The organism is Tunturiibacter gelidiferens (assembly GCF_014201335.1).
GTDB classification, from domain to species: Bacteria; Acidobacteriota; Terriglobia; order Terriglobales; family Acidobacteriaceae; genus Edaphobacter; species Edaphobacter lichenicola_E.
In genome coordinates this window covers 173015-230685 of sequence record NZ_JACHEB010000010.1, presented here as the reverse complement: position 1 = coordinate 230685, position 57671 = coordinate 173015, and the positions used below count along the sequence as shown (strand labels likewise).

Annotated in this window: 51 protein-coding genes, 1 tRNA gene and 1 pseudogene (1 of these 53 cut by a window edge); 23 read left to right on the top strand and 30 right to left on the bottom strand. The window is 56.5% G+C overall.

Going from position 1 to position 57671, the window contains the following annotated elements; all coding sequences use genetic code 11:
- From HDF14_RS19705 to HDF14_RS19690, 4 genes are all read right to left on the bottom strand, one after another.
- Positions 1-1521: the 5' portion of an ABC transporter ATP-binding protein gene (locus HDF14_RS19705; RefSeq protein WP_183980073.1), read on the bottom strand. The gene continues 390 nt to the left of window position 1, outside the view; the window shows 1521 of its 1911 coding nt (coding positions 1-1521); the start codon lies at positions 1519-1521; its stop codon lies beyond the left edge, outside the window.
- Between the two features lie 30 nt (positions 1522-1551).
- Entirely contained in the window at positions 1552-1929 is a 378-nt protein-coding gene (locus HDF14_RS19700; protein WP_183980071.1) for a hypothetical protein, read from the bottom strand.
- Between the two features lie 136 nt (positions 1930-2065).
- Positions 2066-2404, bottom strand: coding sequence for a hypothetical protein (locus HDF14_RS19695; RefSeq protein ID WP_183980069.1), 339 nt, complete (start codon positions 2402-2404; stop codon positions 2066-2068).
- Between the two features lie 71 nt (positions 2405-2475).
- A complete protein-coding gene (locus HDF14_RS19690; RefSeq protein ID WP_183980067.1) occupies positions 2476-3366 on the bottom strand; it encodes an SCO family protein in 891 nt (296 codons plus the stop codon).
- A 74-nt stretch (positions 3367-3440) separates the two neighbouring features.
- Here HDF14_RS19690 and HDF14_RS19685 point away from each other — a divergent pair, with 74 nt between their 5' ends.
- The 3 genes from HDF14_RS19685 to HDF14_RS19675 are packed head-to-tail and all read left to right on the top strand — an operon-like array spanning position 3441 to position 10986.
- Complete coding sequence (locus HDF14_RS19685; RefSeq protein WP_260698418.1) at positions 3441-4586, top strand: MFS transporter; 1146 nt, start codon at positions 3441-3443, stop codon at positions 4584-4586.
- A 45-nt stretch (positions 4587-4631) separates the two neighbouring features.
- Positions 4632-7370, top strand: a complete 2739-nt coding sequence (locus HDF14_RS19680; RefSeq protein WP_183980065.1) for a PD-(D/E)XK nuclease family protein — start codon at positions 4632-4634, stop codon at positions 7368-7370.
- Positions 7327-10986: a UvrD-helicase domain-containing protein gene (locus tag HDF14_RS19675; protein WP_183980062.1), complete on the top strand. Its 3660-nt coding sequence runs from the start codon at positions 7327-7329 to the stop codon at positions 10984-10986. Before HDF14_RS19680 ends, HDF14_RS19675 begins: the two co-directional genes overlap by 44 nt.
- Before the next feature lie 11 nt (positions 10987-10997).
- On the opposite strand, the gene phoU is transcribed toward HDF14_RS19675, so the two are convergent.
- The 7 genes from phoU to HDF14_RS19640 all read right to left on the bottom strand — a co-directional run bounded on the left by phoU (position 10998) and on the right by HDF14_RS19640 (position 17732).
- Entirely contained in the window at positions 10998-11660 is a 663-nt protein-coding gene (gene phoU, locus HDF14_RS19670) for a phosphate signaling complex protein PhoU (RefSeq protein ID WP_183980060.1), read from the bottom strand.
- Positions 11660-12418: a phosphate ABC transporter ATP-binding protein PstB gene (pstB, locus tag HDF14_RS19665; RefSeq protein WP_183980058.1), complete on the bottom strand. Its 759-nt coding sequence runs from the start codon at positions 12416-12418 to the stop codon at positions 11660-11662. The genes phoU and pstB overlap by 1 nt, the downstream gene beginning before the upstream one ends.
- Positions 12418-13272 (bottom strand): phosphate ABC transporter permease PstA, encoded by an 855-nt coding sequence (gene pstA / locus HDF14_RS19660; protein ID WP_260698417.1) that lies wholly within the window; start codon positions 13270-13272, stop codon positions 12418-12420. Before pstA ends, pstB begins: the two co-directional genes overlap by 1 nt.
- Positions 13273-13330: 58 nt before the next feature.
- Positions 13331-14302 carry a phosphate ABC transporter permease subunit PstC gene (gene pstC / locus HDF14_RS19655; protein WP_406707247.1) on the bottom strand — a complete coding sequence of 324 codons (972 nt, stop codon included), beginning with the start codon at positions 14300-14302 and terminating at the stop codon, positions 13331-13333.
- 221 nt (positions 14303-14523) lie between these two features.
- Complete coding sequence (gene pstS / locus HDF14_RS19650) at positions 14524-15531, bottom strand: phosphate ABC transporter substrate-binding protein PstS (protein WP_183980054.1); 1008 nt, start codon at positions 15529-15531, stop codon at positions 14524-14526.
- A 110-nt stretch (positions 15532-15641) separates the two neighbouring features.
- Positions 15642-17012: a sensor histidine kinase gene (locus HDF14_RS19645; RefSeq protein WP_183980052.1), complete on the bottom strand. Its 1371-nt coding sequence runs from the start codon at positions 17010-17012 to the stop codon at positions 15642-15644.
- A gap of 15 nt (positions 17013-17027) precedes the next feature.
- A complete protein-coding gene (locus HDF14_RS19640) occupies positions 17028-17732 on the bottom strand; it encodes a winged helix-turn-helix domain-containing protein (RefSeq protein WP_183980042.1) in 705 nt (234 codons plus the stop codon).
- Between the two features lie 161 nt (positions 17733-17893).
- On the opposite strand from HDF14_RS19640, the gene HDF14_RS19635 reads away from it, so the two are divergent.
- Together HDF14_RS19635 and HDF14_RS19630 are read left to right on the top strand one after the other, a co-directional pair.
- Positions 17894-18262 (top strand): response regulator, encoded by a 369-nt coding sequence (locus HDF14_RS19635; protein ID WP_183980040.1) that lies wholly within the window; start codon positions 17894-17896, stop codon positions 18260-18262.
- Between the two features lie 37 nt (positions 18263-18299).
- On the top strand, positions 18300-20102 hold the full coding sequence (locus HDF14_RS19630) for an ATP-binding protein (RefSeq protein WP_183980038.1): 1803 nt from the start codon (positions 18300-18302) through the stop codon (positions 20100-20102).
- Positions 20103-20140: 38 nt separating this feature from the next.
- On the opposite strand, the gene HDF14_RS19625 is transcribed toward HDF14_RS19630, so the two are convergent.
- Both HDF14_RS19625 and hemW read right to left on the bottom strand, forming a co-directional pair.
- Entirely contained in the window at positions 20141-21187 is a 1047-nt protein-coding gene (locus HDF14_RS19625) for a threonine aldolase family protein (RefSeq protein ID WP_183980036.1), read from the bottom strand.
- A 40-nt stretch (positions 21188-21227) separates the two neighbouring features.
- Positions 21228-22454: a radical SAM family heme chaperone HemW gene (hemW, locus tag HDF14_RS19620; protein WP_183980034.1), complete on the bottom strand. Its 1227-nt coding sequence runs from the start codon at positions 22452-22454 to the stop codon at positions 21228-21230.
- Positions 22455-22555: 101 nt separating this feature from the next.
- On the opposite strand from hemW, the gene HDF14_RS19615 reads away from it, so the two are divergent.
- Together HDF14_RS19615 and HDF14_RS19610 are read left to right on the top strand one after the other, a co-directional pair.
- The gene (locus tag HDF14_RS19615) at positions 22556-23335 is read left to right on the top strand and encodes a DUF1223 domain-containing protein (protein WP_183980025.1); all 780 of its coding nucleotides are present in this window, start codon (positions 22556-22558) and stop codon (positions 23333-23335) included.
- Positions 23336-23391: 56 nt separating this feature from the next.
- On the top strand, positions 23392-25428 hold the full coding sequence (locus HDF14_RS19610) for an ABC transporter ATP-binding protein (RefSeq protein WP_183980023.1): 2037 nt from the start codon (positions 23392-23394) through the stop codon (positions 25426-25428).
- Here HDF14_RS19610 and HDF14_RS19605 read toward each other — a convergent pair.
- The 3 genes from HDF14_RS19605 to HDF14_RS19600 form a co-directional block, all read right to left on the bottom strand.
- Complete coding sequence (locus tag HDF14_RS19605) at positions 25425-26156, bottom strand: alpha/beta hydrolase (RefSeq protein WP_183980021.1); 732 nt, start codon at positions 26154-26156, stop codon at positions 25425-25427. The genes HDF14_RS19610 and HDF14_RS19605 overlap by 4 nt on opposite strands.
- Positions 26157-26230: 74 nt before the next feature.
- A complete protein-coding gene (locus tag HDF14_RS26850; protein ID WP_260698434.1) occupies positions 26231-26431 on the bottom strand; it encodes a YdeI/OmpD-associated family protein in 201 nt (66 codons plus the stop codon).
- A complete protein-coding gene (locus HDF14_RS19600) occupies positions 26401-26898 on the bottom strand; it encodes a YdeI/OmpD-associated family protein (protein ID WP_260698433.1) in 498 nt (165 codons plus the stop codon). The genes HDF14_RS26850 and HDF14_RS19600 overlap by 31 nt, the downstream gene beginning before the upstream one ends.
- Before the next feature lie 3 nt (positions 26899-26901).
- On the opposite strand from HDF14_RS19600, the gene lpxB reads away from it, so the two are divergent.
- On the top strand, positions 26902-28170 hold the full coding sequence (lpxB, locus tag HDF14_RS19595; RefSeq protein ID WP_313899645.1) for a lipid-A-disaccharide synthase: 1269 nt from the start codon (positions 26902-26904) through the stop codon (positions 28168-28170).
- A gap of 45 nt (positions 28171-28215) precedes the next feature.
- Positions 28216-30198, top strand: coding sequence for a M1 family aminopeptidase (locus HDF14_RS19590; RefSeq protein ID WP_183980019.1), 1983 nt, complete (start codon positions 28216-28218; stop codon positions 30196-30198).
- On the opposite strand, the gene HDF14_RS19585 is transcribed toward HDF14_RS19590, so the two are convergent.
- The 8 genes from HDF14_RS19585 to HDF14_RS19550 form a co-directional block, all read right to left on the bottom strand.
- Entirely contained in the window at positions 30195-30866 is a 672-nt protein-coding gene (locus HDF14_RS19585; RefSeq protein ID WP_183980017.1) for a pentapeptide repeat-containing protein, read from the bottom strand. The genes HDF14_RS19590 and HDF14_RS19585 overlap by 4 nt on opposite strands.
- Positions 30867-31019: 153 nt before the next feature.
- The gene (locus tag HDF14_RS19580; RefSeq protein WP_183980015.1) at positions 31020-32261 is read right to left on the bottom strand and encodes an ABC transporter permease; all 1242 of its coding nucleotides are present in this window, start codon (positions 32259-32261) and stop codon (positions 31020-31022) included.
- A gap of 5 nt (positions 32262-32266) precedes the next feature.
- A complete protein-coding gene (locus HDF14_RS19575; RefSeq protein WP_313899640.1) occupies positions 32267-33448 on the bottom strand; it encodes an ABC transporter permease in 1182 nt (393 codons plus the stop codon).
- 204 nt (positions 33449-33652) lie between these two features.
- Positions 33653-34255, bottom strand: a complete 603-nt coding sequence (locus HDF14_RS19570; protein WP_313899639.1) for a 3-hydroxyacyl-CoA dehydrogenase NAD-binding domain-containing protein — start codon at positions 34253-34255, stop codon at positions 33653-33655.
- Complete coding sequence (locus HDF14_RS19565; protein WP_183980011.1) at positions 34252-34437, bottom strand: hypothetical protein; 186 nt, start codon at positions 34435-34437, stop codon at positions 34252-34254. The genes HDF14_RS19570 and HDF14_RS19565 overlap by 4 nt, the downstream gene beginning before the upstream one ends.
- Positions 34438-34474: 37 nt before the next feature.
- On the bottom strand, positions 34475-36070 hold the full coding sequence (malQ, locus tag HDF14_RS19560) for a 4-alpha-glucanotransferase (protein WP_183980009.1): 1596 nt from the start codon (positions 36068-36070) through the stop codon (positions 34475-34477).
- A gap of 67 nt (positions 36071-36137) precedes the next feature.
- Positions 36138-37259 (bottom strand): FUSC family protein, encoded by a 1122-nt coding sequence (locus HDF14_RS19555; protein WP_183980007.1) that lies wholly within the window; start codon positions 37257-37259, stop codon positions 36138-36140.
- 147 nt (positions 37260-37406) lie between these two features.
- A complete protein-coding gene (locus HDF14_RS19550; protein ID WP_183980005.1) occupies positions 37407-39383 on the bottom strand; it encodes a peptidylprolyl isomerase in 1977 nt (658 codons plus the stop codon).
- A gap of 345 nt (positions 39384-39728) precedes the next feature.
- Here HDF14_RS19550 and HDF14_RS19545 point away from each other — a divergent pair, with 345 nt between their 5' ends.
- The gene (locus HDF14_RS19545) at positions 39729-42224 is read left to right on the top strand and encodes an ABC transporter permease (RefSeq protein ID WP_183980003.1); all 2496 of its coding nucleotides are present in this window, start codon (positions 39729-39731) and stop codon (positions 42222-42224) included.
- Positions 42225-42396: 172 nt separating this feature from the next.
- Here the strand turns inward: HDF14_RS19545 and HDF14_RS19540 are convergent, their stop codons facing one another.
- Positions 42397-42786: an FtsB family cell division protein gene (locus tag HDF14_RS19540; RefSeq protein ID WP_183980001.1), complete on the bottom strand. Its 390-nt coding sequence runs from the start codon at positions 42784-42786 to the stop codon at positions 42397-42399.
- A 273-nt stretch (positions 42787-43059) separates the two neighbouring features.
- On the opposite strand from HDF14_RS19540, the gene HDF14_RS19535 reads away from it, so the two are divergent.
- The 8 genes and pseudogenes from HDF14_RS19535 to HDF14_RS19500 all read left to right on the top strand — a co-directional run bounded on the left by HDF14_RS19535 (position 43060) and on the right by HDF14_RS19500 (position 49357).
- Complete coding sequence (locus tag HDF14_RS19535) at positions 43060-43656, top strand: biotin transporter BioY (protein WP_183979999.1); 597 nt, start codon at positions 43060-43062, stop codon at positions 43654-43656.
- 90 nt (positions 43657-43746) lie between these two features.
- Positions 43747-44601 carry a menaquinone biosynthesis family protein gene (locus HDF14_RS19530; RefSeq protein ID WP_183979997.1) on the top strand — a complete coding sequence of 285 codons (855 nt, stop codon included), beginning with the start codon at positions 43747-43749 and terminating at the stop codon, positions 44599-44601.
- Between the two features lie 187 nt (positions 44602-44788).
- Positions 44789-44864, top strand: a tRNA-Lys gene (locus HDF14_RS19525).
- 77 nt (positions 44865-44941) lie between these two features.
- Positions 44942-46126, top strand: coding sequence for a tyrosine-type recombinase/integrase (locus HDF14_RS27260; protein ID WP_183979995.1), 1185 nt, complete (start codon positions 44942-44944; stop codon positions 46124-46126).
- Positions 46127-46581: 455 nt separating this feature from the next.
- Positions 46582-47127 (top strand): hypothetical protein, encoded by a 546-nt coding sequence (locus HDF14_RS19515; protein ID WP_183979993.1) that lies wholly within the window; start codon positions 46582-46584, stop codon positions 47125-47127.
- 865 nt (positions 47128-47992) lie between these two features.
- Positions 47993-48334 (top strand): hypothetical protein, encoded by a 342-nt coding sequence (locus tag HDF14_RS19510; RefSeq protein ID WP_183979991.1) that lies wholly within the window; start codon positions 47993-47995, stop codon positions 48332-48334.
- 100 nt (positions 48335-48434) lie between these two features.
- Positions 48435-48647 carry a hypothetical protein gene (locus HDF14_RS19505; RefSeq protein ID WP_183979989.1) on the top strand — a complete coding sequence of 71 codons (213 nt, stop codon included), beginning with the start codon at positions 48435-48437 and terminating at the stop codon, positions 48645-48647.
- Between the two features lie 12 nt (positions 48648-48659).
- Positions 48660-49357: pseudogene (locus tag HDF14_RS19500) on the top strand (IS6 family transposase).
- A gap of 288 nt (positions 49358-49645) precedes the next feature.
- Here the strand turns inward: HDF14_RS19500 and HDF14_RS19495 are convergent.
- The 3 genes from HDF14_RS19495 to HDF14_RS19485 form a co-directional block, all read right to left on the bottom strand.
- Positions 49646-50296, bottom strand: a complete 651-nt coding sequence (locus HDF14_RS19495; protein WP_183979987.1) for a transposase — start codon at positions 50294-50296, stop codon at positions 49646-49648.
- Positions 50293-50712 (bottom strand): IS110 family transposase, encoded by a 420-nt coding sequence (locus HDF14_RS19490; protein WP_183979984.1) that lies wholly within the window; start codon positions 50710-50712, stop codon positions 50293-50295. The genes HDF14_RS19495 and HDF14_RS19490 overlap by 4 nt, the downstream gene beginning before the upstream one ends.
- A 209-nt stretch (positions 50713-50921) precedes the next feature.
- Complete coding sequence (locus tag HDF14_RS19485; protein WP_183979982.1) at positions 50922-51827, bottom strand: MBL fold metallo-hydrolase; 906 nt, start codon at positions 51825-51827, stop codon at positions 50922-50924.
- Positions 51828-52146: 319 nt separating this feature from the next.
- Between HDF14_RS19485 and HDF14_RS19480 the strand changes: the two genes are divergently transcribed.
- On the top strand, positions 52147-52560 hold the full coding sequence (locus HDF14_RS19480; RefSeq protein ID WP_183979980.1) for a DUF1801 domain-containing protein: 414 nt from the start codon (positions 52147-52149) through the stop codon (positions 52558-52560).
- Between the two features lie 1119 nt (positions 52561-53679).
- Complete coding sequence (locus HDF14_RS19475; protein ID WP_183979978.1) at positions 53680-53904, top strand: hypothetical protein; 225 nt, start codon at positions 53680-53682, stop codon at positions 53902-53904.
- 659 nt (positions 53905-54563) lie between these two features.
- On the opposite strand, the gene HDF14_RS19470 is transcribed toward HDF14_RS19475, so the two are convergent.
- Positions 54564-55151, bottom strand: a complete 588-nt coding sequence (locus tag HDF14_RS19470; RefSeq protein WP_183979976.1) for a ferritin-like domain-containing protein — start codon at positions 55149-55151, stop codon at positions 54564-54566.
- A gap of 470 nt (positions 55152-55621) precedes the next feature.
- Here HDF14_RS19470 and alkB point away from each other — a divergent pair, with 470 nt between their 5' ends.
- Positions 55622-56275, top strand: a complete 654-nt coding sequence (gene alkB, locus HDF14_RS19465; RefSeq protein WP_183979968.1) for a DNA oxidative demethylase AlkB — start codon at positions 55622-55624, stop codon at positions 56273-56275.
- A gap of 45 nt (positions 56276-56320) precedes the next feature.
- Complete coding sequence (locus tag HDF14_RS19460; RefSeq protein ID WP_183979966.1) at positions 56321-56566, top strand: hypothetical protein; 246 nt, start codon at positions 56321-56323, stop codon at positions 56564-56566.
- 22 nt (positions 56567-56588) lie between these two features.
- On the opposite strand, the gene HDF14_RS19455 is transcribed toward HDF14_RS19460, so the two are convergent.
- Positions 56589-56795 carry a hypothetical protein gene (locus tag HDF14_RS19455; RefSeq protein WP_183979964.1) on the bottom strand — a complete coding sequence of 69 codons (207 nt, stop codon included), beginning with the start codon at positions 56793-56795 and terminating at the stop codon, positions 56589-56591.
- Positions 56796-57229: 434 nt separating this feature from the next.
- Here HDF14_RS19455 and HDF14_RS19450 point away from each other — a divergent pair, with 434 nt between their 5' ends.
- Positions 57230-57649: a pyridoxamine 5'-phosphate oxidase family protein gene (locus HDF14_RS19450; RefSeq protein ID WP_260698416.1), complete on the top strand. Its 420-nt coding sequence runs from the start codon at positions 57230-57232 to the stop codon at positions 57647-57649.
- Positions 57650-57671: the final 22 nt, after the last annotated feature.

The window sequence follows — 57671 nt, the reverse complement described above, 5'->3', positions numbered from 1 at the left end:
GCCAACGACAGTGTCGTATTTCTCTGGGAAGCGCTCGGCGAACTCGTCGACGCGGGCGATGCGGCTGGCCTCCATCAGCTGCTCCTCTGTGGCCTGTGGGCGGCTGAAGAGAATGTTTTCGCGGATGCTGCCGTCGAAGAGGAAGGTCTCCTGCAAGACGACTCCAAGCTGCTGACGGTAGCTGCTGAGGCAGATCGTACCGAGATCGATGCCATCGATGAGGACCTCGCCGCCGACAGCCGTGTGAAAGCCGCAGATGAGGGAGATGATGGTGGACTTGCCTGAGCCGGAGGAGCCAACCAGTGCAGTGACCGTTCCCGGTTTCGACTCGAAGCTGATGCCGTGGAGGACGGGTTTGTCGACTTCGTATGCAAAGGTCACATTTTGAAACGCGACATCGCCGTGTATCGGCCCGATGACGACCGTACGATTTGGCTCACTGTCCTCTTCGCTCTCGTTCAGAATTTCAGTGGTGCGGTCAAGGCCTGCAAGGGCTTCGGTGAGTTGGGTCCCGATGTTAACAAGTTGCACGATGGGCGCTACCATGAAGGCGAGCAGCATGGTGTACTCCACGTAGCCACCGACATCCAAACGATGAGCAGCGATCTCTTTGGCGCCCAGGTACATGATCAGACCTCCGACCACTCCCAACACCATCGTGGAGGAGAGAGTCATCAGAGACTGAGCAGTGATCGAGCTGATTACGTTCTTAAGCAGACGTTCGACGCCGCGAGCAAAGACGCGGGCTTCACTATCTTCGGCGTGGTAGCCCTTGACGACACGTACGCCGCCCAGCGATTCGGTGAGACGGCCTGTGACCTCTGCGTTGATCTTCGAGCGTTCGCGGAAGATCGGACGGATCGTCTTGAAGGCTTTCTGCAGGATGAGACCGAAGACGAGCAGAATACAGACCGTGAGTAGCGTCATGCGTCCGCTGATGCGGATCAGGATGCAGAAAGCAATGATCGCGGTCACAATGCCGCCGGCAAATTCCAGCAGCCCGGTCCCAACCAGATTGCGGACGCCTTCGACATCGGTCATGATGCGGGCGACGAGCGTGCCCGTTCGGTTTTCGTCGTAGAAAGCTACGGGAAGGCGACCGATGTGTCGTTGAACCCGGGTTCGCAGCTCTGAAATGAGCCTTTGGCCGGCAGTGGAAAGCAACTGTGTGAGTGTGTAGGAAGAAACTCCCTGAAGAAAAGTGGCAGTGGCGACGATGGCGATAATCCACGGAAGCAGATTCAACTGATGCTTGTACATCACGTTGTTGATCAGGTAACGCGAGGAGACCGGCAGGGCAAAGCTGCAGAGGCGGTTGACGAGCATCAATAAAAAGCTGCCGGCAAGAAGCCACCGGCGCGGCTTGACCAGCTTCCACACCTCCGGCATGACCTTGGTCAGCTTTGGCTTCGGACGCGAGGCTGTGAGGTCAGCTGTCGTAGCTCTGCTAGTACCGCGGGAAGTACGGTCTACGGCCTTCATACCGCCGCCAAAGCTGGATGGACCAAAGGAAGAGGACATAGCTAAATTGAGTTTACGCTTGGGAGGCCACTACACAAGTCGAGCGCGGCGAGCAGAGATGAAGGAGCGAACACAGAACAATACATAAATCAGGCTGAGGAGACAGAGCGCTCCCTTCTCTTCGACAGCAATAGGGTGCGGAAACGAAGCACCACGGGAAAGTTTCAGCGTGTCGATCGCCGAGGGGATCATCCCCAAAAATACGAGCAAAGCGACCGTGACGGAAATGTGCATCCAGAGCATGCGTTTTTTTGAGTTTTCGCTGTTAGCCATTACGCCGAACAGAACAAAAAAGAGACCGATGCCGGCGGGAATCAGTGCCGTGGGATGAGCGCTGCCTGTGGTGACGTAACCGGTGATGCCAAGCAGAATAAGCAAGACGCCGAAGCCGATGGTGAGTTTTGCCATGAGGTGAAACTCCTTGATAGTCGCACTATCAGGATACTTGAAGGGGGAGGACGGGCGTCTACAAAGTTGCACCGGTAAGCGGGCAAAAAATACCCAGCCTGAGTGGCTGGGTATTCTGATCATGTAACCTGCCTTCTTATCGCGGACCGTTCATCAGGTGCTGCATTGCGGTGTCGTAGCCGCGCCGGAAGCCATCGCGATAGTCTGCACGCGCGCTGCTTTCTACGTGCGGGTGACGGTACTCGTCGCGATTGTTTACGTCGGGCCGGCGATGATTGTCGAAATCCTTACGTGCTCCTTCAATGCCATCGTGATAACCCTGACGCTGGATATCCTTGAACTCCTGTGGCGGAGTGTCCCAGCCACCGGCCTGTCCATAACCTGGCGCTGGCGACGCATAGGACTGAGCAATTACGAAACCTGGAGTTGCAAGTGAGATGGCAAGTATTGGAACTGCAAGTCGATTGAGTTTCATGTGAACTACCTCCGTGCGTCTTGCACACAGATAGTCAGATGAACCTTTTTGGCTCCATGTTGTCTGGAAGACTAAGCCGCGCTCTTCTTGATTGCAGCCACTATCTCTTCCGGCTTCCATTCATTTGTGGGATACCAATCAACAATCTTTCCGTCTTTGCCTATCAGAACAGTTGAGAGTGAGTGAGTTAGAGATTTGCTGTCGCCCGGAGTGACGCCTACGTTAAAAAATTGTGTCATAGCAGGCAACTCTTTTTCTGCAGGAGCAGCGAAGTCCCAATGAAGAAATCTTTCATTGGTATAGTTACCGGTGTAGGCGCCACCATAGCTGCGAAGAACCTTGGGTGTGTCATAGGTGGGGTCGAAGCTGACGCTGATGAGGTGGGTTTGCTTATAGAGGGCGGGGTCGGCGGCGAGCGCCTTGTCGATGTCGGCAAAGTTGTGGCTCATGCGGGGGCAAAAATCCGCGAGCTGGCAACGAGTGTAGATGAACGTCATCAGAATGATCTTGCCTTTAAATTGGTTCAGATGGATTGTGCGGTCGCTCTGGTTTAGGAGTTTGAAGTCGGGGACAACATCGCCTGCTGTGGGGACGTGGTAGGAGACTGGAGGCTTGTAGTCGGGGCGTGCCTGCGAAATGACGACGATATCATCGAGACGAACATCTCCGTAATTGTCGCCCTCCTTGTTTGCAAGGACCTTAGCGGTGATGCGATCGCCTGGGTGAAGTTCGCTGACGACGCTGGGATCTGCGAGTTTGTAGTCCATCGTCATCGCTTCCATAAAGCCAGGGACATCTTCGCCGTCGAGTGTGACGTGTGCGGCATCTGTAGAGACGACTTTGCCGCGAATGGTGAAGGTCTGCGCGGCGGAAGCTTGTTTGGAGACAGTAGGCGGAGTGTTTTGACGGCAGCCGGCGAGAAGAGCAAAGAAGGCGAGAACAAATACAGGCTTGCGAGACACGGGCAGACTCCTGGGTCAATGATAATGGCTGAAACGCGAGATTACACAGGGGTCGATTGATGGAGCGAAGAAAGATGCAGTCACCCTCTCTGGGGCTGATGCACTTTGGGTTGATGCTGGCTGGCCTTGGGACCGCATTGCTGGGACCCATCCTTCCCCTGCTGGCAAAGCAATGGGAGATGCTGGATTCGCAAAGCGGCCTGCTGATGACAGCAAAGTTCTGTGGTGCGTTTCTCGGCGGAGTGACGGTGTCGAAGAAACTAAGAAGAAGTCTTCTTGTCGGGTTGGTGGCGGGTGCTGTGGGCTTCGGTGGATTTGCTGTTGCTCCTTCGATGAGCCTGGGATCCGTGGGTTTGTTCGTAGGTGGATTTGGTCTGGGACAGATCATTACTTCGGTGAACATACTGGCGGGTCGCAGATTTACCTCTCATCGTGGATCCGCGCTGTCGCTGCTTAACTTTTCGTTCAGCCTGGGAGCCATGTTGTCTGCGCTTCTGGCTGCGTGGCTGTTGCCGCGCTTCACGTTAACGGGAGTGCTCAGGGGGTTCGCGGGACTGTTTGTGATCGGCGTATTGGTGTTATGGGTACAGATGCGAGGAGAGGCTTCAGATAATGAAGACCCTGATGCCGCCGCGTCTGCAGAAGCTGGGCTGCCGGCTGCTCTGAGTAGGCGAGTATATCTTTATTTCGCTGGATTGCTCGTGCTTTATGGCGGATTCGAGACTTGCCTGAGTGGCTGGCTGACCACCTTCGCATTGCGATACGGCGATAAGACACTGGCGGTGAGCGAGTATACGACGCTTCTCCTTTGGATGGCGCTGACCGTCGGCCGTCTGGGTGCTTCGGCAGTTATGCTCCGCGTGGGTGAGAAAACCGCGCAACGTGGGAGTTTGGTGCTAGCCTCTGTTTTCACGGTGGCGTTGGCGACGGCGCATTCTTCCGTGACGATCGCCGCCTTTGCTGTGCTTCTCGGGTTCAGTCTGGCGCCGTTTTTTCCTGCTACCTTTGCGCTGCTGATCGCAGAAAGGCCGACAGCTCGACAGGCTGGAATTGTAGTGGCAGTCTCCGGGCTGGGGGCGGCTGCGCTACCGTGGATGATGGGGGTGGTCTCTACGAGAACCGGATCGTTGCAGTTGGCGTTGGCTCTGCCCTTTGCGGCAGCTCTGGGGTTGCTGGCGATGAGTCTTTTTGCGCAGCGAACCCGACCAATCGCAGACTGATTCTATGGTCTGCTTTTCCTGCGATGGTGGGCGTATAACCGAAGGATGGATGGTCGTCGGTTGCTGCCAGGCGGAATTGTTGAGGCGTTAGATCAGGGCGCGGTCGTTGTAACGAGCAACCAGCGAGCTGCACGGAGTCTGGGGCGGGGATGGGATCGGCGCAATCGTGAGTTGGGGCTCTCGAGCTGGGCGCCGGCGGCGGTCATTTCCTGGGACGCATGGATTGCAAGTCTGTGGCATCGACTCCTGGTTGAGGGTCATGTCTCTGAGATGATTTTGAACCGGTCGCAGGAACACGTCGTGTGGAGGACAATTCTCGAGGCTGACGATGAACTGGCAAGTCTGCGAAGTGTCGATTCGCTGGCCGTCATGGCGGCGGAGGCGTGGCGCAAACTCTCCCAATACGACGGTCAATCGAGGCTCCGAGGAGCGATCGGAGGTTCGGACACGCGATCGTTTCAACGATGGGCGCGCACCTTCGAGCGAGTATGCCAGGCCGAACGGTTTGTCGTGCAGGCCCAGTTAGAAGACAAACTACGCGGGGTGTGTGAGAAAAACGTCGCAGGAACTGGATTCTTCCAATTAACTCCAAAGAAAATTGTATTGGTCGGGTTCGATCATTTGATCCCATCCCAAAGACGGCTGATGGATGCCCTGCAGTCGGCGGCAGTACAGGTTGAGGATCTTCGGCTAGCCGTTTCCACTCAGAGGAGCGTGCTCGTGGAAGCCGAGGAAGAGCATCAGGAGTTGTTCCTTGCTGCGCGATGGGTGCGGAGATTTCTCGAAGAGAATGCCGACGCGACCGTCGCGGTGATTGTGCCTGCGCTTGAGAATGAGCGGAGAGAAATCGACCGGGTATTTCGCGAAGTTCTGGCACCAGAGCTGGAAGACATCTGCACCGATAGTCAGACTGGACCGTACGAGTTTTCAATTGGCGTCGCTCTGGCAGAGATCCCTCTGGTTGCCGCCGCCTTCGATCTCCTGCGCTGGTCCATTGAACCACTACCTCTGGATCGAGTGAGTGCGTTGTTGTTGTCGCCCTGCTTCGCGATGACTGGCGAGGAAAGAGGTGCGCGCGCTGAGTTCGATGCCTTTGAACTTCGCAAAGCGCGAATGCTGCGACCGGAGATATCACTGTCTGGGCTAGTCGAGATGATGGAACGATCGAAGCGCCGACAAAAGCTATCTCGATTGCTTGGCACCCTACGAGCAACGCTGCGTCTTGCGAACCGCTTGCAAGGTCTCAATGCAAGGACGCACGCTGAATGGGCAGAACAGATGCGGGATCTTCTCATCGCATCGGAATGGTGCTCCGGGCGCAGAGAGACCAGCACCGCGTTTCAAACGCGGCGCAAGTGGGAGAGTGCGCTTGATGAACTCCCAACGCTCGATTTTGATGGCGTCCCGGTCGAGTTTGCAGCAGCACTTTCCACGCTGGAGAGAATTGCCCGCCAGACTATGTTTGCGCCGGAGTCGCGAGGGGCTCCAGTGCAAGTGATGGGTCCGCTCGAAGCCGCAGGAAGCACATTTGACGCGGTTTGGTTCCTGCGCGCCGGCGAACTTACCTGGCCAATGGCAACAACCACCAATTCCCTGCTGCCCTGGCATCTGCAACGCGAATTAGAGATGCCTGGAACCAGTGTGACCCTGGACAATGAACACGCGCGAAGGATCACGGACCGAATTGCTGCAAGCGCCGGTACAGTCGCATTCAGCTACGCGAAAGAGTCTCCGGAGGGCGGCCAGCGGCCTTCACCGTTGCTGGCCGCGCTCGAGCTGGAAGCGTTTAGCGCAGTGGATTTTGTAGAGTATGAGCCGCCGCGAACAATCGTCGACCTTGAAGAGGTTACGGACTCCGCTGTGGTTCAGGCGCTCCCGGACAAGGTTCTTCGTGGCGGGGCAAGAGTTCTGGAACTCCAGGCAGCGTGCGGTTTTCGTGCTTTCGCGGAATACCGACTGTGGTCGACGGAGGTCGAGTCGATCGAACCTGGTATGGATGCGAGAGTAAGCGGTACTGTAGTCCACCATGCGCTTGAGCACTTCTGGAACGAGGTCAAAACGCAGGATGCTTTGCGATCGATGAACACTCAGGAACGTGACGAAGTATTGGAGTGGTGCATCGCTCAAGCTCTAAAGAAAACGGCAGAGGCAATTGCGACCGATTGGGATGAGGCCTATATAGACGTGCAGCGAAAGAGGCTGCGCAAACTTCTGTCAGGATGGTTGGAACTGGAGTTGGAGCGGGAACTCCCCTTCGAGGTCAAGCTCAGCGAGAAAAAACTTGATGACGTCCGCGTGGGACCGCTACGCCTGAATGTGCGTCTGGATCGCGTAGACGTAGTAGAAGGTGGTGAAGTTCTGATCGACTACAAGACGGGTCCTGCTTCGCCAAATGACTGGTTGACGTCGCGACCCGATACTCCGCAGCTTCCGCTATATGCAATTCTCACGGAGGAACATCGATTACAGGGTGTCGCGTTCGGTTTGGTGCGGGCGGGAGACGGCCGCGGTCTTAAGGGATACGCAACATGTGACGGTGTGCTCACCAAAGCAAGCAAGCTTAGAGAGGCGCCCACACTCGAAGCTCAAATAGAACGGTGGAGAGAGGTGCTGGTAGCACTGGCGGAAGAGTTCTCTTCCGGCGATGCCCGTGTGCAGCCGAAGACGTATCCGGGTAGCTGCTCTCACTGCGAACAAAGACTCCTCTGTCGGCTCGACGTGTCGTTGCTCGAAGAAGACGATGAACAGGACGAAAGCTCATCGGCAGAGGTCAGCCGTGGGTGATTTGTTTGACATCTCAGAAGCTAATTCTCTTCCAGAAACGACGAGCAGCAAACGACCACCAGACTGGCGAGCGCGAGAGCGAGCGCTCGATATCCGACGATCATGGATCGTAGAGGCGCCCGCTGGATCAGGTAAAACTGGTCTCCTCATCCAACGCTACCTAAAGTTGCTCGCCGATGAGAGTGTCGAAGATCCTAGTCAGGTTTTGGCAATTACGTTCACCGTCAAAGCAACAGCCGAGATGAGGGAGCGCGTAATCTCTTACCTGGTGAGTGCTTCCCGGCACGAACCTGTGAAGAGCGATTCCGCCTTTGATCGTGAGACACGTGCGCTTGCAGAAGCGGTGCTCCGCCGCAGTGCTTCCCTCGGCTGGGAGTTGCTACAACAACCACGCAGATTGAATATCCGCACGATCGATTCCGTGTGTGGAGAGGTGGCGCGATTGTTGCCGGTCCTCTCAGGCGGTGGCGGGCGGCAGACTCCGGTAGAAGATCCTACGTTGATGTATCGCGAAGCAGCGAGAGAGACGTTGATGCAACTCGGCGGAAACGATGCGGAGCTGGATGCAGCGCTGCGCACCGTGTTGCTGCATCGCGATGGGAGTCTGCGCGACTGTGAGCGGCTGTTGATGGAGATGCTGCCGGCACGCAACCAGTGGGGAGAGTTGGTTCCGTTGGGAAGACAGCAACTGGACGATGCTTTTCTGGATGAAATGGTGTTGCCCAGGCTTGAACTTGCTCTGGAGCGGGCCATCTGTGCCGGGCTGACGCGCCTGTCGCTGATCTTTCCGCCAGGCATTCTGAAGGAGTTGGCCTCGCTTGCTGGCGAAATGGGGCACGCGGAGGGCTATAAGGGCGATCCCTCTCCGATCGCGCTATGTACAGGCCTGCATACCGCGCCGCAAGAGACTGCCAAACATCTCGAACACTGGCGAGCGTTGATACATCTGCTCGCGACGAAGGAGTCCAAGTGGAGGGCAGCTGCGACGCGCAATCATCTCGGATTCAACATTGAGAGACATCATGCCCAGCAATTGAGGCTTCTAGTGCAGCAGCTGTGGCTCCGCGACGATGTGCTTGAAGCGATAAAACGTGTAAAGGACCTTCCGCCGGCGAAGTATCCCCAAGAGCAGTGGGCCGTTGCGAAGGCGCTCTTTCGTGTTTTGAATAGAGCGTTGGTTGAATTGCAGCTAATCTTCGCACGCCGTGGAGAGTGTGATTTCGCCGAGCTTGGGCTTCTGGCGCGAGTGGCGCTGCGAAGGGACGGCGCCGTCTCTGATTTGAACAAAGCTTGGGGAATGAAGCTTCAGCATCTTCTTGTGGATGAGATGCAGGACACGTCCACCAGCCAGTATGAGTTGATTCAATTGCTCACGCAAAGGTGGGATGGTCACAGTCAGACGGTGTTTCTCGTGGGCGATCCAAAACAATCCATATATCTCTTCAGGCAGGCGCGTGTCGAGCGATTTGTGACAACAATGCAGACGGAGTTTCTAGGAGACTTGCCACTGAGCAGATTACAGTTGACGGCAAACTTCCGCTCGCAAAGGAATCTTGTTGAAGCATTCAATGACGATCTCTCGCTGCTGTTTCCCCGGACCGTGAGTACGGAGAATCCCGACGAAGTGCCGTACGTTGAGGCAAAGGCTGTGCGTGGACCTTCGCAGAGTGGCTCGCTGAATCTCGTGTGGCATCCGCGCGTGCTCGCCTCGGCAGTGTCGACGGAGGCGGCAAAAAAAGCAAAAAGTCGGCAGGCAAAGCGCGAGGCTCAACAGGTGCGAGCCATTGTCGAAGATTGGCGCGCCAGGCCACTTCCTGAGGGTCGGAATGAACCATGGAAGCTGGCGGTGCTGGTGCGAAGTCGCAATCTGCTTATCGATATCGTGACTGAACTGAAGAACGACTCGAAAGGAGCGATACCGTTTCGTGCAGTGGATATCGAGGCCCTGGGCGAGAGGCAAGAGGTTCTTGATCTTTTTGCATTGACCAGAGCGCTGATGCACCCCGCCGATCGCATAGCGTGGCTCGCGGTACTGCATGCTCCGTGGTGCGGTCTTGGACGGGCGGATCTGCACCTGCTGGCGGGCGCGGATGATCCCATCTGGTCTGAGCGATGCATTGGAGACGCAATCGCAGAGCGAAAAGATCTGCTGAGTGAACAGAGTTGCGCGAGACTGATGCGCGTGTGGCCCGTGTTGCAGGCGGCGGAGGAGAATCGTTCGGGGATCAGCACCGCTCAATGGGTGGAGAAGACATGGCGATCATTAGGCGGCGACGCGTCTCTGAAACCTGTGGAACTGAGCAATGCACGAAGGTATTTACAGCTTCTGGATGAAGTGGAAGAGGAGGCCGGAACGATTGAAGTAAATTTACTGAAGCGGCGGCTCGATAAACTCTACGCCCAACCACCAGCCAGCGGTTGGGCAGTCGATCTGATGACGGTCCATAAGTCTAAGGGTCTCGAATGGGACGTCGTAATGGTCCCAGGGTTGCAGAAGAAAGATCCGGCGAATCGCGAAAAACTGCTGAACTGGAGTGAGATTGATTTCGGAGATGTCGAGGCTGCGCATATCATGCTGGCGCCGATTGTGGGTCGCGGCGAAGGCTCAAGGGCGTTGAACGATTGGTTGAAGAGCATGGACAAGGCAAAGGAGGCCGCTGAGAGAAAGAGACTCTTCTATGTCGCGTGCACTCGGGCGCGCGAGGAACTGCACTTATTCGCGTCTCCCAAAACGAAGGCGAATGGCGAGATCAATCGTCCTTATGGGAGTCTGCTGGCTACCGCCTGGCCCGCGGCAGAACGGCACTTTACGGACGTCCCTGCCTCGAAGAACGTCAATCAGTTGCCCATGATGTTTCCGTTGCCGGAAGAAGATGAGGGGTTCGTCGGCGACATTGCGGCCAGCGTTGATGAGGCTGTGCGATCTGCAATTCTCCAGCGCCTCCCGATCGAATTCAAGCCGGAGTCACGATTTTCAATTGGACAGAAACTCTTCTACGGCGAGGACACAGATACACCAGGGGCTGCACATTTTGAGAGGCCCGAGGGCTCCTTCGAAGCGCGTGCTTTTGGCACCGCAGTCCATGCATTCTTAGAGGCGATAGCAAAGAGACTGGTAGAGGAAATAAATCTTGAGGCCTTACTGCGCGAAGTGGAATCATGGACGCCGCGAATTGTAGCCTTGCTCCGAGGAGAAGGACTTCAGCCGGTGGTCATCGAGCGGCTTGCGCGACGGGTAAAGACGGCGCTCACCAACATGTTGCAAGACGAAGAGGGACGATGGGTACTGAGCCAGCACGCTCAGGCGTCGAACGAACTTGCGCTAACCGCGTGGAGAGATACTCGCAGCAGCGTCCGACTGGATCGGGTGTTTCATGGTGGGTCCAAACCGATGGAGCCCGGAACTGACTATCTCTGGATCATCGACTACAAAACAGCAACGCATGGGCGCGAACGAGCCGATGAGTTTCTTGTGGAAGAACGAGCAAAGTACACGGACCAGATGAAGGTTTATGCCCGAATGATGAAAGATCGGGTAACGAGTGGAAAGCTGCGGGTGGGTTTGTATTATCCGATGTTGCCAAAGCTCGTTTGGTGGACTCCTGAATCAGACTGAGGGATCGTTCTTTAGAGCGCATTATTGCTGTGACGAACGTCCGCGCCGCGAACCCAGAAGATTACATCTTCTGCAATGTTAGTGGCATGATCGCCGACGCGTTCCAGGTTGCGCGCGATGATAAGTGCGTTGAGCGATTGCGGAGTCAGCTCAGGCTTTTCCTTGATGAGAGTGCTAAGTGCGTAGAACGCAGAATCATTCATCTCATCGACCTCATCGTCGAGTCGCAGGACCGACTCAGCCAGTTCGGCATCGCCTTCAATGAAAGCCTGGAGAGACTTGCGCACCATCGCGGAAGAGAGAGAGGCAAGCTTTGGAATATCGACTGGAAGATCGATGTTCGCGAAGGCGCCCATCTCGCGTACGCGCACGGCGATGTTGACCGCCTGATCTCCTACTCTTTCGAGATCGGCGTTGATGCGGATCACTGAAAGAATAAAGCGAAGGTCGATGGCCATGGGTTGTTCCATGGCAAGGAGGTCAAGCGCCATCTGGTCGATCTCGCGTTCCAGACGGTTGATGGAGGGTTCGGCGCGGAAGACAAGCTCGCAAATCGACAGATCGCGTGTTCTGTAGGCTTCGATGGAGCGCTGGATCGCCTGCTCGGCCATCCCAGCCATGACGAGCAACTTCTCCTTCAACTCGTCAAGGCTCTGATGAAACTTGACGCGCATCAGCCAAACCTCCCGGTGATGTAGTCTTCCGTTCGCTTGTCCCGCGGATTCGTAAAGATCTTGTGGGTGGAGTCGAACTCTACCATCTTGCCGTTGAGAAAGAAACCCGTGTTCTCGGCGACTCGGGCGGCTTGCTGCATGTTGTGCGTCACGATGACGATGGTGTATTGGCTCTTGAGCTGAAAGATCAGATCTTCGATCTTGGAGGTTGAGACAGGGTCCAGCGCGGAGGCTGGTTCGTCCATCAACAAGACCTCCGGATCGACGGCGAGTGCGCGGGCAATGCACATGCGCTGCTGTTGGCCGCCTGAAAGAGAAGCGCCAGATTTCTTCTTTAGATCGTCCTTGACCTCTTCCCAAAGCGCGGCCTGTTTGAGCGAACGCTCGACCGTCTCGTCGAGTATGCGCCGGTTGCGGAAGCCGTTAAGCTTGAGGCCGCTGACGACGTTGTCGTAGATGGACATGGTCGGGAAGGGGTTGGGACGCTGGAAGACCATGCCGACGCGACGACGAATTTCAACAGGGGAGGCGTCGTTGTAGATATCGATCTCGCCCATTTTGACTACGCCGGTAGCTCGGGCGATGGGGTTGGTCTCGTGCATGCGGTTGAGGCAGCGGACAAAGGTGGATTTGCCACACCCGGAGGGACCGATGAGCGCGGTGGCGTGGTTCGCGGGAATGTGCAGGTTGATGTCCTGCAGGGTGTGCGTCGTACCGTACCACGCGTTCAAATCCTCAACTAAAATGCCGACTCCCACTAGCTTCCTCCCTTGAGTGCGCCGCGGTTGGCAAAGATGCGGACGAGCGTGACCGAGACCATGATTAAAACGATAAGAACAAGCGAACCAGCCCACGCCAAACGATGCCACTCGTCGTAGGGAGAGATAGCATAAACATAGATCTGCAGAGGCAGGGCTGCGATCGGTTGGCTGAGGTTGAAACTCCAGAACTGATTTCCAAAAGCGGTGAAGAGAAGCGGTGCGGTCTCTCCGGCTACGCGGGCGAATGCCAACATGCATCCGGTGATGATGCCAGGCGAAGCCGTGCGCAGGCTGACCGAGATCGCCGTCCGCCACTTGGGAACACCGAGACCAAGAGCTGCCTCTCGAATAGCGTGCGGCACCGTAGCCAGCATCTCTTCGGTGGTTCGCGTAATGGTGGGCACCATCATGACGGCCAGGGCGACGCCTCCGGCCAGAGCGGAGAAATGTTTCTGCTGAACAACGATTAGCGAATAGATTGAGATGCCCATCACGATCGACGGGACACCATTCAACACATCGGCAGTGAAGCGGACCGCATTGGCTAACGTCTTGCCGCGGCCAAACTCTGCTAGATATACACCGGCCGCGATGCCTATGGGAATACCCATGAGGCTGGCAAGAAAGAGGATGATGCCCGACCCGACAATCGAGTTCGCCATGCCTCCACCCGTCTCGCCAACAGGCGCTGGAACGTGGGTGAAGAAGGCAAGATTCAGCGAACTCGCGCCTTTGTAGATCAGGTAGAAGAGAATTGCGAGCAAGGGAAGGATGACTAGAATCGTCGCGAGAATGCAGAGACCGCTGACGAAATAGTTAGTCGCGCTGCGTGTGGCCCTGTTCCTGCGCATGGATTTCGATTCAAAGTCCATGGGTCGGGGTTGGTTGCTCAAGGGTTGAGTGCTCATGTCAGATGACCCGCGCAGGTGCGTTGCGTGTTACCGCCCAGACCATCAGGCGGGCGATGGCATTTACGACGATGGTGACCAGAAAGAGAGCCAGACCAATCTCGATAAGGGCGCTTAGGTAAAGATCACCAGTGGCTTCGGAGAACTCGTTGGCGATGACGCTGGCCAGAGTGTAGCCGGGGGCAAAGAGCGATTTACTGATATCGGGATGGTTTCCTATGACCATCGTGACAGCCATCGTCTCGCCCAAGGCGCGTCCGAGGCCCAACATGACGGCGCCGACAATACCGATGCGGGAGTTGCGCAGAACACCAACACGGATCATCTCCCATCGGGTCGCACCGAGCGCTAACACTGCCTCTCGTTGACTGTTGGGCACCGCGGTCATAATGTCGCGGGTCAGCGAGGAGATGATCGGAAGAATCATGATGGCGAGGATCATGCTGGCCGTCAGAAGTCCGACGCCGAAGTTGGGACCATCAAAGAAACCAGTCCAGCCAAGGGTCTTGCTAAGGAACGGACCGATGACATCGCGCATAAGCGGTACAAGAACGAAGACAGCCCAAAGGCCATAGACAACGCTGGGAATGGCAGCAAGCAGTTCGGTGAGGAAGGAGATTGGAGCACGAAGCGGGCGCGGGCACAACTCGGTAAGGAAGATTGCTACGCCGAGGGCCAGAGGAACCGCCATGCAAAGAGCCAACAGGGATGTGGCAAGTGTGCCATAGATAAAGGGTAACGCGCCGAAGTCGCCCGAGACCGGATCCCATGCCTGGGTGGTGAAGAACTTCCACCCGAACTGAGCGAGACTCAGCCGGGAGTGCATGATGAGGATGCCAAAAATGAACAAAACGATTGCGAAGATGCTGCATGCGCAAATCAGCATGACCGCAGCAAAACTGTCATCGGCAAGGCGACCGCTTCCCCGCTTGGAGAGGTAGTCCCGGATCGGAGACAAGGTTGTACTTGCCACAGCCGGAGCCATATCCGCAAAGGCCGCAGGAGGCGACACGGGTGTTGGTACAGGCAACGGTGAGCTTGTTTCTCTTTCGGGAGTCATACGAGTAGAAGACACAATCCTATTTTCCTGACAGTTGACTCTTCGGATCGATTGTATCGGCCTTACTTATCCGGGTGCTGGTAAGAAAAAAGATGCCGCACGAATCTCCGTCTGAAACCCGTGCGGCAGCGTTGCTATTTTACGGTCGCAATGCTCTTGCGAACCATATCCTGAACTTGCTTGGGCAATGGAGCGTACGTTAGCGCAGCAGCTTCGTTTTCACCGTGATCCAACATCCAACCCAAAAAGTCGGCGAGTGCTTTTGCTTTAGCCGGATCAGTAGAGTGAGTCGGAATCAGCAGCCAGGTAAAGCTGGAGATCGGATAGGAATCGGCACCTGGAGCATTGGTGATGGAGACCCGGTAGTCGGCTGGCATTGTCTTCGCCGCTGCAGACGCAGCAGCAGTCACGCCCGCAGTCGAAGCCTTGAGAAACTTGCCAGATGCGTTGCGCACTGCACCGAAGCTCATCTTGTTCGTCTCGGCATAGATCAACTCGACATATCCAAAGGAATATGGCGACTGACGAACCATGCCTGCGACGCCTTCATTTCCCTTTTGGCCAATACCCGTGGGCCACTTGACCGAGGTACTGTGACCGACCTTGGTCGCCCAGTCCGGGCTGACCTTTGAAAGAAAATCAGTGAAGATGAACGTCGTTCCGCTTCCGTCAGAACGGTACACCGGAAGAATTGATTTGTCCGGCAGATTGACTCCCGGATTGTCTTTTGTAATACGCGGGTCGCTCCACTTGGTGATTTTGCCCAGATAGATATCTGCGATCACGTCGGAGGAGAAGTTGAGGTCCTTGTTGACACCAGGGAGGTTGTAAACCGGCACGACCGCACCGAGTACGGTGGGAATGTGCATCACCTTTACTTTGGCATCCTTCAACTGTTGATCGGTCATCGGACCATCGGTAGCGCCGAAGTCGACAGTGCCTTCCGATACCTGACGGATTCCGCCGCCGGAGCCGATGGACTGATAGTTGATCTTTACGCTCGGATTCGTTTGGCTATATTCGCTAAACCACTTGGAATAAATAGGATACGGGAAGGTTGCTCCCGCTCCGTTAATGTTTTGTGCGTTGGCGCCCACGGCTACCAATGTCAGCACGCCGGCTGCGATGACTTTCAGATTCACTCGTCCCCCTAGGCTTTCAATGCATCGATCCAGCATTTCAGTCAATACATCTCACTCTTGAGTGTGAGGGGGAATTGTTACGGAGAGGTTACATCGGAGTGAAAACGGCATTATTCCACCAAGTTCTGAGCCTTGGGAAGTGTGAAAATAAAGTTGCTGCCAGCATTTAGCTCGCTCTCCGCGCGAATCGATCCGCCATGAGTCTGCACCATGTGCCGCGCAATCGCGAGCCCCAATCCGGTTCCTCCGGATTCTCTTGAGCGTGCCTTGTCCACCCGGTAGAAACGCTCGAAGATTCGGCCGAGATGCTCCGAGGCAATTCCGGGGCCAAAATCTCGCACACTGAACTCCACTGCCTCAATTGGATCCGAGACATCTCGAGACGTGACGACCACCTTGCAAACGGCGGCGTTGCGAGCCTGACCGTATTTGATGCCATTCTCAATGAGGTTGCTGAGAACCTGGAGGATCGCGTCGGTGTCGGCGACGACCTCGGTGGTGGAGATATCGCCGATCTCAAGAATCGATTCCGTATCCTGCACCAGGCCGCTCATTGCCTGCACGGCGTCGCGCACTAAAATGTCGGCTGGAATCGGAGCCGGATGGAGCTCCTGTTCGGAGGACTCTACCCGCGCCATCACCAGCAGATCTTCCGTCAGCCGATTCATACGACTGGCATTCTTCAGGATGATGGTGAGAAACTCTCGCGCCGATTGGCTAAGCGCAGCTTCATGATCAAGCAGCGTCTCAACATAACCCGTAATCGACGTCAGAGGTGTGCGCAGTTCGTGCGATACATTGGCAACGAAGTCGCGCTGGGTCCGTTCAACCTCTTCGATGCGGGTGATGTCGTGCAGAACGGCGACGGCCCCGCCACCGGGCATGGGTGATGCGTTAACCTCGAAGATGCGACCGGGCAGCAGCGAGGTCGAGCGGCCATCGCTTACTACCCGCTGCTCCAGAGCCGTGCGGACGCAGTCCAGCACTTCAGGATCGCGGATCGTCTGGACCAACGCGTGTCCAACACGGATCGCACTGCTAAAGGACGCGCCGGGAATCAGTTTTTGCATCCGTTGATTAGTCCACTGAATACGGCCGGCCGGATCAACGGCAACGACCGCGTCCTGCATGCTGTCGATCATCGCTTCAAGTTCGCGCCGGCTCTCCGATGCGTCATTCAGTGCACGACTCACTTGTCCAGAGGCGACCGAAATTGCCCGTGCCAAGCCATCGAAATCGTTGAAGGAGGGGCGAACTTCATCGATCTGGCGCTCAGGAATTGCCGCGGCAGAGTCTTGCAAGAGGTTGACGTCCTGCCGAACCGAACGCGCGAAAAGGAAGGCACTAATGCCGGCCCATGCGAGCACGAGCAAGCTCGCCATTAGCCAGCGTTGGGGTACCGACGAGAACCCCGCAAACGCAAGGAATACCAGCGCGATCGCAACGCGGAGGAAGACCGAAAAAAAGACGCCACGCCTCACGGACCACCCCCCAGCCTACGCCTGCGCCGCCTTCGGAATCTCGAAGCGATACCCGGCGCCACGCATGGTCTTCAAGTAGCGTGGCGTTTCGGCGTCGGCCTCAATCTTCTCGCGAATGCGTCGGACATAGACGTCGACCGAACGCGGGGTGACAAAACGAGCGTCCCCCCATACCGCATCCAGAAGATGATCACGACTAAAGACTCGCCCAGGGTGACGGGCCAGATAATCCAGAAGCCGGAACTCCGTGGCTGTCGTCGTTACCAGCTCGCCGTTCACACGAAGCTGCATAGCACTGGCGTCGATCTCTACGTTCTCGAACTTCAATACCGAAGGCGAACTTGGTCGCTCAAAGCGCCTCAGCACCGCTTTCACCCTGGCTACAAGCTCGCGAGTCGCAAAGGGCTTGGTGATGTAATCATCGGCCCCCATCTCAAGGCCGTGGACGCGGTCGTTCTCGGCCGCACGCGCCGTGAGGAAGATAATCGGAACCACGCTCAGCGTAGGATTCTGGCGTAATCTCCTGCAAAGATCCAGACCATCCCCGCCTGGCACCATAATGTCCAAGAGAAAAAGCGCGGGCGGCTGCCGTTCGGCGTCGGTAAGTATTTGATTGATAGCGAGATACGGGCGAACTGTAAATCCGGCACTCTCCAGATGATACTGCACCAGGCGGGAGATATCCGCATCGTCTTCCAACACAAAAATCGTCTGACTCACTTCGTATAAACCTCTGTCATCACGTGACTTGATTAACGTCAGGTTAGCGCACCACGGACGGGGGATTGCTAACGTACGATGAATCGTCCACAGTAAAGCTTATGAAGAGTACGTTCGTATACTCTAGAGTCATTCTAAGGGGCCCAGACGGTCAGAACTGCATGAAACAACACTCCAATCTCGTCCTATGCGTCGATGACGAACGAATCGGGCTCGAGGTTCGGAAGATTTTGCTGGAACGGGCCGGATATAGGGTACTGACGGCATCGGATGGACCGAGCGGGCTCGCCGTCTTCTCGGCCGAACCGGTAGAAGCGGTTGTGCTCGACTACTCCATGCCGGGGATGCACGGCGGCGAGATCGCCACCCAGATGCGACAGATCAAGCCTGAGGTTCCCATCCTTTTACTGTCGGCTTACATTGGTCTGGCTCCCGAGGTCACCTCCCTGGTCAATCTTTATATGACCAAGGGGGAGGGTGCCCCGGTGCTTCTGGAAAAATTAGGCATCCTACTGCAACCAGTCAGTTGATTCCGCAACCGAAGGAAATTCACGGGGCGAGAGGGCTTTGAATCTAAGTCAATTCAACAATATTTTAAGGCAGGTCTTCGTACTACCTGTCGTCGCGCTGCTGGTAGTCGCCGGCGCGCTGTACTTTCAGATCCGGGGATCGAACGAAACGGTGAATCTGATTCAGGAATCAGACGCCCGTATCTCACAAGCAACCTTGCTTTCGAAGTTGGTCGTCGATGAGGAGTCCGGCCTGCGCGGGTACGAAACTACCGGCGACATGCGGTTCCTGCAGCCGTTTTACGAGGCAGAATCCCATCTGCAGACCGAGATTCAAAACCTTGACAACCTGGCTGGCGCGGATGCCGATCAGAAGCACGACATTGCGGACCTACGGGACGAACACCAGACATGGCAAGACGCATTCGCCCTTCCTGTCATTGCCACGGTTCGCGGAGGCGGACAAACCAATGATGTGGATCTAAACCTCCACGGTAAGGTCTTGATGGACAACGTCCGTCACGATCTCACCGACATCATCCAGAAGGCCGAGGCCAGTCGTACCCGGCGCATTGCACGCTGGCATCGTCAAGTCCATACCCTGCTTCTGGTGTTGCTCGCCCTGGCCCTCGGAATGGGTGTGCTGATCGGCCTCTTCACCCGCGGTCGCCTCCACGCGGTCTCTGCCGCTTACCGCGGTTCGCTCGACATCCTCGGCCGTCGGGCCGAAGAGCTCTACCAATCCGAGCAGCAACTCCGAACCACCCTCGAATCGATCGGCGATGGCGTCATCACCTGCGACGCCGAAGGCCACATTCAGATGATGAATCCCGTAGCCAGCGAGTTGACGGGTTGGAGCCAGCCCGAAGCCGGCGGGCATCAGCTCGAAGATGTCTTCCGCATCGTCAATGAGACAACGCGCGAACCGGTAGAAACACCAGTAGCCAAGGTGATGCGCCTCGACAAGATCGTGGGCATGGCCAACCATCACACGATTCTCCTGCGCAAAGACGGCACCGAACTCGACATCTCTGACAGCGGCGCTCCCATCCGCGACAAAGCCGGAAACACGATCGGCATCGTCCTCGTCTTTCGCGACATCACGATGGAACGCAAGACTCAGGAAGCTCTGATTGCGAACGAGAAGCTCGCGGTCGCGGGACGTCTCGCCGCCACCATCGCGCACGAGATCCACAATCCGCTCGACTCGGTCACCAATCTCCTCTATCTCATGCGCAACGGCGTCACCCCTGAAGAGTCAGTCCACTTCATGGACATGGCACAGCAGGAGCTGACACGAGTCACGCAAATCAGCCGCGCCATGCTTGGTCTCTATCGCGAATCAAAGGCTCCTGTCGTGGTCGATCTCAAAGAGATGCTCGAGGAGATCCTGCTCCTGATGGAGAGACGGCTCAGCGATCTGGGCGTAACGGTGTCCAACGACATGCCGGAGCCCATTGAAGTAGCCGCCTTCCCTGCTGAGCTGCGCCAAGTCTTCACTAATCTCGTTACCAATGCAGCCGAGGCGGCGGGCACTGGCGGCGAGGTAAAGATCAGCATCGTTCCACAAAACATGGGCGTCGATGTAAATGGCCAGAAAATGCAGGCAGGAGCAACGGTGATCGTCGCCGACAACGGTCCGGGGATTCTGGACGATGTGCAGCCGCATCTATTCCAGCCCTTCTTCACTACCAAAGGAGAACATGGCACAGGGCTCGGCCTCTGGGTCAGTCGCGGCATCATCAACAAACATGGCGGTACCATCTGCATCACCAGCGACACGAGCGATACCGATCACGGCACCAAAGTAGCCGTGTTCCTCGCGACCAATCCGACGATTAACGCGGGTGGCGGCGATTAGGTTTTCGAATCCCTCGGATGAAAGCCCTCTCGCGGCCGCTAAAGTACCCGCAGATGCTCCGACACGATGGCCGCAGCTCTCTCGCACGCAACGCGGTCGACGTCGTAATGCGTTACAAATCGAATCGAATGCGGGCCAATCGCGCTGACTAGCACGCCCTTCTGTTTCAGGGCCGCAGTAAATGCCGCAGCGTCTCCACCAGTAGCCCGATCTTTAGAGCGCAGCTTGAAGATCACGATGTTGGTCTGCACTGTCTCCATGTCGATCTCCGCAGCCGCAGGTTCAGCAGCGACCGCCTCCGCCAGCAGCCGGGCATTCGCATGATCTTCATGCAACCGCTTCGACATCTCATGCAAAGCAATCAGCCCTGCAGCCGCAAGGACACCCGCCTGTCGCATGCCGCCGCCTAAAGCCTTGCGATAAATCCGCGCCTGCTCGATCGCCTTCCTGCTCCCAACCAGCATGGAGCCCACTGGCGCGCCCAGGCCCTTCGACAGACAGAACATCACAGTATCGAATCCGCTCGTCAGCTTCGCCACGTCGAGTCCCAACGCAGTGGCCGCGTTGAAAACCCGGCCTCCATCGAGATGAACCGGCAGACCAGCCTCACGAGCCCCCGCCCAAACCTCCTCAAGTACCGGCAACGGAGTCACTGTGCCACCAGCCATGTTGTGGGTGTTTTCCAGACTGATTAGCCCCGTCTGCGCGCGGTAGTAAATCTTCGCGCCAATCGCCGGCTTGATGTGCTGCCACGTCAAAATGCCGCGCTCCGCTGCAACGGCGCGCGCCTGGCAGCCCGAGAATGCGGACATCATCGCCATCTCCCAATCGAGTACATGCGACCGAGCCTCGCAAATGACCTCCTGCCCATGTTGGGTGTGCAGCCGAATCGCAATCTGATTCCCCATCGTCCCTGTGGGTACGAAGATCGAAGCTTCGCGGCCAAAAGTCTCCGCGGCTTCACGCTCCAGGCGATTGACCGTGGGGTCTTCACTATATACATCGTCGCCGACCTCGGCGGAGGCCATCGCCTCGCGCATGGCTGGGGTGGGGCGGGTCACGGTGTCGCTGCGCAGGTCGATCATAATGTTCGTTCTCTCCTCTGTTTTGTTCTGCCTTGATTTGTTATGCCGCCGCATGAATCAACAGCCGGTTGAAGACTTCGTTTGAGACGAGGCGTCCCTTCGGAGTCAACCGAATTCTTTCCGTACTCAACTCCAATAGTCCCGCATCGCGAACTTCAACGAGGGCGGGCATTGCGTCCTGCAGCAAGCCCTCGCCAAACCGTCCCCGCAATGCATTAAGATCGACGCCTTCGTTCAAACGCAGGCCGAGGAACAGCGACTCTTCAAAGGCCTCGCCGTGACCCACAATATCAATCTCACCATCCGTCGCGTCCCGCTCAAACTCAAGAAGACGAAGCGGATTCGGTGCCGATCCCTGTCCGAGATATCGATCCAGATCGCTCGTGTTGGCGAACCTGACCGCACCCTCATCGACAAGCAGCATCGAATGCGCGTCAAGGCCAATACCGACGTACGGTTGACGACGCCAATACTTCAAATTGTGGCGTGACCAATGTCCTGGCCGAGCAAAATTCGAGATCTCATACTGCTGCACGTCCGCCTCACTTAACAAATCGCACGCCTGCTGATACCACTCCGCCGCACGATCCTCATCAGGCACGGCCTCTGCGCCATAGCGGCTTCCCTGCTCCAGCATCTCTCGCCCAAGCCGCGAATCCTCATCAACCTCGAGAAGATAAACGCTGATGTGAGATACGCCACTCGCAATCGCCTGCTCCACCGAGTAACGCCAGCTCTGCTCTGTCTGATGCGGCAACCCCGCGATCAGATCAACATTGATCTCGCGAACCCCGGCGGTCCTTACCCTTGCGATCTCCGCCTCGCACTGCTTCCGTGTGTGCAGGCGACCAACCGCAGCGGCCTCTTGATCAATAAACGATTGAACCCCGAAGCTGATCCGGTTCATTCCCTGGCGTAGCAACTCATCCAGGGTTTCATCTGCGAGCTGTCCAGGCGCACACTCCAACGTAATCTCGGCATCCGCGGCCAGATCGAACTCGCTTCGAAGGTCCTGAAAGATCAGACGAAACTGTTGTGCCGACAGCAAACTAGGAGTGCCACCACCAAAGTAAATCGTGTCCACAGCCCTGGGCAGCGACGCTCCGATCTTCCCCGCTGCCGCATGCGCCCCGCGAATCTCCACGCCGAGACGGTTCACATACTGCTGCATCCGCTCTGCCCCGAACACCCCCGAAGCAAAGTTGCAGAAAGTACACTTCGCCTTGCAGAACGGAACCGAAATATAGACGCCGACAGGTTCAACCATTGAAACGAAATAACCCTCTCTTCGATTGTTTCACGACGAGCGGCTTCTCGGGGTGTAACTAAAACCTCAGCAGGGACTCTAATCTACAGAGGTCTAGTTCCATGTCGCAGCTTCGATTCCTCGCCGTAACGGCGTTGTTTCTCGTCATCTCTTTCGCTTCAGGCCACGCGCAGACAGCACACGCAAATCTCACGCCGGTCCTCGTAGAGCTCTTTACCTCCGAGGGCTGTTCCAGCTGCCCACCCGCTGACGCTCTCCTGGCAAAGCTCGACCACGATCAGCCCATTCAAAATGCCGAGATCATCATTCTCGAAGAGCACGTCGACTACTGGGACGACCTCGGATGGCACGACCGTTTCTCCTCTCACCAATACACCGAGCGTCAGAGCGAGTACAGCAGACGGTTCGGGCTTGACGGCGTATACACCCCGCAGATGATTGTCGACGGAACCGATCAGTTCGTGGGCAACGACTCCTTCCATGCCCACCGCTACATCACCAGCGCAGCGCAGAAAACCAAACTCCATCTATCGCTCTCCTGCCCCGTCGTGGACGCGCGCAAGATCTCCTCCTCCGTCTCGCTGCCGGGATCGTCTCCCTCCGAGGCGTATGCGGAACTCTACGCTGCTCTTGTCGATCCTTCTGACACCACCGATGTTCACAACGGCGAAAACGGTGGCCGGCGCCTTCAGCACGCGGGCGTCGTCCGCAGCCTGCAGCACATCGGCACTTTGAAAGATCTCAACGCAGGAGCACTCAACTTTAGCCTCAACGCCCCTGATGACGCCAAACTGACTGAAATGCGCGTAGTTGTCTTCGCTCAGCAAAGCAATCAGGGACACGTCCTGGGAGCAGTAGTGACCGACGTAAAGCCCCAGTGAAACCTGCGCTTCCCGAATCGCGCATCTGCCTTAAGCATCTAGAATAGAGATTGCCTATGGCAGACGACCAGAAACCGAAGAATCCAAAGGAAGAGACCGCGAAAAAGCCATCGCCGGACGATGAAGTCGCCGGCAAGGCATACGACGGACGTCTGATGCGCCGTCTCCTTACCTATCTCAAGCCCTACAAACTGCAGACCGGGCTCTCCGCTATCACCATCTTCTTCAAGGCCTCTACCGACGTCATGGGGCCCTACCTGGTCAAGGTCGCCGTCGATACCTACATGACCGACACGCCACCGGCCAAGCTATCCTGGCTGGCGCGCCATCTCAGCTCGCGCCCCATGACCGGCATCACCCAGATCGGCTGTCTCTATCTCGGCGCGCTCCTTCTCACCTACGTACTCGAATTCGCGCAAACCTACATGATGCAGTGGACCGGGCAGAAGATCATGTTCGATCTTCGCAGCCAGATCTTCCGTCACCTGCAGCGCATGCAGCCCTCCTTCTTCGATCACAATCCAGTTGGCAAACTCGTCACTCGCGTCACCTCTGACGTAGACGCGCTCAACGAAATGTTTACCTCAGGCGTGCTCGCCATCTTCGAGGACATCTTTGTTCTCCTCTTCATCGTCCTCATCATGCTGCGGATGAGCTGGCCTCTTGCCCTTCTCGCGCTCTCAGTCATCCCGGCGATCCTCTACGTCACCAGGATCTTCCGCCGCCACGTTCGGGACAGCTACCGCCGCCAGCGCGCCGCCACAGCACGCATCAACTCCTTCACGCAGGAGTACGTCTCCGGCATGTCCATCGTGCAGCTCTTCAACCGCGAGCGCCGCGCCTTCAACGACTACTCCTCCGTCAATGCCGAAAACAAACAAGCCTGGACCGACGCCATCTTCGCCTATGCCGTTTACTACCCGGTCGTCGAGTTCCTTAGCGCCACCGCCATCGCACTCATCATCTGGCGCGGCGGCATATCAGCTCTCCACTACCTCCAAGCCACTCAGCTACACGAGCTTCAACCTCTTCTTCACGCATTGCCAAAGGCCAGCAGCGTCGTCACGGTAGGCATCCTCATCGCCTTCATCCAGTACGCCCAACGCTTCTTCCGCCCCATTCAGGACCTCAGCGAAAAATACAACATCCTGCAAGCCGCCATGGCCGCCAGCGAACGCGTCTTCAAACTGCTCGACACCGAACCCACCATCGTCTCCCCTGCCTCTCCTGTATCGGGCAACAATTCAGGTCGCGTCGAGTTCCACAACGTCTGGTTCACCTATCAGGCTCTCGACGAAGCCCAGCGCACCCGCGTAACTTCCGCTACCGAAGAAGAACTCAACACCTTCGCCGACATCGAATGGATCCTTCGCGGAGTTACCTTCACTGTCGAACCAGACGAGACCGCCGCAATCGTCGGCCACACCGGCGCCGGCAAGACCACCATCACTGGCCTCATGATGCGTTTCTACGACATCCAGCGCGGCAGCATTCTCGTCGACGGTGTTGACGTCCGCAAGCAAGATTTAAAAAGACTCCGCCAACGCTTCGGCGTCGTCCTGCAGGACCCCTTCCTCTTCACCGGCACTATCTCCGACAACATTCGCCTCGGCTCCAAGTGGATCACCGACGAGCGTCTCCAGCGCGCAGCAGACGAAGTCAACGTGGGCGACTTCATCCGCTCCCTTCCTCTTCAATTCGACGAGCCCGTCCGCGAACGTGGCGCGACCCTTTCCACCGGCCAGAAGCAGCTCATCAGCTTCGCCCGTGCCCTCGCCCACGACCCTGGCATCCTCATCCTAGACGAGGCCACCTCCTCGGTCGACACAGACACCGAGCTCCGCGTCCGTCTCGCGCTCTCCCGGATGATCACCGGCCGCACCTCAATCCTCATCGCGCACCGGCTCTCCACCATCCAACGCGCCGACACCATCCTTGTCATGCACAAGGGGCAGCTCCGCGAGCGCGGCACCCATCAGCAGCTCCTCACCGAGCGCGGCCTCTACTGGAAGCTCTACCAGCTCCAGTACCGCGACCAGGAACTCGGCACTGGCAGCGACTCAGTTCCGCTCGAACCACTCAGCGCCGACTAGTCTCCAGAAGGCAACTCCCGTACCGTGATTCTCGAAGACACTCGCTCTGCCCACTCAACGACCGGGCGCCAGTATGTCTCAGTCGGGAAGTAGACCGGGCCATCGTGTGCAAATCCAGAGACGATGATCAGCTCCCCACTCTCCCCACAAGCCTCATGGACCCGCTTCGCCATCGCCACAGGAAACAGTTGGTCCCCATCGCTGTGAACTACAAGAACTGGCGTCGTCGTTTCATTCAACTGCCGAAAGTTGTGCCAGACATCTGGCATCGCGTAAGTCATCCAACGTCGAAAACCCATCGCGAGCGCCGCCTCACGAAGTGTGGAATACCCTTGGCAAAGAATCACCCCATCAACCTTGAGCCCCGGTGCAACAGCTAAAACCACGCCGCTTCCAAGAGAAAAGCCCAGCAAAAAGATGGACTGGTGCCCGCGATCCTTCAACTCCCGATAGGCCGCAATCGCATCTTCTTCGCAGTGCGCCACGCTCACTCTCCCCGAGCTAGCACCATACCCGGAGTAATTGAACACAAGCGAGGAAACGTCCATCGTCCTCAACAACTCCTGCACGCCACTCCAGTACTCAACCTGTTCGCCGATCCCATGACAGATCAGAAACACCGGTGCGTCGTCGCTCGCACGAACATACACTGCTGACAATTCTCTGTCCCCACTACGAATAGTCAGACGCTCCTGGTCAAACGCAAACGCATCGAACAAACGTTTCATCGAGCCACTCAAGCGATCTCTTCGCAGAAACACCCGGCCGACAACGTCCAGCGCGAAAGAAAGAATGCGGGCTCTCATCTTCCCGCCACCTTCAGGCAATCCTCAACGAGCCTCTTAACGCGCTTCTCTCGGGCCTCTGGGCTTTGATAGTAAAAGACCGCAAGCAGACTGGTCCGCCGCTGCGTCAGGGTCATCGCCTCCCATCCCCTGCGCGCGGCAGGCACCCAACCAAACGCCGCTTCTATCACCGGCGGCAGAACCTTCTCCCCCTCCATGGCCAACAACATTCGCTCGGCATCTGTTCCACCCTCCTCTGCCGCGCCTCGACACTCTTCACAGCGCCCAACCACTTACCCACCTCGCGCCGCATCGACTCGCTCTGCTCCCCATACCACATCGCCAGCTTCTTCTGCCGCTTCAGCAACCTCTCAAACTCCGGCGTCACCACCGCCTCGCGCTCGTCCAGATCCGGCTCAATCGCAAAGTCCACCATAGCCCCAACCTTCGCCGCGGCTGTCCTCTGCATCTTTTTATTCACGAGTAAAAAATGTCCACCCCGTACAGCATCACCAAACAAAGATGTTCGATATACCTCTCCACCAATCTCTACCTTCACCCGCAAACGCACCATCTTCTTCCAAGTCTTCTCAATCTCGAACGGAAGCCGCACAATCACCCACCCCAGCCCATTACTGGCAGGCTCCAGCACCCCACGAAACCTCTTGACTGCACTTAAAGCCATGCAATCCTCTCCAGAAAAATCTACACTGGTTCCATCGTCACAAACCCCAACCCGCGCATCTTTCTCTCTGCCGGCGAAGCCAGCGGTGACCATTACGGCGCTCAACTCCTCACCGAACTTCGCAGACGCTACCCGCAGCTCGCCAGTTTCGGCCTGGGCGGCAACGAGATGGAAACCGCCGGCCTCAACCGCGTCGTCCGAGCCGAAGACGTCGCCCACATGGGCATCACCGAGGTCATCCGGCACATGCCCTACATCTACGGGGAGTACCGCCGCCTCGTCGCGTCCATCAAAAAGCAGCATCCCGATGTCGCCATCCTCATCGACTTCCCCGACGTCAACTTCCGCCTCGCCCGCGAACTGAAGAAACTCAACATCCCCGTGATCTACTTCGTCAGCCCGCAGCTTTGGGCATGGAAGCGTCGCCGTCTCCGTTGGGTACAGCAGCGTGTCAGCCGCATGATGGTCATCTTCCCCTTCGAAGAAGGGTTCTACCAGGCCCGGGGAGTGAACGCAGCTTTCGTAGGTCATCCCCTGGCTGAACTTCCCCTCCCCACCATTTCGCGCGAAGACTATGCCCAGCAGCACGGACTAAACCCTGACATGCCGTGGATCGCTCTGCTGCCCGGTTCTCGATCCAAAGAGGTTCGACTAAACCTTCCGACCATGCTCGACGCGGCCGCCGCGCTCGGCAACGGCTATGAATACATTGTCCCAGTCGCCTCCACCCTCAAACGTGAATGGGTCGAGCAACTTATATCTGCTAGCAAACCCGCCGGCGCAGGCCCTCTGGCGCACCTCGTCCCCGACGCTCGCGAAGGCCTCCACCACGCCCGCGCCAGCGTCGTTGCCAGCGGAACCGCCACGGTCCAGGCTGCCGTTATCGGCAACCCCTTTATCGTCGTCTATAAAGTCTCCCCGCTCACCTTCCGGCTGGCAAAACACCTCGTCCACTACCCGCCAGAGATCCCTGCCCCCCTCGACGCCGACGGCAACCTGCCCATCGCTATGGTCAACCTCATCGCCAGTCGCCGCATCGTCCCCGAGCTTCTGCAGGACCGTTTCACAGCCGAAAACGTAGCTTCCGCCCTGCGTCCCCTGCTCGCAGACGGTCCGGAACGCAGCCGGATGATCGCCGACCTCGCCGAGGTAGGCCAAATCCTCCGACCCACCTCGAAATCCTCATCCATTCTGCAGGTTGCCGATGCAGTCGAAGCACTTTTACCGCGAAATACTCCCGCAGGTGGCCGAAACGTCCCTGCAAGCGTCTAATCAATCGACCGCTGTACCATGGTGTTTTGAGGAATCTTAGCTCGCATGTCCGCTCTCTTCCGCATCCTACGAACGACATCCCTGACAGCCCTCACTCTCTGTCTTTTGACCGCCATGGTCTGGGCCGCGCCGGCTAAGCCGCAGCTCCAGATCACCAGCTATCTCATCAACGCCGACCTCGACCCCTCGGTCAACCGCCTAAGCGCCACCGCAGACGTCACCTTCACCGCACTCGAAGAGCTCACCACACCCACCTTCGAGCTGAACAACGGTCTACAGATCACCAAGGTCACGGACGCCCAGGGCCACCCTCTCGAATCCGAGCGCCTGACCAACGACAGCACCGTCCGCTTCACCCTCGCGGCGCCGATCCCGAAGGGCACCAGCACTACTTTTCACTTCACATACGCAGGCACCCTCAAAGGCTCTGAAACCAGCCCCGTCGAAGGCATCAAGCTCGCCTCCATCGAAGATCCCATCAGCATCCTGCTCTATCCCGGCCGCTGGTTCCCCATGACCGGCCTCTTCACCAACCGCTTCACTGCGGAGATGCACATCCGCGTTCCATCCGACGAGCGCGTCATAGGATCCGGCAGTGGCGTAGCCGCCGCCAAAAGTCTCCCTGGCAACCGCACCGAACACACCTTCAAGTGGTCGAAACCCGGCTTCCCCGGCACCATCATCGCCGGTAAGTTTCTTGAACCGATCACCGCTGGCAACATGCGCGTCTACGTCACCGAAAAGCACAAAGACCACGCCCACGACTTCGCCAGCCTTGGCGAGCGCGAATACCTCTTCATGTCCGGAACCTTCAGCCAGACAGAATCCACGCACATGAATCTCGTCGAACTGCCTGACGATACCGTCTCCGCCGCATGGGCCCCCGAGATCGCCGCAATCGCTGGCAACCGCATCGCCGCCCGCAACGAGCAGCGTCTGCTCTCCAACACCCTCGCCCATCAGTGGTGGGGCAGCCAGGTCTCGCCCGCAACTATGAACGACGCCTGGATCACCAACGGCATGTCGCGCTACGCCGAGCTGATGTACCTCGAGGACTCCTCCGGCAAAAACGCCTTCCAGTCCGCCATCACCGACATCTCCGCCGGCGCCTTGGCCTACGACACCGAACCCCTCACCACCATCGGCCGCCTCGACCCCTTCTCGCCTCAGTTCCAATCCATGACTCTCGAAAAAGGTGCCATGGTCTTCCACATGCTTCGCTGGGAGATGGGCGACGATGTCTTCATCAAGTTCCTCCGTGCCATCCTTTCGGAGTACGCCGACAAGTCTGTCCGCAGCTCCAACGTTCAGACCATCGCCGAAAAACAGTCCAATCTCGAACTCCAGGCGTTCTTTGCTCAATGGCTTGACGGCACCGGGGCCCCCGCATTCGCCGACAAGTACTCCGTCTTCCGCCTCGGCGACAACAAGGGCTTCCGGACCGTTGGTGCAATCACCCAGGATCTCGACCTCTTCCGCATGCCGATCGAGCTCCGCATCGAAACGGACGGCAAAACCGAGATCCGCCGCGTCGACATCTCCGGCTCCGACTCGCAGTACTCCATCGAAACCTTCGGCCGCCCCCGTCGCATCAGCATCGACCCCGAAAACTGGCTGCTGAAGAGCACCCCCGACCTTGCCGTCCGCGTCGCCGTTCTCCGTGGCCAGGAGTTGGTCGCGCAGGGAGACCTGACCGGCGCCCTTATCGAATATCAAAAGGCCCTCGACGCCAACAAGAACAGTTCGCTCGCCGCATATCGTATCGGCGAAATCTTCTTCATGCAGCGCAACTATCAATCCGCCGCCAATAGCTTCCGCGATGCCCTCCGCGGCGACGGCGATCCCAAGTGGGTCGAGGTTTGGAGTCACATCGAACTCGGCCGCATCTTCGACGTCACCGGCCAGCGCGATCGCGCCGTCAACGAGTACCGTCTGGCCGTTCAGACCAATGACAACACACAAGGGGCAGTCAACGAAGCTCGCGCCTCTATGCAGAAACCCTACAAGCGCGAACAGACAGAAAACTAACTACCCGATTCGTATGCCAAAAGCGGAGCAAATAGCATCGCCTGCGACGCATCAACCACTGCGCCTCGAATATCCTCTGCGTTCATCTGAACTCCGTCCACCACCGACCCTCGAAGATCCGCGTCGACAAGCTTCGTCTTGCTCATCTCCGCATTTCGAAGATTGCATCTTCGGAAACGCGTTCCAGACAGATCTGTTCCGTAAAAATCGGCATCCTCGAAGTTGCAGGACTCGAACTCGGACGACTTAAAATGAGAGAATCGGAACTGAGAGTACCGTTGATCCCCCTGTGAGATCAGAACATCTTGGCACTCCAGCTTTCCCGCACGAAACCCGGTCATGCGGCAGTTGATGAACTCCACTCTCACCAGGTTCATGGCTCTGGCCTCTAGATTCCCTAGATCGCAGTTCACCAGACGCACATCCGCTAGCTTGACCGAACCAAAGCGACAGTTCGATAGGTTTCCGCGCTCGACAACCGAAGCCTCGATGAAGAGCGAGGTTGCGTTGCACTCTTCAAATTGAACTCCCTCGATCAGACTTTCGGAAACCGAGATCACATCACGTTCAAAAAGAGCTTCTGCCCCACCCACAGCGATCAAATCATCGTGAACATCGGGTTCTCGACGATGGAATACAAATTCCTTAGGACCTTTGGCCTGCTTCAACTGCGCCTCCGCAAACTCTTAGTGACGAGCCATCTGTCGGCGAGCCTCCCCGACGACAGGCACTCTTCATGCTAGCGGGGTTCGTTGAATTTCGGGCAACTGGATCTATCAGGATTGTTAGCCGTGACTCAGGAACGAGACGAAAGAGTGTTTCTACTCGTACCGCAACGCCTCAATCGGATCCAGGCTCGCCGCCTTCATCGCAGGAATCATCCCGCTGATCGTTCCCACAATGATCAGAATCACCGTCGCTACCAGCACCGTGTTCGGCGAAATTAGCAGATGAATATCTCCCGCCTCCGCATTCGAAGCCAGCGCACTATAGAACGTAATCCGCCCCACACCCTTCGCCACCGCGTATGCCAACGCAATCCCACCCACGCCACCAATGCCCGAGATCACCAGCGCCTCGGCCAGAAACTGCATCAGAATATGCCTCTTCCGCGCACCCAGCGCCTTCTCGACACCAATCTCACGCGTCCTCTGCTGCACACTCACCAACATAATATTCATCAGCCCGATGCCTGCAATCCCCAGCGTCAACGCGCCAATAAACGAAAGCAATACCTGCAACCCCAGCGAGATGATCCGGAACTGTGACAACTGCTCCATGATGTTAGCCACAAACACCGCGCGACGATCGCTCGGCCGGTATCCATGCGCTGTAGCAAGCGTCTTGCGCAGCGCCTCTTCCACCATCTTGGGGTCGCCTTTATAGTCCATCCATATACCGTCGAGATACTTCGTGTCCTTGATATCGCTCATCGTCGTGAACGGCACATTTACCTGGCGGTTGATGTCGCTGTCGTCCCCCTCCTGCATCTTCGGAGTCATCACCCCCACCACCTCAAAGCTCACGCCATTCAGCCGAATCTTCTCCCCAATCGGGTACAGCCCTGAAAACAGCTTCGTCTTCGCCTCCGAGCCAATCACTGTGACATGGGCTCTCTGCTGCACATCCGCTTCGGTAATCGCCCGTCCCGCCGCAAGATCCAACTTCTGGATTGACTGCAGTTCGGGCGTAATCCCAGTCACATCCCAGCTAAAGCTATGCAGATCGTTCTGCACCGGCACGGTCTTATCCACCGTCGGAGCCACGCGCATCACGCCCGGTACCGTTTCTTGAATCCGTTCCACATCGTCCTGCGTCAAGCGAACCTGCACGCCTGCCTTCGATCCGCCCGCCTGCTCGCTCGTCCGACCAGGAAACACGCCGATCATGTTCGTTCCAAACTGCGCGAAGATATTCTCGAACGCCTGCCCGAACCCCGCCCCGTACGCTAGCAGCAACACTACCGTCGCAATGCCCCACGCCATACCCACAATCGTAATCATCGTGCGTCGGCGATTGTGCTTCATGGCCTCAATAGCCTGTCCAAGGATGTCGCTCAGCATTTGTCTTATTCCTTTCGCAGTGCTTCCACAGGAGCAAGCATTGCTGCCTGCCTCGCCGGGTAAAGTCCAGCCACAATCCCGCACAGGGTCAGCGTCCCCATCGCCATCGCCGCCGACCACGGCACCAACCGCGGCGGATCAAATCCCATATCGTTATCTCCCACAACCGAACCAAGCACCGCCATCAGAGCCGCCGCACCAATGATCCCGATCAACCCACTCAACGCCGTCAACGTCAGCCCCTCAAGAAAGAACTGGAAAAGAATGCTTCGATTCGTAGCACCCAATGCCTTTCGCAGCCCTATCTCCTTGGTCCTCTCGGTCACCGTCACCAGCATGATGTTGATAATCCCTACCGCTCCCAGCGCCAGCGTCACAATTCCAACGCCACCAAGAAACACATCCATCGCGGTAAAGATCAGTCCCACCATTCGGTTCGACTTGATCGTGTCCCACTCTTCAAATCCCTCCTTCCGAGCAGGGTCGAATCCATGGCGCGTCGCGATGACCTTGTGTACCTCAGCTTTCGCAGTCTCGTTCAGCTCTTCCGTCAGCGGCTGATACTGTATCGAGGAGATCGAATCCTGCGGAATATTGTCGCCCGTAATCGGGAAGAACTCCTGCATCGTGGTCAACGGAATATAAATCCGCTGATTACTTCCGTCGTTATTACCGCGCCCAACCTTCTTCGCTACCCCGATCACCTGAAACCGATAGCCATTCAACGTGATCACCGCGCCCAGTGCAGGCCGCCCCGGAAATAACAGCCCGACCATCCGCTGTCCGAGCACGACCACCTGCCGCCGTTCGGCAATGTCCTCTTCATTCAAAAATCTCCCCTGCGCGATCGGCAGATTCGCAATCTGCGGGTAGTTGAGCTCAACTCCCAACACCTGTCCGCCCGCACTTGAATAGTCGCTCACCTGCTTCAGATCGCTGCGATTGATGATCGAGGTCACATTCCGAACATCCGGCGCTTCAGCGCGAATCGCCGCGGCATCACTCAGCGTCAGCTTGTACGGCCGCATCCCCACATGCTGTTCCGGCAGCACCGGAATTGTTCCGCCCCACATCATGATTACATCGGTGCCAAGCTCTGCCAGCCCACGGCGCTGTCCCGAGCGAAAGCCCTCGCCCAATCCAATCAACAGCAGCAGCGAAGCCACGCCCCACGCGATCCCAAACATCGTCAGGAACGAACGCAGCTTATTAGCACCGATTGACCGGAATACTTGAGCAAAGACATTGAAAAGGGCGCGCATAGCTATGGTTGGACGAAGACTCTCCGCAATGGTCTACGCAGGGTTAATTGAAACAGTTCCCCACGAATGACAAATAAAAAACAGATAACTTAACGAACACGGAAAGGGAAACTGGAGCAGTGGAACAAGCTATCGCGTCACGGAGGAGGAAGCATTCTTTCTCAGGACGGGTTCGTCCGGATCGGCCTCTACCTGTACCGCAACTCCAAGCGTACGCAAAAAAACACGAACCGTCTCTACAACCGACGCCAGAGTTGCCCCCGGGTACAACAGGCGTACGATCGGTGCCACCACCGCATCCCCACGAACGAGATTCCCCCTCACCGCGAAACACCGCTCGGGCCGATACACACATGAAGCAAGATCCGTGATGCTCAATGCATAGCTAGGCGTACACAAGATCGTCTTCGGCGGAGCCATCCGGTCGATCATGCTGAAGATCTCCAGCTTCGACTCCAGCTCATCCGGCACAAAGTCCACTGCAATATCAGCCGTCCGCACAGCGTCTTCGACCGTCTGTGCCAACTCCAGACTTCCCGCGGCCACGCGCGCACTCAAGTCCGAATACTCTGCCTCAGCGCGCCACAGATTGGCCGGCATCACATCTTCCAGAACCACATCGAAGCCCGCAGCAACGCAAGCTAAAGCGAAGCTGCGGCCAGCCACCCCTGCCCCGATAATCGCAACCCTGCGAATCTCGGGCGATGGCTGGCCCACAGCCTCTTCCTTCACTTCTTGCTCGCGACTGCCGTGATCACGGACTCATAGCTCGGCTCCGCGGCCTTGATATGCTCGGATACGCGTTGGCGCTCCTCCTCTGTCAGCGACGGCAGCACCGCGAGAATGCGGCGCAACGTCACCGAGATGTCATCAACGTAGTTCATAGTGCGGATTGCTTCGCCAGAGAGAGGCATGCTTTGGTGCTCCTGAGAATTAAGATACCTTCCCAGTCTAAACGTTCGCGCCCAGCTCTGCCCGTTTCGACGCTTCTTCCACAGGCTTACCGGCCTCGCCACCGTCAGTGGGCTTCTCCCACCCGTCGCGATCGGTCATCACCATCAACTCGGCAAGCTGGCTCGCGAAGTCCGGATGTACCGCATTCGATCCGTACCGCCAACTCCAGTTTCCCGCACCAGCGGAAGGCGTATTCATCCTCGCCTCGCTCCCCAGGTGCAGCACATCCTGCAAGGGAAACACACAAAGATTCGCCACCGACCGGGCCGCCGCGCGAATCATCGCCCAGACAATATCTTCGTCATGATCGATCTTCTGCAGATACGTCTGCGCATTCATACGCTCCACGTCGCTCACATTATCCCGCCACCAACCCAGTGTCGTATTGTTGTCATGGGTTCCCGTGTACACCACCGTATTCGGAACATACCGGTGCGGAAGATAAAGGTGCGCTCCGCGGTCGGAGAAGCCGAATTGCAGGATCCGCATACCTGGCATTCCAAAGTGCTCTCGCAGCTCATCGACCTCAGGCGTAATCAGCCCCAGGTCCTCAGCCACAAATGGCAACTCCCCAAATACCTCCTTCAGCCGTTGAAACAGCTCATGCCCAGGAGCCTTTACCCACTGCCCGTTGATCGCCGTCTCTTCTTCTGCCGGAATCGACCAGAATGCCTCAAATCCGCGGAAGTGATCCAGCCGAATCACGTCATACAACGTCAACGATCTCCGAATCCGCGCCACCCACCAATCAAATCCGCGCTCCTTCAAGAGCCCCCACTTATAAAGTGGATTGCCCCACCGCTGCCCCGTAACTGAGAAATAATCCGGCGGCACACCAGAAACTCGAACGGGCCTGAGATCCTCATCCAGTTCGAACATCTCCGGATGCGTCCACACATCGGCGCTGTCGTAGTTCACGAAGATCGCGACATCGCCCATGATGCGAATCTTCCGCGTCACACAATATCCCTTCAACACACACCACTGTTCATTGAAGAAAAACTGAACCACTTGCTCGATCGCCAGCTCGCGTCCACGATCCGTCAGCAGTTTGCTCAACGCATCCCCGTTCCGTCGCGCATATTCAGCAGGCCACTCGTGCCAGCTCGCGTAGTCATGCATGCGACGAAGTACGTTGAACATCGCATAGTCCTGCAACCATGAACTGTTGTGCTCGCAGAATCTCTGAAACGTTGCACGTCTGTCATCGGGAGCACGATCCAGAAAATTGCCAGCCGCCTCTTCGATCAACGGCAGCTTCAATCGGAAAGCCGCCTCAAAGTCGGCAGGCCCATCATGCCCCGGTAGGCCTGCGATCCTCTCCCCCGCGATCCACCCATCGTTTACCAGTAGCTCCAAACTGATGAGTAACGGATTCCCCGCGAACGCAGACAGCGCCGAGTAAGGAGAACTCCCATACCCCGTCGGACTCAGCGGCAGCACCTGCCACATCCTCTGCTTCGCCGCCGCCAGAAAGTCCACGAACGCATAAGCCGCCGGTCCAAAGTCCCCTATCCCACCGTACGAGGGCAGCGACGTAACGTGCAGCAATACTCCCGACAATCGCTCCTGATTCTTCACTTCCCCACTCATCAAGCCCCCTCATGCAACTCCAACCTATGATGCCAGAAACCCAACACAACAGCAGACAATCGCAAAATTATCGGCCGCGTCCAAAGCCCCAGCGTGGCACAATCACCATCGCAGCAACTGCACCAACTACACCTCCAATCACTGTCTCCCAGCCCCTCGATGCAAGCAGCCTGAACGAGTGATCTCCGGTAGCAGCCATCGTGACGATCAGCGCAAAGGCGAAGGCGGCACACGCGACGTCATACCGCTCTGGAAGCGCCATCGCATAGATAATCATGGCAATTCCGGCCGCCACCCAAACCAACAGCGGCGCACGGTCTGCCACCGGAAGACACAGAAGCCCAAGCGGTACTCCGATCATCGTTCCCACAATCCGTCGTCGAACACGTTCGATCGTGCCGGCCTTCGAACTCGCAATGACGTAGGTGGATGCTGTAATCGCCCACGCGGACTCCGTGAGTCCTATGGCATCATTCAAAGCGACGATCGCGACCGCCGCCGCAGCGGCCTGCAACCCCATAAACAATGCCGGCAGCTCACTGTTCTGTGAATCTCCCGGCACGGTCGTCAGCAAGACGGCTGGATGTTCTGCCGGGCCACTCAACAGGCGCGGAACAATTGCCCCAAGAGCAGCAATCAATCCTGCAACCCCAACCATCCTCACGTCTGGAGCCGTCAGCCCAAATCCGAAGGCGAAAAGTTGGCCAAGGTAAATTTGAGACCCTATCCCGGCACCAAGAACGCCGTACCGCTTCAGATAGCCAACAAAAAAAGCCCCGACAGCAAGCGCAAGCTCCACTCCCGGTCTCCCCGGCCCCACCAAAAAGGGAGCCAGCCAAATCATCAACACCGCGCCCATGACTCCGGCTCCGCACAGCAGGACAAGATCGCGGCTCGACTCTGTCCGAACGATTCGAGCCTCAGACACACTCGCCCACAGAGCAAATCCACCCGCAAGAGCGCACAGCGACGCCCCGCCATGCAGGCCATGCGTGATCGACGGCAGCGTCCCCAGCAACGCCGCAATCCCATAAGACGTCACCAGCCGAAGCCCCTTGACACGACGGTGCGTCCCCGGATCGATTCGTTCGATCCACCCCGCAGCTCTCGACATCAACGACAAGTGACCACCAGCAATAACGTCCGACGTCCGATCGTGACCCTGGAGATTCTGTCCGCTGGTTTCCATCGAATCGTCCTTACATAAAGATCGAGAGTTGATCCACCAGCGTAGCATCGGGCTTCGCACGCGGCCGACGCCCAAACCGGCGCAAAAGACAAAAATGCCCCAGGAGATTCTTCCCCTGGGGCATCTTCAACTACGTTAGGCGAGCAACTAATTCCCTGCTGGCAAGCCCGGCTGTGCCTGCTGTTGCTTCGAGAACCTCACAGCGCCGCCCTTCTCATACTTCTGCGTCAGCTCACCGATGTACACACGGAAGATCTCCTCCCGCTGATCATTCAGCAGCTTGTCCTTCGTTGCGTTGAAATTCTTCGCAGTGTCGTCGTCCGTGGGCTCCTGCTTGTCGATCACGCTCAGAACCACTCCAACCCGTCCCGCATTGATCGGTCCTGAGATAGCACCCTTAGGAAGCGAAAACGCCACCGAACCTGCACCGCTCATGGCGCCAAGATCCGGTACCTGACCATCCTTGCCCACGAGGTCGCTCGTCTTCAGCGTAACGTTCATCTCCGCCGCAGCCTTCTTCAGATCGTTCAGCACCTTCGCCCGCTCGTCCAACTTGTTCAACTGCGCGCTGAGCAACTGAGGGACCTGCTGCTCACGATAGTCCTCGAGGATATGCGACTTGTAATCCGCAAACTCCGGAGCATGTGCCGGCTTCACATCAGTCACCTGGAACACGGCAAATCCATCGCCGGTAGCAACCGCCGCCGGATCCGCACCCTTGACCACCGAGAACGCCTGGGTCAGCAGCGGCGAACCATCAGCCAGCCCGGCAATCACGCCATCCTTCGCAACGAAGTCGGTCGTAACTGCATGCAAACCCTTGGATGCAGCCGCCTTCTCCAAACCGTTCTTCTTCGCATCTGCAGCCAGCGCAGAAGCAAACGTCTGCTCCGCCGCGCCTACCCGCTGCTGTTCGAGCACCGGCACGATCTCCGGCTTCACCTCTTCCAGCGGACGAAGATGCGCGGTCTTCTTATCCTCAACCTGCAAAATATGGTACCCAAACTGCGTTTTGATCAAATCCGACGTCTGTCCAACCGGCAGCGAAAACGCCGCCTTGTCGAACTCCGGCACCGTCTTACCAGGGTCCAGCCAACCAAGTTCGCCGCCCTGCGTCTTGCTGCCCGGATCGTCCGAATTCTTGCTCGCCAGATCCGCAAAGTTTCCGCCGCTCCTAATCTGCTTCAGGATGTCCTCGGCCTTCGCCTTCGCAGCAGCGTCAGTCTTCGCATCAGAACCCGCGGGCACCGCGATCAGAATATGGCGAACCTTCGACTGCTCCTTCACCTGGTACTGATCCTTATGCGCGTTGTAGTACGCCAGTACGTCGGCGTCTGAGATCTGCGGCTTCCCGCCAGGCAGGTTCGACGCATCGAACGAGACATACTCGATCTTCCTTGTCTCAGGAACGGCATTCGCATACTTTGCCGCGTTCGTCTTGAAGAACGCCTGCAGCTCCGAGTCCGACGGATTGATCGTCTTGCGTACATCATCGGCTGAGATCACCGCGTAATCGAACTTCACCTTGGTCCCATCGACCTTATAAGCCTCGCGCACCGCATTATCCGAGACAGAAACTCCGCCCGTGATCAACGCCTGCAACCGGTTCAGCTCCATGTCGCTCTTCACCTGCGACTCGAAGTCCCCACGAGTCGTCTGGAACGCGCTCTGGACAAAGTTGATATAGGCATCGTCGCCGATGTACTGGCCATTCGGAAACAGGTACTGCGCAAACGGTCCGGTCTGCAGCTCGCGGCGCAGATCCTCATCGCTCACCTGCAGGTTCATCCTGTCAGCCTCATGCTTTAGGATCGCCCGCTGCACCAGAATCTGCCCCGCACGCGGCAAAAAGTACGGCAGCAACGCGTCAGGAAAGTGCTGTTGCTGCAACTGCCGGCTCGCCAGCTGATTCACTTCAACCGTCTTGATCGGAGTGCTTTCGCCAAACACGCGCCCAAAATAACCAGGCTGCTTCACCGTCGCATACACAGACGAATCGTTGGTCGTCGCGTTGTCAAAGATGCCGGGCACCAGCGTAATCACCATTGTGATCACGGCAAATCCAATAATGACGGCGAAGATAATCTTCGTAATGCGGTTGTCCTGCTGCAGAATACGAATCATGCTTGACTAGAACCTTCACTTCGCGCGAAAGCCGCTCTCCACAAGGAGAATTGGCTGCGTGCCCGGGATTTTGCGTGACCTTGCGGGGAGGTCTCTCGACCAACGCCACGCCGGTTGCAGGGCAAGCGACAAGTATAAATCACTAGCCTCTGGAATTCATCTTCCGCCCGCGCCCTGCAACACAAGTGTCCATCTTTGGACGATTCGCTTCGCATATGGACACCATCAACCGTCAACAGCATCGTAGTAGCACGCTAACTAACTGACAAAAAAGGAGCTTCCCAAAAACTGTTCCGGCATCGCGATTGCTCTATTAGTCTCAAGCACAGCTTTACGAGGATCCGCATGCGCTCTCTGTTTAGTGACCTGAAGATTGCTATCCGCCACCTGTCGAAGTCCCCCGGATTCGCCGCGACGGCCATCCTGATGCTGGCCTTGGCCATTGGTGCCACCACCGCGATCTTCTCTCTCGTAGAAGGCGTTCTGCTGCGTCCGCTGCCCTTCCCCGACCCAAGCCGCCTCGTCGTCCTCGCCGACATACTGAAAGGCTTGGACACCGGCGGCGGTAACAATGAAGCCGGTGTCACCGCGCCAGACATCCGCAACTACACCCGTGATACTCACAGCTTCACAAGTTTGGGCGGTTACCAAACCACCAGCTACGAATTCTCGGGCGTTGGCGACCCAGCCAACGTCAATGCTGCTCGCATGAGCGGCGGTGTCTTTCCCGCCCTCGCCGTCCAGCCCCTCATGGGCCGCTTCTTTACGCAGCAGGAGGACGATCAGCACCAGCAGGTCATAGTCCTCAGCTACGCCACCTGGCAGACCCGTTTTCAGGGGGATCCCAACGTCCTCGGCCGCAAGGTCCTGCTCGACCGAAAGCCTTACCTCATCATCGGCGTGATGCCCCGCAACTTCGAATTCCCTCTTGTTCCTGGCCACCTTAACCGCAGTGAGTTCTGGGTGCCCATCAGCTTCCGACCGGAGGAACTTGGCATCGGTGCAGCATCGTGGAACTTTCAGATGGTAGGCCGCCTTAAACCGGGCGTAACCATCCCTCAGGCCATAGAGGACGCAAACGTTGTCGCCAAAGAGACTGTCCGGAACTATCCCGCCTTCATGGCCGGATTCAGCATCACCTCCATCGTCAGGCAGCTCGACGAAGAGACGGTCGCAGAAGCACGACCACTCGTTCGCACTCTCTTTCTCGCTGTTGCTGTCGTTCTTCTGATCGCGTGCGCGAACCTCGCCGGCCTTCTTCTGGTACGCTCCATCCGACGACGCCGCGAGATCGCCGTCCGCCTGGCACTGGGCGCCAGTTCCTCCACCCTGCTCTGGCAGGCTATCCTCGAAAGCCTCGTCCTCAGCGTATCTGGAGGTGTCTTGGGGTTGATCCTCGCTGCCGTAGCTTTGCGCGTAGGAATTCAGGCGTTACCCGAAACCCTGCCGCGGGTCAGTGAGATCGGCCTCGACTGGCCAGTCGTTGTCTTCGCTCTCGGCCTCGCGATCATAACCGGCGTCCTCTGCGGTCTCGCCCCTGCCTTCGCCGCCATTCGCACCAGCGTCAACGACACATTGAAAGAAGGCGGCCGAACTGGCACCTCAGGCGGAGGCCACGCCAGATTGCGGTCAGCCTTGGTCGTCTCTGAGATCGCCGTAGCGCTGGTCCTCTTGACCGCATCTGGGCTTCTACTTCGCAGCTTTGAAAAGATGCGCCAGGTCGATCTCGGCTTTCAACCAGACCATACACTCGTCGCCAGCTACAGTCTTCCCAGACAACAGTATGGAAACCAGACGGTCGTTAATGAGTTCAGTCACCAGCTCTTAGCGCGTCTGCAGGCTCTCCCCGGAGTGAAAAGTGTCGGCCTCACCACTTTCCTCCCTGCAAGCGGCAACAACTCCAGCAGCGCTTTTGTAGCGGAAGGCCACGTTCTGCCGCCAGCTGCGGGAGGGCTCGATCTCGGAACCTCGATCTCAGTTCAAGGCGACTACTTCCGTGCGGTTGGGATCCCGCTCCTCCAGGGCAGACTCTTTACCCCGGATGACAACGCCAGCCAGCCACCCGTCGTCATCGTCAACCACATGCTCGCCCAGCAATCCTGGCCGAATCAAAGCCCCATCGGCAAGCGGTTTCGTATCGGCTCAGAGAGCATGACAACCCCTTGGGCAACCGTAGTCGGCGAAGTCGCGGACGTGAAAGAGAACTCACCCGATCTCCCCTTGAAACAGCAGTACTACAAGCCTGTCGAACAAGAGGAAGCGATGGCGGGTTCGCTCGGCTCCCCGACTGACATCAGCGGCGATGGCGGATACATCGCAGTGCGAACCTCACTGGCTCCCGAGCAGATGGAGAATCTCTTACGCTCTACCGTGCACTCTATCGATCCGCAGCTTCCACTCACCCAGGTCCAGAGTATGGAGCACGCCCTCTCAGACACGGAAGCTCCACGCCGTTTTAACACCGCTCTGATCTCCTCCTTCGCCTTCATCGCTGTCTTGTTGGCAGTCCTGGGCATCTACAGCGTCATCGCGTTTTCGGTCGCGCTGCGCGTGCAGGAGATGGCAATTCGGATGGCTCTCGGATCTCAGCGCGCGGGTATCGTTCGCCTGGTCGTTATCTCGGGTGCCAAACTCGCATTCATCGGTTGTGCAATAGGTCTGGTAGGAGCCTTCGCCGCCTCCCGGCTCATTAAAACCTTCCTCTTCGGCGTCAGCGCATTCGACCCAATCGTGCTTACCCTTGCGACACTCTCGCTCCTGCTACTTGCGCTGGCCGCCTCTCTGCTTCCGGCGCGTCGTGCAGCCTCTGTCGACCTCACCCAGGCACTACGGTCCGAGTAGCGAAGGAGAATCCGAGGGTTCCAAAACGATTCAGTACGGAACCCTCGCGTAGCCATCCGTACGAGTATCGCGACTCGCCAACCAACAGCCTCGACAAACCCAATGACGAGCAACCCGCCAGATTTATCGAATCACAATTGAAATAGGAGATGGTACAGCCAGCCAGACGCAGTTACTGCTTCGCCGTACCCGCAGAACTCGATCCAGCCGGTGCCGGCATATACACGATCACTTCGCCGGGCCGCGTGTAGTGCAGTTCCTCGCGCGCCTGATGCTCAATCGCATTCGGATCGTTCTGCAACCGCTCCACATGCCCCTTTAACAGATCATTCTCACGCTGCAGACTGTGCAACTGACCATCCAGGCTCTGTGCATCGTTCCGCTTCTGTTGATACACAGTCAACCCGTTCTGCCCAAAGATGACGTGATACCCCATCGCCACCGCAAGCACCGCTGCCGCGCCAGTAGCGACCTTCCGCCACCCCAGCCGGCCACATTCATACAGGCGCACGATCGTACTCGACCGCTTCGACACCGCGCCAGTTGTATTCAAACGAGTCATCCCAATTTCAGTACAGACTTCACTCTTCCTACCGTCAAGTGGAAATCCCCAATTCCCACACGCACGTACCTACTTCATACCGCCTTCGGGTACAAGGTCTGTAAAAATTTGATCTCCACACCTTTCGTATCCACGCTGATGACCGAATAGCCTGCACGAACCCAGCCGCCTTGTTATCCTTCTTGTGTGGAACGTACAATCTGACACCCAACCTCAACACCTCCACCGCAGCACAAAATCACTAAGCAACAACAGCGCGAAAGGATCTCCCGCATGCAATCCGCCACCTCCTCTCAACTCGGTCTCACCCACCGCACCGGATCGCTTCAGGAATCTCTCTCCGGCAAAGTCCTCCTCACCGTCGCGGCCAGCGCCTTCGTGGCCATCTGCGCTCACATCTCTCTCCCGCTTCCCTTCACGCCCGTACCCCTCACCCTGCAGAACTTCGCCGTCATCCTCATCGGCATGCTGCTCGGTCCCGTCGCCGGCTTCTCCGCGATGGTTCTCTATCTAGCCGAAGGCGCGATGGGCCTCCCCGTCTTCACGCCTCACAGCATCGGTGGCATCGCTCACCTTCTTGGCCCCAACGCAGGCTATCTCTTCTCCTATCCTCTGGCTGCTGCAACCGCTGGCTGGGCAGTCCGCGCCATGCAGCGCATCACCACCCCCTTCCGTGCCGGCCTCGCAGCCGCAACCCTCGCCAGCGCACCCATCTTCATCCTCGGAGCAGGCTGGCTCGCCCATCTCCTCCACACCAGCGCAGCCGCCACCTGGACCATGGCCATCGCCCCGTTCCTTCCCGGTGAAGTCGTCAAGATCACTGCGGCCGCCGGCATCTTCAGCTCAATCAAACGCTGGCGCCAGTCCTAAACGCGACCCATCCAGCCGCACGCAATCAAACTTAGCGCAGCCACTCCCCACTGCGCATCACACAAGCATCACGAAACCGAAGGAAGCATCATGACCACCGCAAGCACCGCAATTCAGGAAATCAGCATCGCCCACAGCCCCGACTCCGACGACGCCTTCATGTTCTACGGCCTCGCCACCAACAAGGTCCGAGTCCCCGGCTACAAGTTCACCCACACCCTCACCGACATCGAGACCCTCAATCATCGCGCCATCAACGAGGCCTTCTACGACGTCACCGCCATCTCCTTCCACGCCTACCCCTACCTGCAGGACAACTACACCCTCATGTCCTGCGGCGGCAGCGTCGGCGAAGGCTACGGCCCCATGATCGTCGCCCCCCGCAAGCTCTCGCTCGACGAAGTCAAGAAGACGCGCATCGCAGTCCCCGGCACCCTCACCACCGCCTATCTCACCCTCAAGCTCTTCGCTCCCGAGATCGAGACCGTCACCGTCCCCTTCGACAAGATCATCCCGTCTGTCGTTGCAGGGGAATTCGACGCCGGCCTCATCATCCACGAAGGCCAACTCACCTACGCCAACGATGGCCTCATCAAGCTGCTCGACCTCGGCCAGTGGTGGCGCGAACAGACCGGTCTTCCCCTCCCTCTCGGCGGCAACGCCATCCGCCGCTCCCTCGGTGCCGAAACCCTCCTCACCACCACCAACGCCCTGCGCGACAGCATCCAGCACGCGCTCGACAACCGCGAAGAGGCACTGGCCTACGCCATGCAGTTCGCGCGCGACTTGGACCCCACCCTCGCGAACCGTTTCGTCGGCATGTACGTCAACGAGCGCACCCTCAACTACGGCGAAGACGGCAAAGACGCCATTCGCAAGCTGCTTGCGATGGGCTACGACCGCGGCATCATCCCTCACCGCGCCAACGTAGATTTCGTAGGCTAAACTGACCAGATCGCAACCGCTCAAGCGCGACCGCACAGTGCAAACACTTTCATCCAAGTCACAGCTTGCAGGCCTGTTTTACGCTGCAAGCTGTGTTATCTTTAATAAGTCGCGTGATTGAGTGCTGCCTGCAACACCCCATGCAAAGACTCTCACCGATCTCCTTCTCCAGGAGCAAAAACCAAATGGACGCGTAGCTCAGTTGGTAGAGCATTCGACTCTTAATCGACTGGTCGTAGGTTCGATCCCTACCGCGTCCACCACTTCTAATCCTCCTATAATGAATGGTTTAGTGCGCGAAGCTAGGAGACTGTGCTAAGACTGTGCTAGCCTTTTTGCGATGATCACTCAGACTGTCCCGTTTTACACGATCCCCTCTATCGCGATTTTTGTCAGGCACAGAGAAGGCTGTCCCCGCAAAGGAGACGAGTTCTACCGTAACTGCCGATGTCCTAAGCACCACCGCTGGTCGTACGGAGGAAAGCAGTTTCGCAGGTCGGCGAAGACCGCATCGTGGATAGTAGCGGAGGAAAAGCGGCGACAGCTTGAGGCGCAGTTTGCAGGGAGTGCCGCGTCGATCCCCGTTCAGGCTGCTGCTAAGCCAGAAGTCCGTCCGTCCATCGAAAGAGCCGTTGAGCTTTTCCTTTCCGACAAGCTGACGCAGGGTCTGGATCCGACCGCGCATAAAAAGCACAAGCGGGAGCTAGGGCGTCTGGTCGACTTCGTGTCGAGGCGGGGCAAGTTCTTCCCGCAGGAAATTGGTCTGACTGATTTAACCGAATTCCGTGCCGGATGGGCAAGTCTGTATGCGTCTTCCTTGACGCGCTCCAAAGTTCAGGAGCGATTGCGAGGCTTTCTCCGTTACTGCTTCAACTCGCGGATGATGGACCATACACCTCAACTCTCTCCAATAAAGGTCTTAGAGCCGCCGACCTTGCCCTTGACTGAAGAGCAATACGCAAAGCTCTTGGACGCCATTTCGACCGAGTTCCGTTCTCCCGATCGAGCAAAACGACTACGTGGGCTTATCCGGCTCATGAGGCATAGCGGTCTTGCCATTCAAGACGCTGTGACCTTGCAGCGGACCGAGATTGTAAAGGACAAGAGAAAAGGAATTTACCGAGTGGTGACCAGCAGGCAAAAGACGGGCGTTCATGTCTCCGTACCGCTGCCTCCAGAGGTTGCTAAGGAGGTCCTGGATGTCGCGGGGCTTTGTGAGCACAAGAACTATGTCTTCTGGAACCGGAAAGATGGCAAACCGAAGGCTGCGGTAGATGTGTGGGAGCGAGCCTTCCGACGGGTATTTAGGGCGGCGGGAATCGCAGGCGGCCACTCGCATCAGTTGCGGGATACGTTCGCGGTCAGTCTATTGCAGAAGGGGATTCCTCTAGAAGAGGTCAGCAAGCTGCTGGGCCATACTTCTATCAAAACTACAGAGAAGAGTTACGCGCCGTGGGTAGCGGCTCGCCAAGAAAGACTCGATGGGCTAGTTATCGGAACCTTCGGCCAGGGCTTAATGAAGTGATTCCCCCCAGGGATTCACAGACGTTGCAAACAAAAGGGATACAAACCTTTTCCACATTATTCCCCACGCCATTCCCCACACGCGAAATAAGGATTCAGATAGCGATTTGCGGGCCACTTTGTGAGCAGCAGGACGACGGTAAAACCCCGAACGCGTGCCCGACTCAGAGGAGAACACCGACGGGAATGCGCTGAATACGTACTTGGGACTCCTCGATCGAGTCATTGATCACTGTTGTGCACAATGCGCATTTAGACAACGACCGGGATGCTGTTCGGGAGAGTGGCGCGGTAGTCTTTCTGATTGAGAGCGTCGATCATGTAATCGAATTGGACGGAAAGTTATAGCGCAAAGCCTAACGGGCGGTTACTTGCGACACCCATACGATGATCGCAAAATGCTCTTCATCAGCAGTCCAGTAACATGGTCGCGATGGCACTTGGACGAAATGAGCAATGCCGCTGCGGTTAGCGAAAAAGTACAAGCATTGCTGCATGTCCTTGGATGAAGGACGCGAACGCCGTAGGGACTGGATTCGAGCCTCACCAAGTCTCAAAAAGAGAAATCTAGCCCTTATAGCGGCGACCTCAGATATTTTTAGCCTCAACCAGCCTTGGGACGCGGTCAAGGCGAAGATGTCAGATTCTCGAATTCGTGGATTCTATTCGTTTATTGCAGGGCTTTGGCGGACCGACACGGACTATTTGAGCCTTCTTCCGAAGCCTGATAGTTCTCTATGCGCGCTTTATTTAGGTGAGAACGATCCCGAGATGATGTTGCAGAACGTCTTCCCTTTCAGCCTGTATGCCGATGAAATCATTCTCGTGAATCCGTTCGACAATCAAAATCTTGTCGCGGACCAATTCAACCCCGTCGCACATCCGGAAGAGTGGCGCGTTCAGACACTGCGGCTGGTCTATCACCTTCGTATACTGGCTCCATGGGTTAAGCTGAAGAATCTTTTCAACTTGTTGCAATCGCAGCGTCGTTCATGCCCGTAAGTCTAGCATTTGCAAGCGTGTACGGCTGCTTTGATTTCATTGACGAAATCCACACAGTTTCGCTTTTTGTTCGTTTATACTCTTTCCATGAGACGGACTTGGAAATTCCCAACCGAGGAAAGCCTTTCCGACAAATGCCCATCCTGCAAGAAGCTGATTCGACCAGCAGACATCGTGCGGCTGACCATGGACTATTCCCGGTGTCCTCACTTTGGACATTTGGGGAAATACTCGCACTGCGTCTACCAAGTGAGTTCATCTTAGTTCAGCGGAAAACTGAGGTGAAACACGCTTGAGCCTCAAATCACTATAAAGAGTGCCTGCTTGGCTCTCCCAGTCATCAGAATCGTGTGCAAATTATCAAAGAGGTAAAAAAAATGCCAGTACAGAATGATGCCCTGCTATCTCCTCCGAATATTGAGAGGATGCCAGCGTGCGTTGAAAGATTGGAACTCTCGCTACGTTTCCTAAAGGCAGCTGGCGAGTGCGTTAACACATGGGGTCCTGCCAGGACGAGCACGAGCCGTGCTGATCTTCTGTGGACGTATAACGCAATGGTGAGTCATGGCGACAGGTGTGAAAAGTGCAATGAGGTCTGAGTAAAAATCGGGGCAATGAAAAGATGAACCTCAGTTTTTCTGAGATGAAAAGGCTTCCCGAAATGTCTGCCAGCCGACAAATTATTTTTGGATTTCATTTATGCTTCTCGGTCGGAGGTCCGAATAATGGCGCAGTTGTCTCTCCCACGCTTTCCCCGAAAACTCAATGTCGATGGCACTTGGAATTCGATTTGTGTGCGCTGCTTTCAAACGATAGCCGCGAATAAGTTGGAAGTAGAAACAGAAGAGATTGAGAACGATCATGTTTGCGCTTCATCTCCGCTGTCCCAGCGTTCGGTGCGCGCTTCCCTGAGCAGTTCGAGGTGATTTATAGGCTCGCGTTCATAAAAACCAAAGATGGCTATCTCAAAATCACCGCGTCGGCTAAAGGCAGTCCTGTATTAGTCGCTATCCATCTAAATCCTCATGTCCTGAATGTGGCTGCTCGTCTCGCGGGAATTGGAGAGCAAGATATCCACGAACTGAGCAGTACTGCATCAAAAGCTTGGGTCGAGGAAAGTCTGGACGTCTGCTGTGAGGCCATCGACCTGGACTCCGAACAGATTAAAAGCTTAGGGTTCATTGAGGGCTGGCGACGGCTCGCTTAGGCACTGAGGAACCCCTAGACCGCCTGAATGACATCAAAGCCTGTTACATGGCCCTCGTCAAGCACGGTGAGGACTGTGAATCCTGCAACGAGGTCTAACGATGACAGTCCCCCTAGATGACAGCCAAGATCCAATGCCACCGAACACTGTGACTGTAAGCGATCCGATTGTCACGGGCGTTACGCCTATGCCGGATGAAATCATCCTCCACGAGGACAAAGAAGCTTACAGCGAGAGCGGTCTTAGTGGGGAAGCTGCGGTGGACGTGGATTCGGCCACAGAACGGCATTGTCAACTTGCGCACGAAACCTGAAACACTGGTGCCATGAAGAGTGATTGCTTTCGTTACTCCGGCTATCGGTTCCCTTCCCAGATCATCAGCTATGCGGTGTGGGCTTATCATCGCTTCTGCCTGAGTTTCCGGGATGTCGAAGATCTTCTCGCCGAGCGCGGCATCATCGTATCCTATGAAACGATCCGGCAGTGGTGTGAGAAGTTCGGTCTCGACTATGCTCGGCGGTTGAAGCGACGAGAGGGACGGCTGGGCGACCACTGGCATTTGGATGAAGTTTTCATTCGAATCAACGGACAACAGCGGTATTTGTGGCGCGCCGTGGATCAGGACGGCGACGTGATCGACATTCTGGTCCAGCCGCATCGTGATCAGCGCGCCGCAGAGCGATTCTTTCGAAAACTCTTGCGTGGCCAGGGTTCGGAGCCACTGCAGATCATTACCGACAAATTGAGAAGCGACTCCGCTGCCATGCGAAGCATCTTCAGCAACGTGACTCACAGGGTGGAGCGGTACGCCAACAATCGCGTCGAAGCCTCGCATCAGCCGACGCGCCAGCGGGGACGGCAAATGCGCCGATTCAAATCTGCCAGGCACGCACAACGTTTTCTGTCCCTCCATGATGCCGTCCGAATCTGTTCCGTGTAGGCCGACACTTATTGAGGTCTAGCAATCACCGGCTCCTGCGATCGCGGTCATTCGCGGTCTGGCGGGAAGTGACCGTGGCCTAAGCGAGCGCAAGACCCGCAGCGTTCCCAGCTCAGAATGTCCCTCAACGTCTTAAGTTGACAATGCCCTCTAGCGCGTTTCCTTGCCGGCCTGGTCGATGATTAGCACCACATCGGAGCTAGACTTCTGGTTATCCGAGGAGGCATAGCGTGCATTAGTGACTCGGTGCCGAAGCACACAGGGCCGATCTCATTGACTGATACTCACCTCGAACCGGGCGTCTCGAGAACCCGATCGACCACCACCAGAGAGAATCGCCGGAGATGGAGAGGGCTCTTCATCACAGACGCTCAAGTTTCTTGCCGATGCAATTGTGTGGCGTCGACATCCGCTCCTTTCTTCCAAATCGTTAGAGTGATGCTGGCAATCTTTCGTGACAGGGTGAGACGCGCCATTGTCGGTCGCATTCTTTTCTCAAGAAGAGCACTATAGAAATCGTACAGAGGGCCAGGGTGAGTGCTGGCGGAGATCGCAGCCCCTTTGAAGAGATTCTTCACCTCGGGATTGTGGTTGTTACTCAGACCGCGCACGGTCACGCGCTCCCGGTTTCGTTGCAGTTTCCCTCTGACATAGCGGTACTCGCCGCTGTCGTGGGTCTCAAGCGCGAAACCACTGTATGCCCACAGTTGACGCTTGGTACGGAAACGGTGTGGCGTCTGCAGCTGCGCAACCAGCAAGGCTGCACGAATCGGGCCGATCGAAGGAATCTGGCGAAGCAATTTCACGGCATAATGCTTGCGGCTCTCGCTCAGCAAGTCGCGTCGCGCTTGCTGACGCACCGGCTGCAGTAGATCCAGTTGCTGATAGAGCCGTTCGGCCCGGAGACGAACTCCGGGTTGCGGGATCTTGCCTAACCATTCTGCGCGATGCCGCGGTGCATAGACGCTGGTACCGCTGCAGGCAATGGCCCAGCTTCGGTAGAGTGCTTTGATTCGACTCATGACCCGTGTAGATCCTGCGTAATGGTCACGTAGCTGCGACCTAATTCCTTCAAGGTGCGCATCCCGTGCTCGCCGTGGTAGACCGACGTGAGCTGGTTGCCACGCAGCAGCTCCGCCAGCTTTCGCGCATCGATCCGGTCACTCTTGCTGCCGTCTTTCAATAGGGCGTTCTTGCGTGGATCGCAGACCACGAGACGGGTGACGTGAGGTTTCAGCAGGTCATGTAACCAGGCCGCCGAGGTCCCTTCTTCGAAGGTCACCGATAAACTTCCGTTCAGCCCCTGGAGAAACTCAAGGATCGTGGCTGCTTTCGTCTCCAGAATACTTTCCATGATCAACTTGCCCCGAGAATCCAAGACTGCAACTGAGATCGTCGCCTGGTGGACGTCCATGCCGATATATTTCTCTTGGCTCATAACGGCGCTCCTTTCGGTAGGTGGTGATACGAATAACCACAACCTACAGCAAAGTGGGCGCCTTTTATATTGCGTTCATTGGCCTGTTAGCAATAGTTGAACGGTCGGCCACTTGTCCTGAAAGGTGACTTTTCATACAAGTGGAAGCCCACTGGAAATCAGTGCACATTACGGCGTTAAGCGGTACCAATCCATAGGAAGAGTCGCGCCTAAAGCCCCAACACCTCACCCACACCGGCATAGCGATAATTTTCCCCAAGACGTTTCTGCAAAATCGCGAAGGTCTTCTCGCCAGTACAGTGGCCCAGCGCCGCCCGCTGCACGTGATACGTATCCAAGAGCGCGGAGACCGAATGATCGATCTGACTCGGCGTGGAAACGACCAGGTGTAGGCCTCCGACCAGTTCAAAGATCGAGTCCGTATGTGTCTGCGTCGCCACGTTCGCAAGAATGTTTTCGATGCCCGGGTGCGAGCACCCAACGATCACGATAGGCCCCTGCGGCGTGTCCAGAATCAGCGATACCTCGGGCATATCACGAAAGCCCGGAGTCTCCGACAGCGTACTGATCAGGTGAATATGAGGCGTGATATCCGTGAGCTTCGTCACCGCGTGGAACCGCGCCGAAGGCCAGGCCGTTCCATGTGCTGGTGACGGCATAGGCACGGTGCCCCTGAAGTAGCGCATCTTCGTCGGCAAGGAAGTGTTCTCGGCAGGAGGCGCGAAAAACCCAGCCGGCGTCGACTGCATGAACGTTTCGTCGTTGGGCACATACACCGGCACATTCGGATTCACTGAGAGAACATAGCGCAGCCCCGACGTATGATCGCCGTGGCGATGCGACAACACCACAAGGTCGATTTTCGATAGGTCGACGCGTAGGCGCTTGATGTTGGTTTCAAACATCGCCGCATCGTTGCCCGTGTCGAACAGGATCCGTTTGCCTTCAAACTCTACCAGCACGGCATAGCCCCAATCGAGCGTAAGGCCGGGCTTGTCTGAGAATGCATCATAGAGGATGGTGATCTGGTTGCCCGTCGCCGCGCTCTGCGCCGCAATAGGAGAAGCAAAACCGATCAGTAGCGCGAGCACAAAGGCGAATGGTGAGCGTGGCATGGATAAGATTGTAGGCTCTTGCCCCGTCGCTCGCCCGAGAAAGCAAACGACCGGATCAGTACCGATATGTCGGCTAGTGTTTACAAATCCAGTCCACTCGCACGCAAAACCGGCATCTCGGACAGGTGATTTAACTCTAGAAGCTACTCCCTCGCGTCCGTCTCTTCTGCCGCGCGCACTGAATTTTCGGAATTTCGGTTCTTTGTCTTCAATCCTGTTCCGGGACCCTTCGTGGGCGATTGGTAAGTCTGTTGAAGTTGTAGGCAGACCGGAGATAGAATTTTCCATAACCTTGGAACGGAGGTACACGCGTAGATTCATGGCCGACAATAAGACCAAGCCCACAGCTCTCAGCGTTGCGGCGTTTCTCGATGCGTGCAGTGACGAGAAGCAACGCACAGATGCCAAGGCTCTGGCCAAGCTGATGCAAAAGGTCACTGGCAACGAGCCCACGATGTGGGGTCCGTCGATTGTCGGCTTCGACAGCTTTCACTACACCTACGAGAGCGGGCGCCAAGGCGATATGCCCATCGTGGGCTTTTCACCCCGCAAAGCGGCAAACGTTTTGTATGGCCCGATAGGCTTTGAAGGCGTTGAGGCGGTGCTCGCCAAGCTCGGCAAGCACACCACCGGCAAGGGATGTCTGTACATCAAGCAGCTCGCGGATGTGGACATGAAGGTGCTTGAGACTCTCATCAAAAAGGTTACGGCCACGAGGACGAGGCAAGCATAACCTCGTAGTCGTGCACCTTAGGGCGACCGTTGGCTGCGGAATCTGATCGCAGAAAATTATTCTTGGGCGTCTGCCCAGCCCCGGTGCCAGTCCACGGTCTTCCCGTCACTCGGTTTACCAGCTTTGCCTGCTTGGAAACCGGCGTCATACTCCAAGGAGTCATCGTGGACGCCAGACACCTCGTCTGGCTCAGGCAGTTCATTGATTTTATCTATCTCTGACATTTTCCTTCGGATGCTGATTCGCAGTTTCTCGTTGCAGCTATCGTGGCAGGCTTCCGATACTCGGCCAAAAGTAGGTCAGACAGTCTTCTTCTCGTCGGCGACGTGGCTGAGGACTGACAACCGTTTAGGGGACCGCCTGGCGATCTTCAGAGTAATGGACATGAACCAGACGCCCGCGCCCAGCTTCTTTGCGCTAGATCAGGTTTTCGACGCCGTGCGTCGTTACGGCTAATTTGTCCTTCCGCATTGTCGCGCGAAACTCCCAGTGGAATTCAGACTACGTGGCATCACCGTCGACGTGAATTGAGACACCATTTGTTTCAAAGAGTTACCAAATAAAGGGTGTAGGTTTGATGAAACCCAGGTGAGCGCAAATCTGCTTAGCAAGACCTTCGTGCCATGCGTTAGAATCGCTTCCACATCGAAGTGAGCTGCAGGTATTGACCCGAATGCCACTTCCAGCTAGCCAACCCAACCCACCTGGGCCTGCTTTCCTAGCCTAATAAGGCTTCAATGCTTTCCAAGTCCCGTACCGAATTAGAAACCGATTATTTGGTTTCTGAAGCTGATCATCGTGAGCTTGTGCACCAGACTCTAGTCCTCGGCCGACGTACCTTGTCCAAAAGTGTCGAGTACACGAAAGAGATGGATGCGATTTCGGATCAAAGACGATCGGCGCTTCGCGAATGCAAGCGAATATTTGGTCTACTGCAGAGGGTTTTATGAGCGAAATTGTCATAACGTGCGTCGGGTGTGGAAAGACCGAGACCGTGGACGACCGGCCGGAGAGCATCAGAAATAAGAAATGCAAGACGTGCGGTGGCGCAATGATCGTGAAGCGCCATCCTGGAAACTCCTCCAACGCTTAACCAAAGCCTCAATATACGGAGGGTATGTGGACAAACCATCGATTGAACCGTTGCTCAAAGAGATATACGATGCTGAGAGGGAGATCGACGCGATTGAATGCAAGATTCAATTTGCCGACCTCAAGACGACCTATCCACACGAATTTGCGGCAATGCGTTCAGAACAAGAGAATCAACGTCAGCAGATTTTGCACTGTAAGGCCTCTCTGGACAATCATGTGAAGGCAGAACAAGGCGAAGATCCGGTATAACTCGATAATGAGTAATATTCTTAATGCGGACCTCCTTCAACATGCCGCTCTGAACGTTTACGAAGGGTTGCAAACTAGGTCCTGACGGTCTCGCCACGAACTAACTTCGCGTTCAAGCTTGCTACCTCGGGGCCTTCTTTGTGGCTCTTGTTTTGGCCGCAGCTTCATAGCGTTTGCGAAGTTTGCCCGGCTTTGTCTTTCTCTTTAAGCTCGAAGGCTTCGATGGTTTCATCTCGACAAAGATCGCTCTTACCGAATTCAGATCGTGCATGTAGTCTTCCGACGGCAGATTGTTAACGATGCTGCGGAGCTCAGCGCTTGCCTGATTTGAAACACGGCCTGCAGTTCTAATTTCGTGGGATAGCTCGCAAAGGACATCTTCATACTGCGCGATGCATCGCATCGTGTGGAGTAGCGTTTCAAGGCGATGAAGGTGAAAAACTTGCCGTGTCAGTTCTGTTTGAGTCCGTGAGTTGGATGCTGCGAGTCTCTTCTTTGCCATAGCTATATACGTTAGATCAATTCAGCGGGTGCAATCATCGGGAACAACTTCCGAATTCAAACGTGTATGTCATAGAAGGCCTCAACAACAGTCGTATTTTTGAGGTCATCACCTAAATGTGAAGAGGTGGCCTCGAGACCACCTCTTTAGATTTGCTTTACCTATTGCGTCTGAGTGTAGGGGCGGCTTTCTTCTCGTCCTCACGACTCTTTCGAGCGGACTCTTTTTCCTTCGAAGTTTTCGGCTTCTTCTCCTGATCTTCGGGCTGTTGTGCAGACTCCCGCAAAATAGGCTTCGCCGCGGCCAAGATATTCTTCGCTGCGTTGAGCTCTTCATTGAGGTTCTGCGTGAGCAGAGATACAACGTCCTTCAGACCCAGCGCCTGAGCCATTGCGATGGTTGCAGTGTATCCCGCAATCTCGTAGTGTTCGGTTCTGAGTGCCGCTCCCACAAGCCCGGAGTCAAAGGATGGACCTTCCTGATCCTTTTCCAGCGCATCTGCACCTTCCTCGATGACACCCTCCATTCCGTTGCAGTGCTCGCCGGTTGGCTTTTCTTCAAGAATCTCAAATACCTGTTTCAGCCGTAGGACTTGTCCCTTTGTCTCCTCCAAATGAGCCGTGAAGAGGGCTTTCAGTTGCGGGTTGATTGCACCCTTGGCCAGCTTCGGGAGGGCTTTTACTAATTGATTTTCCGCGCTATACATGTCTCGGAGTTCGTCAACTAAAACGTCGTTTAGTGCCACAGGTGACCTACTTTCTTCGCTTTGAATTGGATGTCAGAAAGCCGAGTATCCCGTAAAACAACACCGGAGCGGCTCCATGCTTTCGTAATCTGAGATGCAAAAAAACAGCTAATTGTGACCGTAAGATGTGTTTCTTAGTGAGTCAGACTAATACGTACTGAAGTAGACGGTAGACTGACGAAGCAGCGAACCAGCTCGATGAGAAGGAAGCGAAAACTCTATGTCGCATAGATCACTTAGAAAACGTGTTGTTCGAATCGCACTGACGGCTGTGGCAAGCCTAGTCGGCTTGACTGCCCTAACCGGATGTCTGGTCGCTGGAGTTTCGAGCAATGGAGGAGCGTTCTTATGGCCCGGCGGGCTAGGCCTGGTAGTAATCATTCTCCTTGTGGTTTTCCTCCTGCGGCGCCGCTAGACCAGAGGCACTCTCCAAACAGAAAGAGTTGCGATAAAAGGATGACGAAATGAGGATGGCAGCTCCTCTCTTTGAGGACGATTCCAAAAATGCATATTCTCGCGACTATCTAGGGCCGGGCACCGCAATTTTGGAAGGGTTCGCTCTCAAGTATGAGGCATTGATCCAAAATGCCTTGTTAGAGATTGCCGACCAGGCGCCTTTCCGACATATGACAACACCGGGGGGCTTTCGCATGTCCGTTGCCACGACGAACTGCGGCGCCTTGGGTTGGATTACGGATCGGAAAGGTTATCGATACGACTTTGTCGATCCAGATACGGGATCACTCTGGCCAGCGATGCCGGCATCGTTTGTCGAACTGGCGCAACGCTCGGCTAGTGAAGCTGGATTTCCGGACTTTGTGCCGGAAGGCTGTCTCATCAATCGCTATGAGCCAGGCGCCAAGCTTAGTCTGCATCAGGATAAGGATGAGCTCGATTTCACCGCACCCATTGTTTCGGTCTCTCTCGGTCTCCCTGCGATCTTTCTGTTCGGGGGAGATCAGCGTTCAGATAAGACCGTTCACATTCCAGTTGTTCATGGTGATGTCCTGGTGTGGGGAGGCCCGGCACGCAAGCGTTATCACGGCGTACTGCCGCTGAAAAAAGGTGTCCATCCACTCTTTGGCGGACACCCCTATAACCTAACCTTCCGCAAGGCCCGATAGGACGCCCAGATTCACCATAAGATCATGGATCCGAGGCTCGAGGACATGTCGACCTGGACAGACATAACGGGGCATGGGCAGCTGCGTTCCTTTGTGGATAATGAAGGGAATTTCTGGCTTGAGCAGAACGCTTCCAAGCAAACCAAGTGGGCAAACCTTACGCGCAAAGGGCACGAAGTCGCATGGGAGTTTGCTGGTCGTGGGGGCTCATACACTGGCCGCATGATGATCGAGGGTGAAATTTACACGCCATCCGAAGCAACGAAGAAGTTTCTCGCTCAGAGCGATTGAACGCCACGTCAATACCGTACGACTAGACGGCCGAAGGATGAAGTCGGCGTGCCGTGCCGAGTCGGAGTAACGCGAGTTGATCGTCGTTCAACTCAACTTCTTCGCAGCATGAAGGGGTCTTAGCGGGACCAAAGCCAATCTGAACCGCCGTTTGAATTGCCTGTTCGACCTCTGGGCTCAGTCCAGCATGACCGACCAGGTTTAGAAACACCTGATCGTCGTCGTACATCGAAATGACCTGCTCTGAAATCCGCCCGGCGCTAGCGCTGACTCGCAGTAGACCCTCATGTGTTTTGCTGAAAGACAGCCGATAGAGCATTCGAAAATGCTAACACCTGTCACGGCTACTCGGCAGCAACCGGGTCCAATGGAAACCAGCATGCGCTATCAGTCAAACTGAATTGTTTGGTAGTTTATGTCGATTTGGTGAAACGGCGAGTGATTGCTCTCTTGTGGTCCAAACGTTGCTTTCTAAAACCGCATCTACCTTCGTGTTGATGTGCAAACGCATCAATGATTTAAGGCTGGCAGGGGAGCGGGATTTTCGCGATTTCTCTTGCTTGTCTCCGGTGAATGAGAATCGCACGTAACCGGAGGACCCTGCTCCAGCTTTGCAGTGAAACAACAACTAACATTTGAGGTGACTTGATGAGTGGCATGTCTATGAAAGACTTAGCAAAAAAGGTAGCTGATATTGACTTCACCATGCTATCCACGCGGGCCGATGACGGCGAAATTGGAGCACGACCGATGAGTAACAACGGTGATGTCGAGTACGACGGAGATTCGTGGTTCTTCACTTGGGAAACGTCGCGAATGGTAGCGGATATTCAGCGCGATCCGCGAGTGGGCCTCTCTTTGCAAGGGAAAGCCGGGATTCTAGGTAAGCCTCCGCTATTTATATCGATTGAAGCGATAGCCGAGCTGGTTCGGGATATGGCGCTATTCGAGAAGCATTGGAACGCCGACCTGGAACGATGGTTTGAACAAGGCATCGAAACGCCGGGGATTGTACTGATCAAAGCGCATGCGCAGCGCATCAAGTACTGGGACGGTGAGGACGAAGGCGAAGTGAAAGGTTAGCCTCAAGTCGTAATTGCTAGAG

What these genes read in the sequence shown, in the direction of transcription:
- HDF14_RS19540 (WP_183980001.1), bottom strand. Translation starts at nt 42,786, where the DNA reads ATGACTCGTTTGAATACAACTGGCGCGGTGTCGAAGCGGTCGAGTACG.
- HDF14_RS19685 (WP_260698418.1), top strand. Translation starts at nt 3,441, where the DNA reads ATGCAGTCACCCTCTCTGGGGCTGATGCACTTTGGGTTGATGCTGGCT.
- HDF14_RS19550 (WP_183980005.1), bottom strand. Translation starts at nt 39,383, where the DNA reads ATGATTCGTATTCTGCAGCAGGACAACCGCATTACGAAGATTATCTTC.
- HDF14_RS19480 (WP_183979980.1), top strand. Translation starts at nt 52,147, where the DNA reads ATGGCCGACAATAAGACCAAGCCCACAGCTCTCAGCGTTGCGGCGTTT.
- HDF14_RS19530 (WP_183979997.1), top strand. Translation starts at nt 43,747, where the DNA reads ATGACCACCGCAAGCACCGCAATTCAGGAAATCAGCATCGCCCACAGC.
- HDF14_RS19625 (WP_183980036.1), bottom strand. Translation starts at nt 21,187, where the DNA reads ATGATCGACCTGCGCAGCGACACCGTGACCCGCCCCACCCCAGCCATG.
- malQ (WP_183980009.1), bottom strand. Translation starts at nt 36,070, where the DNA reads ATGAGTGGGGAAGTGAAGAATCAGGAGCGATTGTCGGGAGTATTGCTG.
- alkB (WP_183979968.1), top strand. Translation starts at nt 55,622, where the DNA reads ATGGCAGCTCCTCTCTTTGAGGACGATTCCAAAAATGCATATTCTCGC.
- HDF14_RS19455 (WP_183979964.1), bottom strand. Translation starts at nt 56,795, where the DNA reads ATGTACGACGACGATCAGGTGTTTCTAAACCTGGTCGGTCATGCTGGA.
- HDF14_RS19535 (WP_183979999.1), top strand. Translation starts at nt 43,060, where the DNA reads ATGCAATCCGCCACCTCCTCTCAACTCGGTCTCACCCACCGCACCGGA.
- HDF14_RS19460 (WP_183979966.1), top strand. Translation starts at nt 56,321, where the DNA reads ATGTCGACCTGGACAGACATAACGGGGCATGGGCAGCTGCGTTCCTTT.
- HDF14_RS19575 (WP_313899640.1), bottom strand. Translation starts at nt 33,448, where the DNA reads ATGTTTGGGATCGCGTGGGGCGTGGCTTCGCTGCTGCTGTTGATTGGA.
- HDF14_RS19615 (WP_183980025.1), top strand. Translation starts at nt 22,556, where the DNA reads ATGTCGCAGCTTCGATTCCTCGCCGTAACGGCGTTGTTTCTCGTCATC.
- HDF14_RS26850 (WP_260698434.1), bottom strand. Translation starts at nt 26,431, where the DNA reads ATGGAGGGGGAGAAGGTTCTGCCGCCGGTGATAGAAGCGGCGTTTGGT.
- HDF14_RS19490 (WP_183979984.1), bottom strand. Translation starts at nt 50,712, where the DNA reads ATGAGCCAAGAGAAATATATCGGCATGGACGTCCACCAGGCGACGATC.
- pstA (WP_260698417.1), bottom strand. Translation starts at nt 13,272, where the DNA reads ATGCGCAGGAACAGGGCCACACGCAGCGCGACTAACTATTTCGTCAGC.
- HDF14_RS19565 (WP_183980011.1), bottom strand. Translation starts at nt 34,437, where the DNA reads ATGCCTCTCTCTGGCGAAGCAATCCGCACTATGAACTACGTTGATGAC.
- HDF14_RS19505 (WP_183979989.1), top strand. Translation starts at nt 48,435, where the DNA reads ATGACAGTCCCCCTAGATGACAGCCAAGATCCAATGCCACCGAACACT.
- HDF14_RS27260 (WP_183979995.1), top strand. Translation starts at nt 44,942, where the DNA reads ATGATCACTCAGACTGTCCCGTTTTACACGATCCCCTCTATCGCGATT.
- HDF14_RS19555 (WP_183980007.1), bottom strand. Translation starts at nt 37,259, where the DNA reads ATGGAAACCAGCGGACAGAATCTCCAGGGTCACGATCGGACGTCGGAC.
- HDF14_RS19600 (WP_260698433.1), bottom strand. Translation starts at nt 26,898, where the DNA reads ATGGCTTTAAGTGCAGTCAAGAGGTTTCGTGGGGTGCTGGAGCCTGCC.
- phoU (WP_183980060.1), bottom strand. Translation starts at nt 11,660, where the DNA reads ATGCGCGTCAAGTTTCATCAGAGCCTTGACGAGTTGAAGGAGAAGTTG.
- HDF14_RS19545 (WP_183980003.1), top strand. Translation starts at nt 39,729, where the DNA reads ATGCGCTCTCTGTTTAGTGACCTGAAGATTGCTATCCGCCACCTGTCG.
- HDF14_RS19580 (WP_183980015.1), bottom strand. Translation starts at nt 32,261, where the DNA reads ATGCTGAGCGACATCCTTGGACAGGCTATTGAGGCCATGAAGCACAAT.
- HDF14_RS19680 (WP_183980065.1), top strand. Translation starts at nt 4,632, where the DNA reads ATGGATGGTCGTCGGTTGCTGCCAGGCGGAATTGTTGAGGCGTTAGAT.
- HDF14_RS19605 (WP_183980021.1), bottom strand. Translation starts at nt 26,156, where the DNA reads ATGAAACGTTTGTTCGATGCGTTTGCGTTTGACCAGGAGCGTCTGACT.
- HDF14_RS19695 (WP_183980069.1), bottom strand. Translation starts at nt 2,404, where the DNA reads ATGAAACTCAATCGACTTGCAGTTCCAATACTTGCCATCTCACTTGCA.
- HDF14_RS19675 (WP_183980062.1), top strand. Translation starts at nt 7,327, where the DNA reads ATGAACAGGACGAAAGCTCATCGGCAGAGGTCAGCCGTGGGTGATTTG.
- HDF14_RS19635 (WP_183980040.1), top strand. Translation starts at nt 17,894, where the DNA reads ATGAAACAACACTCCAATCTCGTCCTATGCGTCGATGACGAACGAATC.
- hemW (WP_183980034.1), bottom strand. Translation starts at nt 22,454, where the DNA reads ATGGTTGAACCTGTCGGCGTCTATATTTCGGTTCCGTTCTGCAAGGCG.
- HDF14_RS19485 (WP_183979982.1), bottom strand. Translation starts at nt 51,827, where the DNA reads ATGCCACGCTCACCATTCGCCTTTGTGCTCGCGCTACTGATCGGTTTT.
- HDF14_RS19610 (WP_183980023.1), top strand. Translation starts at nt 23,392, where the DNA reads ATGGCAGACGACCAGAAACCGAAGAATCCAAAGGAAGAGACCGCGAAA.
- HDF14_RS19590 (WP_183980019.1), top strand. Translation starts at nt 28,216, where the DNA reads ATGTCCGCTCTCTTCCGCATCCTACGAACGACATCCCTGACAGCCCTC.
- HDF14_RS19495 (WP_183979987.1), bottom strand. Translation starts at nt 50,296, where the DNA reads ATGAGTCGAATCAAAGCACTCTACCGAAGCTGGGCCATTGCCTGCAGC.
- HDF14_RS19515 (WP_183979993.1), top strand. Translation starts at nt 46,582, where the DNA reads ATGCCGCTGCGGTTAGCGAAAAAGTACAAGCATTGCTGCATGTCCTTG.
- HDF14_RS19450 (WP_260698416.1), top strand. Translation starts at nt 57,230, where the DNA reads ATGAAAGACTTAGCAAAAAAGGTAGCTGATATTGACTTCACCATGCTA.
- HDF14_RS19700 (WP_183980071.1), bottom strand. Translation starts at nt 1,929, where the DNA reads ATGGCAAAACTCACCATCGGCTTCGGCGTCTTGCTTATTCTGCTTGGC.